Consider the following 57,671-nt stretch of genomic DNA (forward strand, 5'->3'; position numbering starts at 1 on the left):
ATACGGCCACGAACACTGTCATTGACACGGTCACCGTCGGCAACAGCCCCAATGGTGTGGCGGTGACGCCGGACGGCTCCCGTGTCTACGTCGCCAACCAGGGCGGTGGCACCGTGTCGGTGATCGATACGGCCACGAACACTGTCATTGACACGGTCACCGTCGGCAACAGCCCCAATGGTGTGGCGGTGACGCCGGACGGCTCCCGTGTCTACGTCGCCAACGTCGGCGATGGCACCGTGTCGGTGATCGAAACTGCCACCAACACCGTCATTGACACGGTCACCGTGGGTGCCAACCCCCAGCTTTTGGCCGTGACGCCGGACGGCTCCCGTGTCTACGTCACCAATGCAGTCGATGGCACCGTGTCGGTGATCGAAACTGCCACCAACACTGTCATTGACACGGTCACCGTCGGCGACTCCCCCGTTGGCGTGGCGGTGACGCCGGACGGCTCCCGTGTCTACGTGGCCAACTTGGGCGATGACACGGTGTCGGTGATCGATACGGCCACGAACACTGTCATTGACACGGTCACCGTTGGCAACGCCCCCGTTGGCGTGGCGGTGACGCCGGACGGCTCCCGTGTTTACGTCGCGAATTCAGTCGATAACACCGTGTCGGTGATCGATACGGCCACCAACACTGTCATTGACACGGTCACCGTGGGTGCTAACCCCCAGCTTTTGGCGGTGACGCCGGACGGCTCCCGTGTCTACGTCGCGAACCTCGGCGATGGCACTGTGTCGGTGATCGATACGGCCACCAACGCCGTTATCACCACGATCACCGTCGGCGACCAGCCCATTGGTGTGGCGATCGGCACCATCGAAGAGCGGATCCCGACCAAGCTGACGCTGAAGGTGAAGAAGAAGGAGAAGGACAAGTACCACCCCTTGGGCGGGAACGGCCTCACGCTGAAAGCCACGCTGACCGCCGAGGACGAGCCCCTGGAAGCCAAGACCATCACCTTCGCCAACGCCGTCCAGCTGTGCACCGAAACGACCAACGACCAAGGCAAGGCCACCTGCAAGGTCCCGGGCAAGCAGGGCAAGGACACCTGCTACACCGCTGCCTTCGCCGGCGACGACACCTACAAGCCCTCCACCGCCACGGTCTGCAAGAGGCACGACGACGACAAGCACGACCCCTGGTCAGCACTGCTCGACCAGAACGACGTCCACATCCAGGCACTGCTGCCGACCATGCCATGAGCGTGAGCCTGCCCGACCGAACCCCGGCGACTTCACGCCGCCTCCCACGCACCGGCGGCTGAGCCATTCCACAGGCACACCGCACGAGCGACTCCCCACCACAACACGTCGCCCCCTACGCACGACCATCGCCCTGATCCCAACCAGGGGTCAGGGCGGGTCTGTCCAATGAGCGGTGTAACTCGGGTTGTTGAGGTTACTGGCGGGCCGCGGAGAGGCGGCCGTCGAAGGTGATGTCGAAGGCGTGCAGGCCGGTCTTCCAGCGGCTGGTCCAGCGGGCTTGTCCCTTGCCCGTCGGGTCCAGCGACATGATTGCCATGTAGACGCACTTCAGTGCGGCCTGCTCGTTGGGGAAGTGGCCGCGGGAATTGACTGCCCGGCGGATCCGCGCGTTGACCGACTCGATCGCGTTGGTACCCGGTATGAAAGTGGGTGGGCGCCCGTTGTCTGCTCCCGGTGACAGGACCTGGTCCTCGTCGTACGGTGCGACCGTCCGGGACAGGGGCGTCCGGGGTCACCAGTATGGACAGGCCGTTCTTGCACGATGGGCTGCGAGCCCGAGTTAGTAATTGGCCGCCCCTGCGACCTGCCCGGATGCGCCGCGAGCGCGAATCCGTAGGTGTCGCTCCGCCCAGCTGGCCCCCGCCATTGCCGATGCGGCTAGGAGGCTGCGATGGGCAGGAAGATCGGCATGGATGTGCACCGCGACTTCGCTCAGCTCGCGGTGGTCGAAGACGGCCAGCTCAGTGACGCCGGGCAGATCGCGTGCCGGCCGGAGGGACTGCGGGCCTGGGCGGAAACCCTTCGGCCCGATGACGAGGTCGCGCTGGAGGCGACCGGGAACACCGAGGCGATCGTCGCGCTGATCAAGCCCAGGGTCGCGCGGGTGGTGGTGTCCAACCCGATGAAGACCCGGGCGATCGCCGAGGCGAAGGTCAAGACGGACAAGGTCGACGCCCGGATCCTGGCCCAGTTGCTGGCCGCGGACTTCCTGCCACCGGTGTGGCTGCCGGATGACCGCACCCGTGCCCTGCGGCGGATCATCGCCCGGCGTACGCATCTGGTGCGTCAGCGCACCCGTCTGAAGAATCAGGTGCACGCGATCCTGGCCCGCAACCTGATGCCCCGCCCGCCGGTCTCCGATCTCTTCGGTGACCGCGGCCGCCGCTGGCTGGCCCGCCAGGACCTTCCCGAGGACGAACACCGGCTGGTCGGTGCTCTGTTGCGGCAGCTGGATTTCCACGGCGACGAGCTCGCCGAGGTCGACCTGGATCTCGCGCGGGCGGCACTGGGCGACCCGGTGGTGCGTCGGTTGATGACCGTGCCGGGCATCGACTCCGTCATCGCGGTGTCCATCCTCGCCGCGGTCGGCGACTTCTCCCGCTTCGCCTCAGCGGACAAACTGGTCTGCTATTTCGGGCTGAACCCGCAGGTGCGTCAGTCGGGTGGCCAGGTGGCTTCGCACGGCCGGATCACCAAGGCAGGACGGGCCCAGGCTCGCGGCATGGTCGAGGCAGCCTGGGTGGCCTCCCGCACCCCGGGTCCGCTGCGGGCCTTCTACCAGCGGATCAAGTCACGGCGCGGGCTGCAGATCGCGATCGTGGCGACCGCCCGGAAAATGACCGCTCTGTGCTGGCACCTGATCGCCAACCAGCAGGACTATGCCTTCGCCAGGCCCAGTCTGGTCGCTTTCAAGGAACGCAAGCTGGAGCTGCGGGCCGGCGCCCCGAGGACGATCGCCAAGCGCGGCAAGGGATACGACTACAACAACAAGGAACTCCGCCGGCACGAACGGGAGATCGTAGAACAGCAGGAGCGTGCCTATGCGGTACTGGCCGCCCACTGGGAACCCCACGGCCCGGCACCAGCCGGACCCCGGGATCACCGTCAACGTGCTGAATCTGCAGGTTGATTGGGTGCGAAGGCTTGCCGATTTCATCCGTGGTGCAGACGATCCGGCGGATCTCGCTGTCGAACCGCAGGAACGGGGTGAACTCCTCCCACGCGTTCTCCCACAGCCTGACGATCGCCGGGTACTTCTTGCCCCACGCGGCGGCGAACTCGGTGAACCGGTCCAGCGCGGCTTCTTCGGTCGGCGCCGGGTAGACGGGTTTGAGGACCTTCGCGATCTTGTCCCAGTCCTGACGGGCGGCATAGCGGAAGGAGTTCCGCAGCAGATGCACGACGCAGGTCTGGACGATCGTGGCCGGCCAGACAGTACCGACCGCGTCGGGAAGTCCCTTCAGCCCGTCGCAGACGAGCATGAGGACATCGCTCACGCCGCGGTTCTTGTTCTCGGTGAGGATGTGCAGCCAGTGCTTGGCTCCTTCACCGCCGTCGCCGGCCCACAGCCCGAGGTTCTCGCGTCGGCCCTCGGTGGTGACTGCGAGGGCGACGTAGACCGGGCGGTTCGCCACTGCGCCATCCCTGATTTTGGTTCTGTCGACGATCTTGTGATCCGGACGGGCTGGACTCATCGCGCGAGCAGGACGCGTTTGCGAAGGAGATCGAGGCTGGCCCGGCCGAACATCTGCCGTTTCAGCATCTTCAGCCGGTTGATGTTGCCTTCGACGGCGCCGGAACTGTGGGGAAGGGACAGTCCGTTGCGGACGGCGTCGAAGTCGCGGCGGAGGTTGCGGGCGAAGCCCGCGAGTGGGGCGAGGGAGTCTCGTTCGACCTCGGTGATCCAGTCCTCGAGGCGGTCGCCGTGGCGTGCGGTCATCATGACGGCGAACTTCCTGACGTGCCCGGTGAGCCGGTCCAGCTCGGGATCGCGTTCACACAGTCGGTGCAGCTTGCCGGCGTCCTCGTCCCGCAGGTGTTCGGGATGAGTCATGATCCATGAGGTGACCTCGCGGACCGACGGAGGCTTCGGTCCCGGATCGGGTGCGTGTCCGCGCCCGGTGCGGTACTGCCGCAGATGACGTTGGACGGCCAACTCGCCTCCGGGGTACCCCTGTTCCTGAATCTCGCGGTAGAGCTGGGTGGCGTTTCTGACGCCTTCGTTCCAGCGCCGGTGCAGGTAGCTGACATGCGGGTCGACGACGTGCGCCCGCTGCAGGCTTTTGGCGACGACGTCGTCCGCGGAGGGGGCGTTAACCAGCTTACGGACGGTGGCCTGGTGCAGTCCGAGTTTCCGGCCGATCGCCGCCTTCGACATCCCCTGCTGCCACAGCTCGTGGGCGGCAGCATGCTGTTCACGGAGCCGAGTCACGATCTTCAGCTCTGTCGGCGGCTGGACTACCTGCGGTTCGTCGGGAGTGTCTGCGGGTTCCGAAGGCGGTTCGGCCAGACGGGGGCGATGACCGTTCACCGTCTTCTCGACCGCCTGGCCGAGATTGGCCCACAGATGGTAGCGATCAGCGACCTGCTCGGCCTGCGGCGCCCCGATGCGTGCGCCCTCCGCGTAACCACTGGACCGGTCCCGGCAGATCACCTTCACCTCGGGGTGGTCGCGGAGCCATGCGGCGAGTTCTTCGCCCTCGCGCCCGTCGTAGAGATGCAGTGGACGGTGGGTGGCCATGTCGATCAGCACCGTGCCGTAGTGACGGCCCTTGCGGAAAGCGAAGTCGTCGACGCCGAGGACCTCCACCTCGCCGACCTCCGGTTCGGGCAGGGCTCTGACCAGCCGCAGCAGCGTGTCCTTGCCCACGGTGATGCCGACCGCGGAGGCCAGGCGTGCTCCTGCCCGGCCGGCCAGGGCCAGTCCGATCCGCGTCAGCACCCCGCGCAATAGCGGGGTCTGCCGACTGTGCGGGGTCGTCAGTCCCACGATCTGCTCGGCGAACGTCACCGCCGTGCAAGCAGTGTTCTCGCAGCGGAACCGGCGTATGCGTAACTCGATCACCACGCCGAGCCCGCCCACGGCGACGTCACGCAGCTTGCGTACGTACCGGCCGTGCACCCGAGCAGAGCTCTGACCGCACCGGCAGGACCCGCACTTCGCCCGCACCCGCGTCCTCAACACCACCTTGTCCGGCCGTCGCTCGACCTCCTCGATGAGCAACGCGGACAGGTACGGAAACAGCTCCAAAAGCACATCACGAGAGCACGCGATGCATGATTGCGAACGGTTGGAACACGCCGCTCAACCGTCCGGATCACAAGATCGTCGACAGAACCCTGATTTTCACGTGGATGGCATCGATGAAGACGACGGGGTAAACCGGGTCGAGGGGCCGGTTCTGCCACTCTGCCATGGCATCGAGAACCTTGTCGGTGATGGTCGAAATGGTCTGGCGGGAGACGTCGGTGCCATAGGCCTGGGCCAGATGGGCCTGCACCTCACCGGTCGTCAGTCCCTTCGCGGCGAGCGAGATAACCATCTCGTCGACGCTGGTCAGGCGCTTCTGCCTCTTTCGCACGATCTTCGGCTCGAAGGAGCCGTCGCGGTCGCGGGGCACGGCTGTCTCCACCGGGCCGACCTCGGTCAACACCGTCTTGGAACGGGTGCCGTTGCGGGAGTTGCCGCCGTTCTTCCCGGCCGGATCGTGCCGGTCATAGCCGAGGTGATCGGGGACCTCGCCCTCCAGAGCGGACTCCAGCAGCCGTTTCGTCAGCTGCTGCAAGAGCCCTCCCTCGCCGGTCAGCTGGAGCCCCTCGGCCTGGGCCCGGACCACCAACTCCTCGATCAGCTGGTCATCCACGGCCTTCACCGACTGCGGCTCAGCCACCTCGACGGTCTCAGGTTCAGGCATGTTGTTACTGGTCATCGGCGCATCTTCCGTGATCAGGAGTTACACCGTTCGTTTTACAGTCCCCGCCGCGGTCATTTTGGGGTGTTCTGGTGTTTGTCGTGGTGGGTGGTGTGTGCGCGGGGGTTGTGTGGTTGGTGGGGTGTTGCGGGGGTGTTGTGGGGGCGTTGCGGGGGGTGGTCGGTCGGGTAGATTGTTTGGGGATTCGTACAGTGGGGCCGATGGGGTCAACTCTGCGGGGATTCGGGTGAGTTGGGGGGTGGGGGTGGGGGTGTTGTGGGGTGGTGGACGGTGTTGCCGGGTTCTGTCTTTTCCGCTTCCCGGGTTGCTGTCTGGCCGGGTGCGCTGACGGTGCGCTGACGGGGTGCTGGCGGTGCTGCTGGTGGTGTGCTGGCGGTGCCGCGGATGGTGTGCTGGTGGTGCTGTTGGTGGTGTGTTGGCGGGTGTTGGTGGGGTGTTGGGGGGTTGGGGTTGGTGGGTGTGGTGGAGGCGGAGGTTGTGGTGGTGGGTGGGGGGCCGGTGGGGTTGTTGGTGGCGTGTGAGTTGGCGGGGTTTGGGGTGCGTACGGTGGTGGTGGAGGCGCGCAGGGGTGTTTCTGGGCGGCCGAGGGCGACGACGTTGCATGCGCGGGCGGTGCAGTGTTTGGTGCGGCGTGGTTATCTGGGTGGGTTTGCCGGTGTGGGGGGGCGGGGGGGTTCTGTTTCGCAGAGTGTTTTTCATTTTGCGGGGATGGGGGGGCTGGTCATTTCGGCGCCGGCGTTGGAGCCGCAGCCGGTGGTGAAGTGTCCGCAGGGGGAGTTGGAGGGTGTGTTTGAGGAGCGGGCGCGGGCTGCGGGTGTGGTGGTTTTGCGGGGTCATCGGGTGTGTGGGGTGTTTCAGGGGCCCGGGGGGGTTCGTGTCACGGCTCGGGGGCCGGGTGGTGAGGTGAGTTGTGTGGCGGGGTTTGTGGTGGGTGCGGATGGTGCGCGCAGTACGGTGCGTGAGCTGGGGGGTTTTGGTTCTCGGGTGTATCCGGCGACGGTTTCGGCGATGGCGGGTGATGTGCGGCTGGAGGATGCGGGGGCGTTGCGGCGGGGTTGGCATCGTACGGATCGGGGCTGGATTGTTGCCAAGGATGTTCCGGGGGGCCGGGTCCGTTTGCGGACGTTGAACTGTGCGGGTGCGCATGGTGCGCGTCATCTGCCGCTCACTCTTGAGGAGTTGCGCCGGGAGGTTTCCTGGATCGCGGGGCGGGATGTCGGGATGGGCGCGCCGAGGTGGCTGAGCAGGTTCAGTGATTTCGGCCGGCTGGTGCGGTCTTATCGCAGGGGGCGGGTTGTGCTGGCGGGGGATGCGGCGCATGTGCATTTCCCGGTGGGCGGGCAGGGGTTGAGTACCGGTCTGCTGGATGCGGTGGATCTGGGCTGGAAGCTGGCGTTCACGGTGTGCGGGGCGGCGGGCCAGGGGCTTTTGGATACGTATGGGCTGGAGCGGCGGCTGGCCGCGCAGCGGGTTATCGACCATACGCGGGCCCAGCTGGCTCTGATGCGGCCGGGGGGTGAACTCGATCCGCTGCGTGCGGTGTTCGGTGAGCTGCTGGCCGGGGGGCCGGAGGGTGGTGTGCTGGCGTCCATGGTCAGTGCGCAGGACACGGTGCTGCCTGCGCGGGGGGCGGATTCCTCGCCGTGGGAGGGGCGTTTCCTGCAGAACGTGGTGCTGGCCACCGGTCAGGGCCCCGTCGATGTGATCGGTCTGCTGGGCGGGGGGCGGCCGTTGTTGCTGTTGTTCGGCGGGCGGGCGGGCGGCTATGAGGCGCAGGCGCAGCCGTGGGCGGGGCTGTTGCGGGTGGTGCGTTGCGAGCCGGTGCCGGCTGTGCCGTGTGAGGCGGTGCTGGTGCGGCCTGACGGGTATGTCGGCTGGGCGGCGGGGGGAGGGGGGCTGGTGCCGGCTCTTCGGGCGTTTTTCGGTGAGGGCGGGGGGGTGGTGGCGCGGGGTGCTCTGTCGGGTGCGGTCAGCTGAGGGACGCGGGGTGCTCTGTCGGGTGCGGTCAGCTGAGGGACGAGGGGTGCTCTGTCGGGTGCGGTCAGCTGAGGGACGAGGGGTGCTCTGTCGGGTGCGGTCAGCTGAGGGACGCGGGCTGCGGCACGGTGTGGGTGTGGTGCAGTGTGCTGTTGACGAAGGCTCCTCTGCTTTCGGTGATGTCCACTGCGGCGAGCACCGAGGGCACCACGGCGCTGGGCAGTACGTGCCGCAGCAGGGCGGTGACCCTGCGGGGCAGGTCCTGGTAGTTGGACACGGCCTGGGACATGGCCTGGACGCCGGCGAAGGCTCCGACCAGGACGTCGGCGGTGTCGGCCGGCACGACGTGGGGCATCAGCTCGCCCTGGGCCTGTGCTTTGTGGAGCAGTTCGGTGCCGACCTCGCTCCAGCGCAGGAAGGGGCCGCTGCGGTCCAGGCCCTGGGCCTGCTGGTCGAGCGAGAGCCTAACGCCGGCGCGGACCAGGGGGTCGGTCTGCAGGCGGTAGGCGTGCAGGACCACGGTGTCCACCAGTTGCTGGACCTTGCAGGCACGGTCGGGAATGGGCAGCTGGTGGTCCTGTGCACGGATCACCCCCTCGGCCAGGTCTTCCTTGGAGGGGAAGTGGAAGTAGAGGGCGCCTTTGGTCACGCCGGCGGTGGTGAGGATCTCGCTGATCGTCGCGGCCTGGTAGCCGCGTTGCTCGAAGACCCTGGCCGCCGCGGTGAGGATCGTGCGCCGGGTGCGGATCGCCCGGTCCTGCTGCGCCACTGTCGGCCTCCTTTGTCCGATGAGTCCGATGAGCCCGGAAACCCAGTAAAAACCGCGCAGTTCGTATCTTAGCCTTTCGGGTGCCTTCCCATGGACATACCAGATTTAACGATGTGTAAAAAACGAACGCGGCGGGACGGGGGAGCGAGCAGTGGATGACGAGGGGGCGCGGGCGGGGCGGCCGGCCGGCCGGGCGGGGAGGGGGGCTGGGGTGGTTCTGGTGACGGGTGCCACCGGGACGGTGGGGCGGGAGGTGGTGCGCCGGCTGCCTGCCCACGTGCGTGTTCGTGTCATGGCCAGGGATCCGGCGAAGGTCACGGGGGTGTCGCCGGCGGTTGAGAGGGTTGCGGGGGACTATGGGGATCCGCGGTCGCTGGCCCGGGCTGTGGCGGGGGTGCGGACGGCGTTCCTGGTCACCACCCGCGTCGGGGGTGACGACGATGCCCGGTTCGTTCGGGCCGCGCACCTGGCCGGGGTGCAGCGGGTGGTGAAACTCTCCGCGGCCGCTGTGCTGGATTGGCAGGCCGATGACCTGATCACCCGGTGGCAGCGTGCGGGCGAGGAGCTGCTGCGCGCCTGCGGCATGGAGTGGACCCTGCTGCGTCCGCGTGCGTTCATGTCCAACTCCCTGGCCTGGGCGGCTTCCGTGCGCTGCGAGCGTACGGTCCGGGCGCTGTACGGGACGTCGGCCAGTGCCTGTGTGGATCCCGGGGACATCGCTGAGGTCGCCGTGCGGGCCCTGACCGAGCAGGGGCATGCCGGGCGTGCCTACACCCTGACCGGGCCGCAGGCGCTGACCGCGGTCGGGCAGACGCAGCAGCTCGGCCGGCTGCTCGGGGTCCGGCTGCGTTTTGAGGAGTTGAGCCGCAGTCAGGCGCGTGCCGGGCTGCTCAGGCGTTATCCGGCGCCGGTCGTGGAGGCGCTGCTTCAGAGCGCGGAACGGCAGCGGGCGGGTGCCAAGGCCCGGGTGGAGGACACTGTCGCCGCGGTGACGGGCCGGCCGGCCCGGTCCTTTCGGGGGTGGGCCGGGGAGCATCTCGAGGCCTTCGCCCCGGCCGTGGAGGAGCCCGGGACGCAGGTCCCCGGCTCCTGCGTGCAGCATGCCCGCTCCGCACGGCCGCGAAGGACGGACCGCAGTGAAGGGACATGACACGGCGTCACCTCCCGGGGAGGGGGCTGGTGTCCGGCGCGGGGACGGCGTCATGTCCCGGGGAGGGGGCTGGTGTCCGGCACGGGGCGCAGCGTCACCTTGCGGGGAGGGGGCTGGTGTCCGGCGCGGGGACGGCGTCATGTCCCGGGGAGGGGGCTGGTGTCCGGCACGGGGCGCAGCGTCACCTTGCGGGGAGGGGGGTGGTGTCCGGCACGGGGCGCAGCGTCACCTTGCGGGGAGGGGGGCTGGTGCCGGGCGCGGGGCGCGGTGTCATCTTCCGGGTGGGGGCTGGGTGCCGGCGTGCTGCGCGCCGGCCGGCCGGGGTCATCCGGTGGGCGAGGCCATGGTCACGGTGGCCCTAAACGCCGGTAGCCCCTCCTGCTGGGCGGTCACGAGGACGGTGCTGTGCTCTGTGCACGGTGCCGGTGTCCGGCGTGCCTCGATGGTGCAGGGGGTGTCCATCTCGACGTAGCGCTTGAATTCGCTGGTGATGTCGAGGGGCAGGGATGCGTGTCCCAGTGTCAGGGCTGTGGCCTGGCGGGCGGCTTCGAGGAGCACCATGCCGGGCACGTGGTCGACGGGGTGGTCGAAGAGCACGGGGTGGTGGGTGTTCACCCGCAGCTGCCAGCGGTGGGGCTGCCCGGTCGGGGAGAGTACGACGTCCATGGGGGAGATGCGTCCGACGCTCTGGGGGGGTTCGGGGGCGGTCATGGGCATGGCCCGGGGTCCTTCGCCCGCAAGGAGTTTGGCGGCGCGCAGCCGTCGGTAGACCTTGGGGCCGATGCAGGTGAACGAGCCGCCGCCGGTCGCGGCGAGGCGGCCCTCCCGGCGGATCTGTACGTCGATGTGGCAGCCGGTCAGGGTGTTGCGGCGGCGTTTCACCTTCGAGCAGGTGACGTCGAGTTCGAGCGAGGCGGGTGTCGAGGCGACGCGCAGGTGCTGGGGCCGTACCCTCACGCCCAGGTCTGCCACCGCCAGGTGATGGTCGAGGGGGACGCCGAACTCGGCGTGCGCCAGAAGGATTCCGGTCTGCCTGATCGTTTCGGCGGCGATCAGCGGATCGTGACAGCCGTCCACGTTGGCGAAGAAGCTGTGCCCGCGGGGCCACTGGGCGGCGACGGTGAAGCGGTGCTCGTCCACGCGCTCCCAGTCGGTGAGCATCACCTCGGCGATGCTGGCGCGGTGGACGAACTCCTTGGGAACCGTGGTGGTCAACGACGGATAGTGGCGTGCGACGGTTCGCTGCGGGGTCCTGGTATCGCTCGTCGTGGGTATCGCGCGTCCGACACGGAACGTGCTCGCAGACATGCCTGTTCCCCCTGAGCGGCTTGCTGTGGAGCGCTTCTCGGGGTAAAGATACTAACCAGCCGGTTTACTATCCAGCGGTATAAGGCATTCCGCCCGCACGACTTCTGGAACGGTTGATTCCAGCGCCGGGTCCGGTGCGGCCCCGTCGGGCGGCCGCCGCCGGCCGCTGCCCCTGGACCTCGGATGACGCCGTGACCCCCGCCCCGCGGCATGGCCGTCCTGCCTCCCGCGGCGGGGCCCAGGCGAAGCCCGGTGGGGCCTCCAGCGATCCCTCAGCCCTTCTCGAGTGTCCCGATCGACCATGGCCCGGGGCTGTGAGGAGGGGGATGGACCGGATGGAAAGCACAGAAACGGTGCTGCGCGTGGAACGCGGCCAGGCCAGCCAGGAGGAGCTGGCCGCTCTCGCGGCGGTGCTGCTCGCTCTGCGCGCACGCGAGGGGGCGGAGCCCGAGGAGCCTTTGCTGCTCGGGTGGAGTTGGTGGAAGCGGCCCAGGGGCTACGCTCCGCCCGGCAGTTGGCGGTGAGCCGGCCGCTGCCCGGGGCGCTTTCCACCACAGGAAACGAAACCGTATAGGCGGTTTGACCATGTTCTCCAGGAACCGGGGCGGGATCTTCTTGAGTCTTGTCTCAGAAAGGGATCCAGAGATGGCGATGCCGACTACCCCCGCGCCGGCCGGGAGGGGGCCGTGCGACCTGCGCGGCCGCGTGGCGGAGTTGCACGCGATACGGGCGCAGGTGCTGGCCGGGCCCAGTGAGAAGGCGACGGCGGCGCAGCACGCCAGGGGCAAGCTGACGGCCCGGGAGCGTATCGGGCTGCTGCTGGATGCGGGTTCGTTCCAGGAGGTCGAGCAGTTGCGCCGGCACCGGGCGACGGGTTTCGGGCTGGAGGCGAAGAAGCCGTACACGGACGGTGTGATCACCGGCTGGGGCACGGTGGAGGGGCGGACGGTCTTTCTCTACGCCCATGACTTCCGGATCTTCGGCGGTGCGCTGGGCGAGGCGCATGCGGCGAAGATCCACAAGATCATGGACATGGCCATCGCGGCCGGTGCGCCGCTGGTCTCGCTCAACGACGGCGCCGGGGCGCGTATCCAGGAGGGGGTGGGTGCGCTCGCCGGGTACGGCGGGATCTTCAGGCGCAACACCCGGGCGTCGGGGGTCATCCCGCAGATCAGTGTGATGCTGGGCCCGTGCGCGGGGGGTGCGGCCTACAGTCCGGCTCTGACGGACTTCGTGTTCATGGTGCGGGAGACCTCGCAGATGTTCATCACCGGCCCCGACGTGGTCAGGGCGGTGACGGGCGAGGAGATCAGCCAGAACGCCCTGGGCGGCGCCGACGTGCACGCCCAGACGTCGGGTGTGTGCCACTTCGCCTACGACGACGAGGAGACCTGCCTTGCCGAGGTCCGCTACCTGCTGTCGATGCTCCCGCAGAACAACCGGGAGGCGGCGCCCCGGGTGCGCAGCGCCGACCCCGTCGACCGGCGCAGCGACGTGCTGCTGAACCAGGTTCCGGCGGACGGCAGCCGCCCCTACGACATGGGCGGGGTCATCGGGGAGATCGTCGACGACGGCGAGTTCCTGGAGATCCACGAGCGCTGGGCCCGCAACATCATCTGCGCGCTGGCCCGCCTGGACGGCCGGGTCGTCGGCCTCGTCGCCAACCAGCCCCAGTCGCTGGCCGGCGTTCTGGACATCGAGGCCAGCGAGAAGGCCGCCCGGTTCGTGCAGATGTGCGACGCCTTCAACATCCCGCTCGTGACCCTCCTGGACGTCCCCGGCTTCCTGCCCGGCGTCGACCAGGAACACGGCGGCATCATCCGGCACGGCGCGAAACTGCTGTACGCCTACTGCAACGCCACCGTGCCCCGGATCTCGCTGATCCTGCGCAAGGCGTACGGAGGCGCCTACATCGTCATGGACAGCCAGTCCATCGGCGCCGACCTCACCTACGCCTGGCCCGCCAACGAGATCGCCGTGATGGGCGCCGAGGGCGCGGCCAACGTCATCTTCCGCCGCCAGATCGCCGAGGCGAAGGACCCCGAGGCCATGCGGGCCCGCATGGTCAAGGAGTACAAGTCCGAGCTCATGCACCCCTATTACGCGGCCGAGCGCGGCCTGGTCGACGACGTCATCGACCCGGCCCGGACCCGCGAGGTGCTCATCCGGTCCCTGGCGATGCTGCACAGCAAGCACGCCGACCTGCCCTCCCGCAAGCACGGCAACCCCCCGCAGTAACCGCACGGCCCCGGCAATGCGCCTCAAGGACACGGCGGTTCGGCTGTTTTTGCCCGAGAGCTTGTGCTGTGCCCGCGACAGGGCCGGTTCTGGAGGGCGGATTCCCGCCGGGAATCGAGGCACGCCCGCCGGCGTCCCTGCGGCCCCGCAGCGTCAGGCCGCGTGAAACCCCACCTCACAGGCGTGCGCCGGAAGGCTGCCCGCTGCCGGGCTGACGGGGCATCAAAGCAGCACGGACGCTTTGCCGTTGACAAACCGTCCGGCCTGTTTTGTACTCGTGAGGTGCCGGGAGATGGCACAGTCACCTAGGGGGATACGGCGTGCGGATCGACGTACTGGGCATATTGGACGTCAGGGAAAACGGGGCGTCCATCGCTCCTACCGCGCCGAAACCCCGGCAGGTGCTCGCCCTTCTGGCGCTGCACGCCGACCAGGTGGTGCCGGTCTCCGCTCTCATCGACGAGCTGTGGGCGGGCCGGCCACCGCGCAGCGCGCGCACCACGCTGCAGACCTACGTCCTGCAACTGCGCGACCTCATCACGCTTGCACTCAAGAAGGAGACGCCCGCCGCCGGGCCTTGTCCGCCCCCGCGACGCCGCGCCAAGGACGTCCTGGTCACCTCACCCGGCGGGTACATGCTCGTCTCCGGCGGCGGGGCCAGCGACGTCCGGGAGTTCGAACGGCTCGCGGGCATGGGCTACCGCGCGATGGACGCAGGAGACTTCCCGGGCGCCTCGCGCCTGCTGTGCGAGGCGCTCGCCCTGTGGACCGGCTCGGCCTTCGCGGACGTGCAGACCGGTGCGCAGCTGGAGATGGAGGCCAGGCGGCTGGAGGAGAGCCGGCTGTGCGCCCTCGATCAGCGCATCGAGGCCGACCTCCGGCTCGGCCGCCACCGCGAACTGCTCCCGGAACTGACCGTGCTGACCAGCCGATACCCCACCCACGAGAACCTGCACGCCCAGTTCATGCTGGCGCTGCACCGCTCGGGGCGGCGCGGCGAGGCCCTCGACGTCTACCACCGGCTGCGCAGCACCCTCGTACGGGACCTGGGCCTGGAGCCCCCGGCACGGCTGCGCCGGCTCCAGCAGTCGATCCTGATCGCCGCGCCGGAGACTCCGCTGGCTGCGGAGCAGCAGATGCCCGCGACGGTTCCTCTCCCCTCCGCCCGCGTGGCCGGCGCACGCCCGTTGCACGTGAACTGAACGGCGAGAGGCGGGCCGTGCCACAGCGGCGCAGATCACCGCGACTTTGGCTGCAGTGCGGCGCGAGAAGTGGGTAACCTCAGACGAAATAGTTAAGTTACCGCTTAGTAACTGACTTTCGCCGGTTCGAGGAGCCCCCTCATGCAACTCGTCGCGATCATCGTGTCGCTGGCCCTGATCGTGGTCGGCTTCGCGCTGTTCTACCGAGCCGCCTTGCAGATCTATCACTTCGTAAAGCTCGGCCAGCCCGTCCCCAAGGGCTCCCGGGCCAACAACCCCTACCAGCGCAGCGTGACGCTGGCCAGGGAGTTCGTCGTCCACACCCGGATGAACCGCTGGGGTGTCATCGGGGTGGCGCACTGGTTTGTGGCAGTGGGCTTCTACACGCTGCTGCTGACCCTCGTCAATGCCACCGGCCAGCTCTTCGACGCCGCCTGGGTGCTGCCGGTCCTGGGCCACTTCACGCCCTACAACGTCTTCGTCGAGTTCTTCGGCACCATGACGGCGCTCAGCATCCTGACCCTGGTCGTCGTCCGCCAGTTGAACCGGCCCTCGGCCCCGGGCCGCAAGTCGCGCTTCACGGGCTCGAAGACGGGCCAGGCGTACTTCGTCGAGACCGTCATCGTCATCGTGGGCATCTGCATCGTGGTACTGCACGCCCTGGAGGGCGCCATGCACCACGTGGAGCACTACGAGGCCTCGTTCTTCATCTCCTACCCGCTGGTCGCCTGGTTCGAAGGGATGAGCCCGTCCACCCTGGAAAACCTCGTCTACGTCGTCGCCGGCCTGAAGATCTCGACCTCCTTCATCTGGATGATCACGGTCTCGCTCAACACCAACATGGGTATCGCCTGGCACCGCTTCCTCGGCTTCCCGAACATCTGGTTCAAGCGGAACGCTGACGGCTCGACGGCGCTGGGCGCGCTCCAGCCGATGACGAGCGGCGGCAAGGAGATCGACTTCGAGGACCCGGGCGAGGACGACGTCTTCGGCGTCTCCCAGGTCGAGCAGTTCTCCTGGAAGGGCATCCTCGACTTCTCCACGTGCACCGAGTGCGGCCGCTGCCAGTCGCAGTGCCCGGCCTGGAACACCGGAAAGCCCCTCTCCCCCAAGCTGCTGATCATGTCGCTGCGCGACCACGCGCACGCCAAGGCCCCCTACCTGCTGGCCGGCGGCGGCAAGGACATGGAGGGCAACGAGAAGGCGTCCGGGGAGCAGCTGGCCGGTGTGCCGGCAGCGGCTCTCGCGGAGGCCGAGCGCCCGCTGATCGGGACGCTCGAGGAGAACGGCGTCATCGACCCGGACGTGCTGTGGTCCTGCACCACCTGCGGCGCGTGCGTGGAGCAGTGCCCGGTCGACATCGAGCACATCGACCACATCGTCGACATGCGCCGCTACCAGGTGATGATCGAGTCCGCGTTCCCGTCCGAGGCGGGCACGATGCTCAAGAACCTGGAGAAGAAGGGCAACCCCTGGGGCCTGGCCAAGAAGCAGCGCCTGGAGTGGACCAAGGAGGTCGACTTCGAGATCCCGGTCGTCGGCAAGGACGTCGAGGACCTGTCCGAGGTCGACTACCTGTACTGGGTCGGCTGCGCGGGCGCGCTGGAGGACCGGGCGAAGAAGACCACCAAGGCCTTCGCGGAGCTGCTGCACATCGCGGGCGTGAAGTTCGCGATCATGGGCGGCGACGAGAAATGCACCGGTGACTCGGCCCGCCGTCTCGGCAACGAGCCGCTGTTCCAGCAGCTCGGCCAGGAGAACGTGGCCATGCTGAACCTGGCGTACGGACAAGACGACGAAGACCCCTCGACGAAGAAGCCCAGGTCGGCGAAGAAGATCGTCGCGACCTGCCCGCACTGCTTCAACACCATCGCCAACGAATACCCGCAGCTGGGCGGCGAGTTCGAGGTCATCCACCACACCCAGCTGCTGCAGCACCTGATCGACGAGGGCAGGCTCATCCCGGTGACCCCGGTCGACGGTCTGATCACCTACCACGACCCCTGCTACCTGGGCCGGCACAACAAGATCTACACGCCGCCGCGCGAGATCATGTCCGCCGTCCCGGGCCTGCGCCAGCAGGAGATGCACCGCCACAAGGAACGCGGCTTCTGCTGCGGCGCCGGCGGCGCGCGGATGTGGATGGAGGAGCGGATCGGCAAGCGCATCAACACCGAGCGGGTGGACGAGGCCCTGTCCCTCAACCCGGACATCGTCTCGACGGCCTGCCCGTTCTGCCTGGTGATGCTCACGGACTCCGTGAACGGCAAGAAGAACGACGGCACGGCCAAGGAATCGCTCCAGGTCGTCGACGTCGCCCAGCTGCTCCTCGACTCCGTCAGGACACCGGCCGGCCCGGCGGACGACGAGGAGCCGGCGGGCACGCCGCAGCCGGAGCCGGTGAAGTAACCGGCCGCACCGGCAGGTCCGGCGCCCCCTGCCCCTGCACGGGCCGGGGGGCGCCGGCCGTGCCGGGTCGGTCCACGTGGCCCGGACATGTGGTCCAGCCGTCGGCCGCGGCTCCTGGCGGGCGCGTCGCAGGCACAGAGCCGCCGGGCACCTGGCGGGCCAGGAAGCGGGGCGCGAGGAGCGATCGTGCGCGCGGCGGCGCCGGCAGGAGCGGACCGGGTCACCGGGTCCACCAGGCGCCGCACGTGGCAGAGACCCGCGAAGACAGGACGAACGGCAATGATCCGACATGGTTTTCGTCCCGCCCCATACAAAACCGCCCAAGCGGTTTGTTAATATGGTGGGTGGCTCCTGCATCAGGTGTACGTCACAAGGGGCATGAGGTGTCTGTCGTCTTTTCCGGCTTTCGGCGTCCCGTTGCCCAGGAGGCAAACACATGGTCCAGCAGGAGCGAGCGGCACGCACGCGGCGTGCGCTGATCCAGGCCGCGGCCGAGGTGTTCGCCGAAGTGGGCTTCGTCCATGCGTCGTTGGGCGCCATCAGTCAACGGGCCGGCGTCAGCAACGGGGCGCTGTACTTCCACTTCGCGAACAAGAGCATGCTCGCCCAGGCGGTCGAGGCAGAGGCCGCCGAGAGTGTTCGCCGGCTCACCGAGGGGGCGCGGGCCCGGCAGGGCGACTCCCTGCAGGCGGTGGTGGACGCCACGCACGAGCTGATGGGCACCCTGGCCCGGGACGTCGTGGTCCGCGGCGGCTTCAAACTCGCCGGTGACATCGCGCGCCCGGCGAAATCCCCGCTGCGCAAGGAGTGGCAGCGCTGGGTCGAGGACAGCCTGCGCCTGGCCGAGCGCAGCGGTGCGCTCGCGGACGGGGTGTCCTGGGCCGACGCCGCCCGTGTCATCGTCGCCGCGACCACGGGCCTGGAAGTGCTCGGCGCCAAGGATGCTTCCTGGCTGTCCAGGCAGAACGTCACGCGGTTCTGGGAGTTGCTGCTGCCGCGGCTCACCGGCCGGCGGGCCCTGAACACCTTGGTGTGCTCCGGCTCGCGGCCGCCGGCCGACCTGCCCGCACGGGCGCAGCCACAGCTGACGGCCCCCGAGCGGTAGCAGGCGCCCGGTCTGTTCACCGCGCGTTCCCCGGCGCCATCGTGTCCCGCTGGGGCTCTCCAGATGTCCTACAGGACAACCCTCGATTCCCTTGAACTTCGCTGCAGCGGAGGAGGGTTGCGGCCGTGCGGCACCCGTGGCAGCCCTGACCCAAGGGCACAATAAATACGGGTCGTGCGGTTTGCTTTGCTGTTCTTCGAGCTGTGGAGCGGGCAGGCCTTCGCCGAGGTGAAGGCCGGTTGGGCAGCTTCGGACCCAGGCCGGGCGCCTTCGGGAATCCGGCTGTGTGCCCTTGGCCGGCGCACTCGAGGCGGGCCTGCGGCGCGGCCGGCATCGCGGGCTGCCCGCGCCCAACTCACCGTCCTCGTCGGCCGCTGCCCGACGCACGGGTCCCTGCGCGGCCGGACATGCGGGCCCTCACCGCTCCGGGCTGCGCGGCGAGGCATGCAAGAGGTATCGGCGTCATCCGGGCCGCTCTCGTACGGGGCGTGGGGGGCGAGCCGCCGGCCGGCCTGCGGCGGATCCCACGCCTGGTCCTGATGGCCGGCTCCCCGAGGCCGCGTTCGGCCCGGGAGGCCGGGGCCGGGGGCCGCGGGCGCCCGGTGCGGAGCATCTGAGCAGAAGGCTCGTGAAGAAGAAGCCGGGACATGAACGACAGGCCGCATGCGGGCAAGTGGGCAGCGTCCCCGCATGCGGCGAGCGGGTGTGCCGGGGAAAAGTTTTTCACGTCGTCGGCGTTTTCTTTTCGGCCCGGGTTCTCGGGGTTTCCTTGTGTGTTTCTCAAAGCACGCCGCTGTCTGCTCTTTGAGGATTGCTCAAATGCCACTGAAGGAACCGATGCCTCCGGTGTGGGTACGGCTAGCGTGCAAGCTCGCCGACGACTTTCCGCCATCGGGAGTGCCGGACGACGAACGGAGGGAACCATGGAGATTCAGGTTTTGGGTCCGCTGTGTGCCGCCGTGAACGGGGACTCGATCGTCCCGACTGCCAGGAAGCCCCGACAGGTTCTCGCCCTGCTCGCGTTGTATCCGAGCCGCGTCGTGCCTGTGTCGACGCTGATGGAGGAGATCTGGGGGACGGAGTTACCGCAGAGCGCGATGACCACGCTGCAGACGTACATCATGCAGCTGCGCCGCTGCCTGGGCACCGCGATGGGGCCCGACGCGCCGGGTGCGGCGAAGGACGTTCTGGCCACTCGGCACGGCGGCTATCTGCTCCAGATCCCGCCGGAGTCCGTGGACGTGCACACCTATGAGCGCCTGGTCGCCGAAGGCCAGGAGGCCTTCGAGGAGGGGCAGGACGAACGGGCTGCCCGCTGCTTCAGACAGGCCCTCGCCCTGTGGCAGGGGCTCGCGCTGGTGGACGTACGACTCGGTCCGGTCCTGGAGATCGAAGTCACGCGGCTGGAGGAGTCCCGGCTGGTGACCATAGAGCGGCGGATCGACGCGGATCTGCGGCTGGGCCGGGACGCGGAACTGATAGCCGAACTCACCGACCTGATCGCCCGCCACCCCCAGAACGAGGGCCTGCACGCGCAGGCGATGGTGGCCCTGTACCGGTCCGGACGGCAGGCTTCTGCCCTGGACGTGTACCGCAAGCTGCGAGAGGGACTGATAGAGGAGCTCGGCGTGGAGCCCTCACCGCAGCTGCAGCGCCTGCACCAGGCCATGCTCGCGGTCGATCCGGAACTCGACGTGCTGGCCGGCCCGCGCCGCGGCTCCACCTTCAACCGGTACGCCGCCTGAAGCCCGTTGCAGAACAGGACGCTGGTTTCCGGCGCGGAGCTGTCGTGCAGAGGGATGCGAGAGAGGGCTCACTCCAGCGGCGGTTCGCGTCCCGGGCCGCGGCCTCGGCCCGGTCTCGAGCGCAATTCGAGGCTGTGCAGCGATTCTCGAACCCCCGCCCCGTGGCCCCGGGGGCGGACGCAGAGGAGGATGCCATGTCGGACGAACAGCCAGTGCGACTGCACTGTTTCGCACACTCCGCTGAGGGCGTCTTCGTCTTCGACGACTGGGCGGCGAGCGTCGGACCCGGTGTCGAGCCGGTCCCGGTCCTCCTGCCGGGCTGCACACAGCGCCGGAGCGAACCCCGGGTGAGCACACATGAGGCGCTGCTCGCCGATGTGCTGCCCCTGTTCACCGACCCGCACCCCGGCCCGTTCGTCCTGTACGGGCATGGTCTTGGTGCGATGATCGCGCTCGCCGTGACGCGCGCCCTGCACGAGGCGGGCCTGCCGGGCCCGGCGCTCCTCGCCGTCGCCTCCTGCCTGCCGCCGCACATGCCCCCCGAACTGCCCGATGCCCGCGGGGCGACGGACGAGGAACTGCTGCATGTCCTTGGCGGCAGGGGCGCCGTGCCGCCCAGCAGCGACGAAGGGATCTTTCTCCGGGCCATGCTGCCGGTGCTCCGCGCCGACCTGGAACTGGCCCAGGCCCTGCACGAGGCGGCCCGCATGCCCTGCCCGGCCGGTCCGCTCACCACCCCGGTGCTCGTCGTCGCCTCGCGCGACAACCCGCCGGCCCCGCCCGCGGCAGCCGACGGCTGGCGCCAGTGGACCGAGGGGCCGGCCTGGTTGCGCACCGCCCCGGGGCACCACTTGTTCGTACGCGGCGGCCGTGAACTGCCCCGGCTCCTGGGCCGGGCCTGCCGCGTCACCCGCCGACTCCTGAAGGACCCGGCGCCCGTCAGCTGATCCCCGTGCTCAGGCCACCCGATCCGGGTTCCCATTCGGCCGTGGGGACTTGGTTCGCGTCCCGGCCCCCGCGATGTGAAGGTAGAGGTGTTCAGATGTCTGGTGAGCGCGTCGACAGAGCGACGCACCACGTACGCGTGGCCGCGCCCGCCGGTGTGGTCTACGCAGTGCTTGCCGATACGGCGAAGCTGCCGCTCTATTTCTCCCCGAGCGTCCATGTGGAGCGCCTGGAGTTCAACGGCGAGGGGGAGCGCCTGCGGATGTGGTCCCTCATGGACGGGCAGCTGAAGTCGTGGACCTCGTGGCGGCACCTGGACCCGGTGGAGCGCCGCATCGTGTTCCGCCAGGAACTGCCCCCGCCCCCGCTGGGCTCGATGGCCGGCGTCCTGAGCATCCGCGGCAACGGCCCGCACGACACCGAGCTGCAACTGCAGTACGGCTATACGGTCACCGACGACCTGCCCGACGACGCGGCGTGGGTGGAGCGGGTCGCCGGCCTGATCAGCCGTACTCAGCTCGCCGACCTGAAGAGTTTCGCCGAGCGGTGGACACGCCTGGACGAACTGGTGCTGTCCTTCGAGGACTCGATGCGCATCAAGGGCCCCGCCGAGCTGGTCTACGACTTCCTGTACCGGGCCGGGGACTGGCCCCAGCTGGTGCCGCACGTCACCCGGGTCGGCCTCACCGAGGACGCACCCGGAGTGCAGCGCATGACCATGGAGACGCGGACCGAGAACGGCTCGCACACCACCGAATCGGTGCGGATCTGCTTCCCGCACGCGGGCCGCATCATCTACAAGCACATTGCGACCCCTGCGCTGCTGGCGGCGCACACCGGTGAATGGTCCGTCGTCCCGGACGAGAGGGGGGTGACCGTCACGGCGAAGCAGAGCGTCGTGCTGCGCGAGGAGAACATCACCGCGGTGCTGGGCCAGGGCGCGGACCTCGCACACGCCCGCCGCCATGTGCGTGCGGCGCTGGGCCGCAACTGCCTGGCCCTGCTCACCCTGACCAAGCAGCACGCGGAAAGCGCCGTCCCCATGCTGTGACGCTCCCGCATCCGTCCCAAGCGCTGCTGGAACATGAGTGGACAGGTTTCGGGCCCGGACTGAATCAACTGAAATCAGCAGCATGCTCTGCTGTGCCGCCTGCCGTTGTTGCCCGCCGGGAGACGGCAAGGAGCTGCAAGATGTTCCATAGGTCCGTGCCTTCCCGGACGGCGCCAAGCGGGAATTCCGCGAGGAACTCGGCCCCGAATTCAAGGACATCGAGTTCGGGGACCTGAATCCAGGGACGTTCATCCGCAAGCAGGCGGCCGGCGACGAACCGGGCCTCGAGGAGATCCGCAGCAGTTTCGACCTGCGCAAGGAGATCGCCGACGTCACCGACGCGGTGAACGGACCTAAGAGTGAGCCGTCGAAGAAGCCCGCAGCCGCCGGCCGGTCACGACCCTCCGGCATCCGGCGCAGACGACGCCTGAACGTTCCACCACCGCCCCCACCGGCCCTTGCGGCGCGCCTTCTCGCCCTCGAAAACCGGCTCGTTCGCGCCCGCAGCCGCCGGCCGTTCTCGGGCACTGCTCGGACACCGCTGCATACCCGCTAGGGAAAACGGACTTCGGGCGCGTACTGCCATTAGCGTGCTCACCCCGACCGCTGCGGACCAGGCAGGCCACAAGGCCGCCATGGGGGAGAGGCAGTACGGCCCGGCAGTACCCGGCCCCCGCCGCAGCGGACCGCACCCCCCAGGACACCATGACTGTTCACCGCTACCCCAAGGCGCCGATCTCCGTGGTCGTCGACCCCGGGTCCCCTCCGTACGCAGCGCCGTGGGACCTCGAGCTGCGCGGGCCGCTCGACGCTGTCGCACTGGAACACCTCCTGGGCCAGCTGACCGCCGGTGACCCGGGCCGGCCCGCCTGGCAGCACCGGCTGTTACGGCACGGCCCCGATCACCACACGCTGCGCCTGTCCGCACCGCAGGGAGCGCCCGCCGCCTTCGTCTTCGGCCGCATCGCCGATCGGCTCACCCAGCCGCCGCCCCTGGACCGCCCGCTGGCCCCCGCCCAGCGCGCGGCCCTCGCGCAGGACACAGAACACCCCTACGAGGCGATGCTGATCAAACCGGCGGCCCCCCTGGATACGGGCACGCTGCGCCGGGCACTGCGCGCCGTCGTGGCCGCCCACCCCCAGTTGCGCTCCCGGCTCGACGCCGCGGGCGGCTGGCGCACCGCGGAGCCGGTCGAGGGGGCCGATGGCGGCCAGGACCCGCTGGTGGAAGGGGAGTTCACCGACGAGGCCGCCTTCGCCGCGCTCGTGGCCTCGACCGGTCGCACGCTTGACGCGCACACCGGCGTCCAGCTGCGGGTCCTGCTCGCCAAAGACCGCCGTCCGGCCGGACCGCGTGCCCACCGGCTCGTCGTCATCGTCCATGAGCTCGCCGTGGACGCCGCGTCCTGGCGCATCCTGCTCGACGACCTGACCGCCGCCCTCGGCGCGGTGGCCGACCGGGCTCCGGCGCGGCCGCAGCCCGTGCCGGACCGCCTGGCCTCCTGGGTCGCCGAACTGCGGGAGCTGGCCCGTGACTCGGCCGAGGCCCAGCACTGGAGCCTGGTCGCCGAGCGCAGGTCCCGGGCGGCAGGCTTCCACCGGCCCGCCCGGGTGACCAGGCCGGGCGACGGGCCCGACGTCGCCCCGGCACACGCCTGGAACCCCGGCCCGGGCGAGGTCCGGCACACCGGCTTCACCCTGGACCAGTGCCTGACCGAGCGGATCACCCACCACCTGGCCCGGCGCCTCGCGCTGACCACCGGGCAGGTGCTGACCGGTGTGTTCGCCCTGGCCCTCGCCCGCTGGCAGGGATCCGACGAGGTCGGCTTCGACATACGCAGCGACCCCAGGACCGGCCGCCAGAGCCTACGCCACCAGGTGGGCCGGCTCACCGACCCCTACCCGGTCCACCTCACCCCGGACCCCGGCCTCGACCCCCTGGCTCAACTGAGCGCTCTGGCAGGCCCCTTGGCCGCCTGCCCGGGCCGCGCCGGCGGCGGCGCGGGCTTCGGGGCCTGCCGCGAGTGGAGTCCCGATCCCTCGCTGCGCCGTGCCCTGCGCGAACTGACGCCCGCCCAGGCCTGCTTGACCCTGGACGACCCCGGCCGGCCGCTGCCCGGCTTGGCCCGGCCCCTGCCCAGCGGCGCACCGCGCCGGCCCGCGTACCGCGTCGAGGCGCGGGCCCAGATCGTCGACGGCAGGCTGCACATCGGTCTCGACTGGGTGAGCGACCACGCCGAAGGCATCACCGACACCTCCGTGGACGCTCTGCAGCACCTGCTGCGGGAACTGCTGGGGAAACTGGCCGACGCGCCCGCCGCCCCGATCCCCCCTGCCTTCCCCCTCGCCCCCCAGCAGTCGGCGCTCTGCACCGGCGGCGATGCGCAACCCGGCACCGGACACCATGTCGAGCAGCTCGTATGGCTCTGGCGCGGCCCGCTCGACACCCAACGCTTCACCGCCTCCTGGCAGTCTGTCTTCAACTGCGAGACGGTGCTGCGAACCGCGTTCACCCCCGGCCCCGAACCGCTGCTCGTGGTACACGACCGGGTCGCGCCCGAGATCACCCGCCGGTCCTTCCACGACGGCGACTGGTCCGCCCTCCTGGAGCGCGACCGGCTGCGTGGCTTCGACCTGTGCCGCCCCGCAGCGCTACGCCTCACGCTGCTTCAGACGGAGCAGACCCAGCCCGCCGGCACCCTCGCAACCACCCGGATCCTGCTCACCTACCACCGGGCCCTGCTCGACACCTGGAGCGCTCACCTCCTGCTGCGCGAGTTCTACCGCGCCTATCTCGCAGGCGGCACCCTGCCCGGCGGTGAGCGCCGCCCCGACCTGCGCGACTACACGGCCTGGGTCGCCGCCCAGGACCTGGAGGCCGCCCGGGGGTTCTGGGCGGCGAGCGCGCCGCCCGACGGTGCGGCCTCCAGACCGGGCCGGTCCGCCGGGACCACCGGCCTGAGGGGCATCGGCCGTGCCCGGCTGCGCCTGGACCCCGTGGAGACCACCCGCCTGGCGCGCTGGGCGGGCACCTGGGGCACTGCAGAGAGCAGCGTGCTGCAGGCCGTCTGGGCCATGCTGATCTACCGGGCCTGCGGCGCCACCGGACCGGCCCCGGTCTGTTTCGCGGTGAGCGTGCCGGGGCGTGGCATACCCCTCGACGGCGCGGCCCGGATGGCGGGGCCGCTGCGCAATCCACTGCCGATGTCCGTCGAGGTCGATCCGGCGGGCACCGTGCCGCACCTGCTGCGGCAACTGCGCGACCGCGCCCTGGACATGGCCGCCTACGAATGGGTGCCCGCCGACCGGATCAGGGCCTGGGGCCGCAGCGGTGCCATCGCCGACACGGCCATCGTGTTCGAGGACCCGCCGCATCCGGCGGAAGGCCTGCAGGCCGAACTCGCCGCCCACGGCCTCCACGCCGAGTTCCCCGGCACCCTGCCGGCCCGCTCCGTGCTCCCCATCGAGCTGCTCGCCCACCACGACAGCGCGGGCGGCCTGGTCCTCACGGGGGTCCACGACCGGGCCCTGCTCGACGAGGACGCGGCCTCTGAACTGCTGGCGCAGAGCGCCATGCTGCTGTGTGCGCTCCCCTTGTCGGCGGGCGAGTCCACCACCGTCGGGCAGGCCCTGAAACTCCTCCAGGGCAGTGCCGTACCACCCATGGCCCAAGCCCCCAGGGCCGGCCGGGACACCCCGCTGCACGCCCTGCGCGCGGCGCGCCAGGACCAGGCGGGCACAATCTGTCTCATCCCGCCGCCCGGCGCGCCCGAAACCTGCTACGACCTGCTGGCCCGCACCTATCGGGGCCCCCAGGAACTGCTGGTGCTCACCACCGGCCCCGACACCGACGGTGCGCAGCCCGTCCTGGCAGCGCTCGGCACCGGCCGGTCCCTGCTGCTCGCCGGATTCTCCGGCGCCGGCGCCCTCGCCTGCGACATCGCCCGGCGCATCGCGGCGGACGGGGGCCACCCGCCGCGGGTGGTGCTCGCCGGTGCGGCTGCGGACGAGGGGGAGCGGGCCCGCAATCTGGCCGGGGCCCTGCGGGCCGCCACCGGACCGGCCACCTGAAGCCGACAGGCGCGGCATCGACTGATGTCCCCAGCGCAGCCGCAGCACGGGCATCCTCGACCGGTCCGCGAGTGGACCTTGGCAGCCTCTGGGGGAAGCCGCGGCGAAGGTGCGGAGAGGCGGTCATGAAACGGTTGTTGTACGGCGGCCGGCAGGCGCTGGCGCACTACTGCCTGCGCCCGCTGTGGCGGTCCCTCGTGGCCTTCGGGTCCATGTACAGCGGCCCCGCGGTCTTTCACGAGCTGACGGCGTCCTCGTCGGCCCCGCACGAGGGTCCCTTCGCGCGCTACGCCCGCCAGCCGCAGCTGCCGGGGCCTGCAGGGCCGCCGCCCGCCCACCCCGAACAACTGCGCGAGGACCTTGCGCTCTCCGAGACGGAACGGCTGCTCGCCCGTGAGCTGTGGCCGGCGTACGACGCCGGACGGCAGGCTCCCGACGGCGCCTGACCCCCGACCCGAGCCGGCCCACGACCACGTTCACGCGCGCACCGGCTGCCGGCCCGGGACATCAGACGGTGGTGACGACCTCGTCGACGTCCAGGCGCGGGGAGCGCGGGAGGGAGGCGTTCTCGCCCGGCTTGCCGATGTTGACGACCATCAGCGGGGTGTGGTCGTCGTCGAGGAACTCCTTTTGGACGCCGGCGGCGTCGAAGCCGTTCATCGGTCCTGCGGCCAGGCCGGCGGCGCGGACGCCGACGATGAAGTACGCGGCCTGCAGCGCGCCGTTGAGCAGCGCGGACCGTTCGCGGACCGGGCGCTGGGCGTAGAACATGTCCTTGGCCTGCGGGAAGTGCGGGAGAAGCCTGGGCAGTTCCTCGTGGAACTCGTTGTCCGTGCAGAGCACCGCGACCAGCGGGGCGGCGGCGGTCTTTTGGCGGTTGCCCTCGGCCATGTGCTGGACCAGGCGTTCGCGGGCCTGGGGGGAGCGGACCAGGGTGATGCGCAGCGGCGACTGATTGAACGCGGTCGGACCGTACTTGACCAGGTCGTAGATCGCCCGGATCTGCTCCTCGGTCACCGGCTCGTCGGTGAACGTGTTGGCGGTACGGGCCTGGCGGAACAAGAGGTCCTGGGCGGCGGCGTCAAGGACAAGCGACATGGGTGCAGCCTTCCTGGTAGGGGCGGTGTCGGGCGCGGACGAACCGCTGGTGGCTCGCCGGGCCGCGTCCGGCGGGCTTCATGCGCTGCACGCCCTGCGTGCTCTGCCCAGCCGCGGTCATCGAGCGGCCGGCCGCGAAGACCATCCCTCGGGGCGAGGTACGAGGACGGACGCTTCGCCGTCGGGCCCGGCGCCGGGGTCGTTGCGGGCGCGGCATCTGTCCTTCAGCAGGCAGATGCCCAGCGCGACGACGCAGCGGAGCATGATCGGGGCGGCCAACGACAGCATGGTCAGCGGGTCACCGGTCGGTGCTGCGCGCGCGCAGAAGACGGAGATACCCGAGTTCTCCCCTCACCATTCGATCAGCGCGAAACCCGCTGCCATTCCGCCGCCGAAGCCGGCTACCAGGATCAGGTCGCCCGGGCGGAAAGCACCCGCGCGGGCGGCCGCGTCCAGGGTGATCGGGACGGAGGCGGCTCCCGTGTTGGCGTACTGCGTCAGCGTCCAGTGCATGGTGGCGCGGGACAGGGCCAACTCCGGGAAGACGGCGTCGAGCATGACACCGTTGGCCTGATGCGGGACGAAGTGGCTGATGTCGTCGGGTACGACACCGGCCTCGTGGAGGAACTGTTTGGCCAGCTGCGGCAGATGGTCCACGACGAAGCGGCGCACCGCTCGCCCGTCCATCGCGAAGTACTGCAGGCCGGCCTCGAGGGCGTCCTGGTCCAACGGCAGCCGGCTGCCGCCGGCGGGCACCTCGATCAGGCCCGAGGACTCACCGAACGAGTGCAGTGCGACATGCCGGACGCGCGAGCCCTCCCGGGCGGGGCCCAGGACCAGCGCGCCGGCACCGTCTCCGAACAGGACGACCGTCTTGCGGTCGGCCCGGTTCAGGATGCGCGAGTACAGGTCCGCACCGATGACCAGCGCATGGCCGCCGCTCCTGGCGAGCACGCCCTCGGCCGCCGACAGCGCGAAGACCACGCCGGAACAGACCGCGTTGACGTCGAACGCCGCCGCGCCGACCGCACCCAGGTGCTGCTGGACATAGACGGCTGTGGGCGGCTGGGGCCGGTCCGGAGTGGAGGTGGCGACCACGATCACGGCCAACTGGTCGGCGGTGATGCCGGCCGACTCCAGCGCGGCACGCGCCGCGGCCGCGGCCAGATCCGAGGTGGCCTGATGATCGGCGGCCCAGCGCCGTTCCCGGATCGCGGTCTTGCCGGTGATCCAGGCGTCGTCGACCCCGGCTACCGCACCGGCCTCATCATTGGAGACGACCCGGTCCGGCAGATAGGCACCTGTACCGAGGATCCTGACATCGCTCATGCGGCGGCCCTCCCTTCCAGTGGTGGGGAAATCGCTGTGCGAAGAGGCCGGCGGCTGCGCGGCCCTGACTGACCCGTACGTGGGCAGCCCGGGCGAGGCTGCCCACGTACCCGGGGGACTGGACGGCGCGCGCCCTAGCGCGTCTCGTAGATGCGCTTGTGGCCGCTGAGCGCGGCCAGCCGGAAGGGCCCGGTGGTCTGCGACGGGGTGGGGTGGTCGCCGCCGTCGGCCGGGAAGGACCGCTCGTGCAGTGCGCGGTAGCCGGCGTAGTCGACAGGCCGGCGCCGGGTGATCGCCTCGCGGTTCTCCTCGGTGCGCAGGTGCTCCCGGTAATTGGCGACGACGGTCCCGGCGAAGAACTCGGCGACGCTGCCGGAGCCATAGCTGAGGAAGCCGATGGACCGGCCGGTCAGGTCGTCCGCCTGGTCGAGCAACGAGGCGAGGCCGAGGTACAGCGACGCGGTGTAACTGTTGCCGATCACGCTGTTGTAGGCCGTGGTCTGCCCCAGCGCGCGCGCGATGTCGTCCTTGCCGGTGTCGTACCCGCAGTAATTCAGCAGGTGGCGGTGGGCCTTGTAGGCCATCTTCGTGAACGGCTGGTGGTAGCAGAACGCGGCGAACTCGTCGACCGAGCGGCCGTCCTGCTCCGCATAGTCCTTCCAGGCGCCTTCGACTGCCTGCAGATAGGCGTTGATGGACTCCTGCCCGTCGACCAGCGCGGCCTCACGGTAGTTCGGCCGCCAAAAGTCCATGACGTCGGCGGTGAACAGGCCGGAGGGATCCTCGATACGCATCAGGGCGGGACCCACGCCGACCAGCATGGCCACCGCCGCCGCGCCCTGGGTCGCCTCACCGGGGCTGTCCAGCTCGTACTTGGAGACGTCACTGGCGACCACGAGGACCTGCTGCGCGGGGTCACGCCGCACGAGGCCGATGGCGAACTGCAGGGCCGCCGTCGCCCCGTAGCAGGCCTGCTTCAGCTCGACGACCCGGCTGGCCGACGGCAGCCCGAGCAGTGAATGGACGTACACACCGGCCGACTTCGCCTGGTCGATCGACGACTCCGTCGCGAACACGACCGTCCGTATCCGGTCGGTGCCGTGCCGGGCGATGATGGGCGCGGCGGCAGCCGCGCCCATGGTCACGATGTCCTCGTCGGCGGCGGGAACACTCATCGACTCCTGGCCGATGCCCACATGGTATTTGCCGATTTCGGTGCCGTTGTATGCGGCGAGTGCCGTGTGCGGCAGGACGAACTCGGTTGTCGCGAACGACAGATCGTGAATTCCGATGGAGATGGACATGCCCTATGCACCAACCTTTGCGGTCTTGTTGTCGCGTTCCAGCTGGACGTGCGCACGCATGAGTTCACCCGGGTTCGTCTGTGCCGCGAGCAGCGAGAGTTCACCGCACAGCACCGTCGCCGCCGCGATGACGGCGAGCCGGCGCGCGTTCTCCCCGGGCGCACGCTCGGCCCTGCAGCCGAGCCGGGTCAGATTCGTCTCCACGAACCCCAGGCCCTTGCCGTTGCCCACCGTGCCCACGATCAGGTTCGGCAGCGTGCAGGAGAAATAGAGGTCGCCGTCCCGGTCCTCGGCCATCGTGACGCCCTGTGATCCTTCGACAATGTTGGCCGCGTCCTGGCCCGTCGCCAGATAGAACCCGAGCAGCATGTTCGCGAAGTGGGCGTTCGCCGAGCGGATACCGCCGGCGAGCAGGGTCCCGAGCAGGTTCTTGCGGATATTCAGCTCGACTATCTTGGCGGCCGACGTGCGCAGTACATCGGACACCAGGTCACGCGGCACGAGCAGCTCCGTGACCACGTTCTTGCCGCGTCCGAGGATGCCGTTGATCGCGGTTGCCTTCTTGTCCGTGCAGTAGTTTCCCGAAATCGATCCGTAGGAAATTCCCGGAACACTGTGCAGCAGGTGCTTCAGGAGCGCATCGGACGCGAGCGTCGCCATGTTGTGCCCGGACGCGTCGCCGGTGCTGAACTCGAACCGGATGAACAGCAGGTTGGCCGTGATCTCGTGCCGGATGCCGATCAGCTCGGCGTACCTGCTGCAGCTGCGCACCACGTCGCGAAGCTCGTCGATCCGCGCATGGATGGTCTGCGCGGCCGCATACGCGGTGGGCGCGTCCGTCGCCTCCACGAGCACCGAACGCGTCATCCGCTCGTCGACGAGGGTGGCGACGATGCCCTGCTCGGCCAGCATGGACAACTTCGCGCCACGGCCCACGGAGGGCCACAGCGGCGACTCGTAGGTGGCGAGCGGTACTTGGGTCTCGATGCTGGCGATGTTCCCCGAGATGCGAAGGGGCCCCACCCACTTCATCGGGACCCCGGCTATCGCGTGTGCATCAGTCATCGTGTGCTTCCCGTCATCTCGTTAAGGGCCTCGAGGGAGCTGGAACGCTGGGCGAATCGCCGCGTCTCGATGCCCCGGTCGGCGCAGAAGGAACGAAGGGCGCCGTGGATCAGCAGATCGCAGCGCGTGAGGTCTGCGGGGGTACGCGCGCCGAGCATGGTCTGCAGTGCCGTCAGCTGGTCGAGCCACGTCGTGATCTGCGCGACCAGCGCCGGTACGCCGCCGTCGAGCAGTGTGCGCAAAAATCCCCCGGACGCTCCGACGGCGCAGGCGCCCAGTGCCAGCGCGCGGGCGGCATCGAGCGGGTTGCGCACGCCGCCGGAGGCGAGTACGGGGATGCCGACGCCCTGCGCGTCCAGCAGGCAGGCGGCGGTGGACTGTCCCCAGCCGTGCAGGAAGGCGTAGTCGGCGAGCTCCCGCCGGCCGTTCTCGATGCGGGCGAAGTCCGTGCCGCCCCGGCCGCTGACATCCGCCACCCGCACACCCAGGTTCTGCAGCGTCAGGACGGTTTCACGGCTCAGCCCGTTGCCGACCTCCTTGACGATCACAGGGACGTCGACCGCCGCTGCGATCTTCTCGATCTGCGGGACCCAGGACGCGAACGACCGGTCGCCCTCCGGCATCGCCGTTTCCTGCGCCGTGTTGAGGTGGATCTGCAGGGCGTCGGCCTGCAGCAGGTCGATGCCGCGCCGCGCGTTGTCGACCGATGCCGTCGCGTTGACGTTCGCCATGACGAACCCGTCCGGGTTCTCCTGGCGCAGTACGCGGAACGTGTCGGCGCACGAGGGGTCCTTGAAGTAGGCGTTCAGGGATCCCGACGCGATGGGCACGCCGGTCTCACGGGCGGCGATGGCCAGGTCCCGGTTGATGACACCGGTGTTGACGCTGCCGCCGGTCATCGCGTTGATGTAGAGCGGCGCCTGCCAGGAGATCCCGGCGAAGGCCGTGGCCAGGGACACATCCGGCCGGTCGATGCCGGCCAGGGCGTGGTGGACGAACGACACCTCGTCGAACTCGTTGATTCCGCTGCGTGTGTGCTGCTGCTCGATGGCGAGCCGGACGTGGTCGTCCTTGCGTTGAGCGCTCATTCCTCGATCCCTTCCATGGCGGGACGGATGGGCAGGGGCAGCACCCCGGCCGCGGCCCACCGTTGCCGTACCTGCGAGATGTCGTGCGGAGCCTGTGCGTCCAGCAGCGCGATGCCGCAGTCGCCGCCCCCTGCCCCCGAGGGCTTGGCCGCACCGCCGACGCCCTCGGCGGCGTCGCACAGCGCCGTCAGCTCGGCCGTGAAGATGCCGAGGCCGACCTCGTCGTCCAGGCGGGCCAACTCCTGCCGGGCCCGCCGGATCTGGTGCAGCAGGCCCGGGCCGTCGCCTGCCTCGAGCGCCGTGATCGAGGCGCGTACCACGTCGGTGGTGGCCTGCACGAACTTCTGGTGCGAGGCGCTGCCCCGCCAGTTCCGCCGGTGCAGGCCGGACACGAGGGACGCGGTGGAGGCCGGTTTTCCGGTCCAGCCGACCTCCAGGCACAGGCCGGCCGGCGGCGGCAGCCGGCGTACCTCGAAACCGGGCCAGGGTGTGCGCAGCACTTCCTCGACACCCCGGCGGCGGGCCAGGTCGAGCACGAAGGCCCGGTCGGGCGCCTGATACGCGATCCAGCCGCCCCACGTACTGGCGGCGAGATCACCGCCGGAGCCTTTGGGGTCGATCCGGGCCGTGGCGAGCATGGCCAGGCGGAACCGGGTGTCGGGCGACAGCTCCAGTGCGCAGAAGGCCGCGACGGCCGCCACGGTCGCCACGGTCACCGCGCCACTGGAACCCAGACCGAACTTCCTGCCGCCCTCGTGCAGGCGGCTGCTGACCGAGACGCTCAGCGCGGGAACGGGCAGGCCGCGTCCGGCCAGCAGCCGGCCCACGACCTCGATCGCCGACACCACGTGGGCCAGGGCGCCGCGCGCCCGCCGCTCGTCGTCCGCGCCGCAGACGACGAGCCCGCCGTCGTGCCAACGCCATCGCACCGACTGAGGACCGAGGTCGGAGGAGATCACGACGCCGGCTTCGCCGGAGCCGGAGCCGGAGCCGGAGCCGGAGCCGGAGCCGGTGCCGGACACGGTGACGGTGACCTGTCGGTCGACCGCCACCAGGATCGCCGGGTTCCCGGGCTCCACCACCGCGTACTCGCCCGCGACGAACAACTTGCCCGGCGCATGGCGGACAACCGTGCGCTGAGGCGTCATCATCCGCCCTCGTTCAGCAAGCGGGCGCCGGGCCCCGGCCCGGCGACGAGAACCGTGCCCTGCGGGACGGCGCCGCGGACGACCTCGGCCACCCGCTGCGCATCCCTACGACGGCAGAGCACCTTCACGTTCGGCCCGGCGTCCATGGTCGCGTAGGCCGCCACTCCCTCCCGCCTGAGCTGCAGCACGCTGTCGAGCACGGTGACCGTGGCCGACGACAGGTACCGCACCGCAGGGCGCGCCGCCAGCATGGTCGCGTGCATGCCGAGCGCGTTGCGCTCCGCGATCTCCCCCACCGCGTCGAGGTCCCCCCGCCGCAGCGCCGCCCGCATGTCCGCCAGGTCGTCCTTGCTGGAGGCGGCCCACGGCTGGTACAGCGGCGACGTATCGACGGTCCGGCGCATGGCCTCACGGCTGGAGACGGCCTTGGGCCCCGCGTTGACCACGGCGATGACCAGCGCGGGGTCGATGGCTGCCGCGGGCACCGGCTCGGCGTACGAGCTGAGGTCCGCGTCCGTGGCCGTGCCGGTGTCCCGGCCGGCGTGCCAGAGGGCGAAACCACCGAAGACCGACCGCGACGCCGACCCGGACCCGCGCCGGGCCAGGCGGGACAGTTCGGTGGCGTCGAGATCGAGCCCGTACGCGGCGGCGGCGGCGACGGCGAGGGCGGCGAACCCACTGGCGGAGGACGCCAGGCCCGCCCCCGTGGGAACGGTGTTCCTGGTGTCCACGACGGCCCGCTGGGGGAGCCCGGCCATGTCCCGCACCAGCTCCAGGAACGCGGTGATGCGTCGCTGTGCCTCGCCCGTCGCGGGCACGCCGCCCAGCGTCGCCTCGTCGTGCCCGGCCTCGGGATCGAGCCGGACCCGGGTGGTCGTCGGAAAGATGTCCAACGTCATCGACAGGCTGTCGGTCCAGGGAAGGACAAGCCGCTCATCGCGCTTGCCCCAGTACTTGATCAGCGCGATGTTCGGGTGCGCGACGGCGGTGGCACTTCCTGCGGAGCCCTGCTCCAGCGGTCGCACCACAGTGGTCGGGTGTTCACGGCGCATGGTTGTCGAGCCCCTTCAGCGGTACGACCCACGTCTGTACGGCGCCGGCTTCGTGCAACTGCCGGGTGACCTCCCGGGCATGCTCCGGCTGGGTCAGTGCGATCACACAGCCGCCCAGGCCGCCTCCGGTGACCTTGGCTCCGAGGCTGCCTGCCCTGAGCGCGGCCGCGACCAGTGCGTCTATCTGGTCGGTACTGAGTCCGGCCGCAAGGAGAAGTTCGTGGTAGTCCGTGAGCCGCGCGCCGAGTTCCTTCGGCCTGCCGTCGGCGAGGGCCTGCCTGGCCGCCTCCGTCAGCTCCGACGCACGGCGCACGAACCTCTCCTGCGCTCCGGCATGGCGCTGGAATCCCGCACTCAACAACTCGACCGCTTCTTTGGTGCTGCCCGCGACGCCACTGTCCGCGATGATGAACAAGCCGTCGCAGCCGATGCTCAGTTCCCGGGTCTGGCCCGCCTGGAACAGCAGCGGGCGGGACGCGCCGACGGCCATGGCATCGACGCCGCTGGCCCGGCCATGCGCCATGTTCTCGGCCGTTTGCACCAGGTCGAACGCCGTGCTCTCCGTCAGTTCGCGGCCGAAGAGATCGGCAAGGGCGAAGGCGATCGCGCGCGAGGTCGCCGCGCTGGAGCCGAGCCCCCGGCCGGGCGGGATCGCACCGTCAAGGATCACGTCGAGGTGCGGCCCGCCTGCCACGCCCATTCTCGCCTTGAATTCTGCGGTCAGCCGGCGCATACCGTCGGAGGCTTGCGTCACCATCGCCCTCGACGGGGAACCGGTCATCGTGAAGGACAAGTCGCCCTGATTGTCGGAGGTGTGGGAAGACCACCCGGCGCTTGCCGTGACCGTGAGCTGCGGAATCGGAAGAGCGAGCGCCGGAGCTCCGTAGACGACCGCATGCTCCCCCAGCAGGATGGCCTTGGCATGGGCGCGACCGGTGCCGACCGAGCGGGCCCGGTGGCTTTCTGATGCCCCCTCCACTGAGGTCGGCAGAGTCAACGCACTCAGCTCCCTTTGTCTTTTCTGCATGGAGATCCCGTCATTGGGATGGAGATCGCATGGTCATGGAGATCACATGGTCATGGGGATCGCATGGTCCGGAGTTCTGAAAAGGAATGCAGCAGGACGTCACAGGACGTCAGATGCGGCCGTATCCCCAAGGGCACGCTGCTCTTGCGGATACGGCCGCTCCGGATGAACGGCAAGCCGTCACGCGACGCTGCCTCTGCGATGGCACGGAGCGTCAACCGCCGCACGCAACAGGGAGCTTCGTCGGCCGGGTATCGAGACTGCCGGCGCTACGTCAGCGAAGGCATCCACGCCCCTGGCCCCACATGCGCCGGCGCTGGAGGCCGAGTTGGCTTTCGTGAGCATCGGGACGGTTTTGCCTACGCGTGGCAAGACCGTCGTATGCCGCGTCGGTTGGGCATCGAGGCACCCCGGGCAAGCGATTGATCGGATGCGGAAGGAGGCTGGTGCCGTACGCGCACGGATCCGGTCTGTCTCGCGCAGAGGGGCGGGCACGACACGCGATCCACTGCCTCGCAGCAACTTTTGGGCAGGGTAGACGTGGGTAAATAGTGACACGGGGGTGCCCTCACGCCAACAGCGCTCCGAAGTGACCTGCGTCACTCCAGGCGGGGTCGAGTCGCGCATCGCACCGGGAGGGGCGCCTTCGGGCGGATACTGCGGGCCGCCCGGGCGAACGCCGAGGCGGCTGGGGGGACTTCGGCTGGCCGGTATGGGCCGGCTCCATCGTCGTCCGCGCCCGCCGGCGCGCCGCCGGGGCCCAAAAAAGGGGGCATGCAAAGAGGCCGGCCCGCCGCTCGCCTTCGCCCTGACGGGCGGGAATACCAGCGACACCAAGGCCTTCCAGTCCTCACCCTGCCACCCGGGACGTGGGACGGTCGCGCCCGGGACCGTCCGGGCCGACGCGGGGCACTGAGGCGGCCTCCGCGCGGCGGTGAACTGGGGTGGAGCGCCGCGGCTGCCGCGGCTGAGCCGGTCGCGCATCCGGCGGCGTTCGACGACGGTCTCACCGGCGGGTTCGACGGCGATGCGGGCGGCATCGCGGGGGCGGCGCCTGCGAGCGGAACGCGTCGGGGGTGGCCCGGCCGGGCGCGGAGAGCCGGTGCTCGGCCGCATCGTCAGCCCGGACAGAGGCCGCTGGCCCCGTGTCCCGGGCCGCCGTCAGCGGCCTGGCCCGCAGCGAGAAGGCCGGTGGACGGCCGTCGGAAGGCACGTGGGGCTCCGGCGCTCTGCCGGGGCATCGCGAAGACCGGGCCCTGCCGCGGCCGCACGCCCGTGGCGTCGGGTCAGGGCCGACGCTGCCGGGCGATCTCCGTGAGTTCCTCGATGTCGAACTCCGAGCGACGGTGAGGTGCGCCGTAGCGCGTTATCTTCCCGCGGCTTACCCACTTGCGGATGGTCGCTTCGGACACACCCACGGCGAGTGCGGCCACTTTGGTGGGGACGAGCCTGTGGCTCGGTGGTTTGATCATGCGGTGACACCCTTTCGCCGCCGCTCCATGAGTTCCCTGAGGGTGAGCCACTCGCATATTTCCCATGAATGCCCTGAAGAGCAGGTGATGCTGCTGCTTCCCGCACTCCCGCTGCTCTGGGGTGAGGCGCTGATCGTCCCGGGGCAGTTGTCCACGACGCATTTTCTGATGAGCGTGTGGAGATCACTTGGGTCGGGATCGATCGTCTGGCGCAATTCAACGACGAGACTCTCGATTTCGTCCGCAAAGTCGACCGCGGGGGACTGGGCGGTGAGCCACTCCAGGTGCAGCGTGAGAAATCGCGCCAAGTGGGGCACGGTACGAGGCGGGGCCGTGGTTCCGAGCTTTTCCACGACCATTCCCGACCATGACTCGAGAATGGCGAAAATGTTATGACGGGTGTCGAGTGCCGAGATGTCCAGGTAATCCAGTTTTCGACTTCCCGAAACTTTTGTCGGGTTTGTTTGCCTGGATGTCGGCGAAACCTGGTGCAGGCATTCCTGGTGGAGGCCAGGGAGTGCGCGCAGGCTGCGTTCCGCCCGCCTGATGCAGGCAGCGCAGAGGATGGACCCGGCGGCGGCGCGGCTTTCCTGAGTGTGGCTTCTCGGGCATGGGTGAAACTTCATCGAAGCTCCTTCATGAGGCGGCGGCTCGCCCCGCAACCGCTGTAAAACGCATGGATTTCCCGTGCCGATTGCGGCAGTTAATTCAGTTCTTTTCCTGTCCGTGGTCGACCGTGTCTGCAGGGGAATTCCACATCCGCTCTGGTGTCCTGGTCCGGTAAGGCTGTTCGAGTCCCGGCGAGCAGTCCAATTACACCGACCAGCGACTCGAGTCCCGATACAGCCTCGTTGGGGTCGGCTTGCGGAGGCGGCTCGCGGGCTCCGCACCGGCGGCCACCGCCTTCCGGCACTGTTCCGCTCCCGCTCCTCAAGTCCGCTTCCACCCGGAACCGAGCCTTGGTTGAGCGCCTGCCCCGACGGTGGCGGAGGAAGGAGGCACTGTGGACGGTACGCACGGAGGCGAACGCGCAGTCAGCAGCAGGCTCCTCGCAGGGCCGCTGGTCAGCGCAGCCGCTCAGTTCCCCTCGGGTGACCCATCGTCACCCGGCCGCCCGGACACCCGCGAACCCGCCCCGCCGGCCGACAACGGCACCACGGCACACCTGGAGGTGTGTCTCGTCGGCGCCGGCCCCAGGGGCCTGTCCGTACTGGAACGGCTCTGTGCGCAGGAACGGAAGTCGCCCCGCTGGGACACCGTCACCGTGCATGTCGTCGACCCGGACCCGCCGGGCTCGGGGCGGGTGTGGCGCCCTGCACAGTCCCGGCACCTGCTGATGAACACCGTCGCCTCCCAGGTGACGGTCTACACCGACGCCAGCGTCCGCATCGACGGTCCGCTGGAGGAGGGGCCGAGCCTGTACGAGTGGGCCAAGGCCCTGGAGCCGGGCACGCTCGATCCCGGCCCGCAGGCCGCCTACGACGAGATCCTCGCCGAGGCGCGCGGCCTCGGCCCCGACGCCTATCCCACCCGCGCGCTCTACGGCTGCTATCTGACATGGGCGTTCCGGCGGGTCGTCGCGAACGCCGCCGCGCACATGAGGGTGCGCACGCATCCCGTACGGGCCGTCGCCCTCGAGGACGCGGGCCCCGGAACCCCGGACGCGGGGACGCAGACGGTCGTACTCGAGGACGGCACCCGGCTGACCGGCCTGTCCGCGGTCGTCCTCGCCCAGGGCCACGTACCGGTTCGGCCCACCGACACGGAACGAGAGCTGACCGACTTCGCCGCCCGGCACGGGCTGACCTACCTGGCCCCCGCCAACCCGGCCGACGTGGACCTGTCGGGCATCCAGCCCGGCCAGAGCGTGCTGCTGCGCGGGCTCGGGCTCAACTTCTTCGACTACATGGCGCTGTTCACCCACGGCCGCGGCGGCGTCTTCACCCGCGTCGGCGGCCGCCTGGTCTACCGGCCCTCTGGCCGCGAGCCGGGCCTGTACGCGGGGTCCCGGCGCGGTGTGCCCTACCAGGCGCGCGGCGAGAACGAGAAGGGCGCCCACGGGCGCTACTTACCCCGGCTCCTCACCGCCGGGTACATCGCTGCGCTGCGCGCCCGGGACACCCGCGGCGCGGCCATCGACTTCGCCGCCGACCTGTGGCCGCTGATCTCCAAGGAGGTGTGCGGTGTCTACTACGCGACCCTGCTCGCGGCACGCGGCGAACCCGCCTCGGCCTGCGAGGAGTTCACGGAGCGGTATCTGCACGCCGAGCCGGGCCAGGCCGAGGACCGGCTCCTCGAAGAGGCCGGGATCGAGGCGGCCGAGCGCTGGGACTGGCAGCGCGTCGCCCGCCCCTACGACACCCGCGCCCTGCGCGGCCCGGCAGCCTTCCGCGGCTGGCTGCGTGACCACCTCGACGAGGACGTCCGCCTGGCCCGCCAGGGCAACGTCAGCGGACCGGTCAAGGCCGCACTCGACGTCCTGCGAGACCTGCGCAACGAGGTGCGGCTCGCCGTCGACCACGCCGGCCTGACCGCCGCGTCCCACCGCGACGACCTCGAGCGCTGGTACACACCGCTCAACGCCTATCTGTCCATAGGCCCCCCGGCGTCCCGCATCGAGGAGATGGCCGCGCTCATGGACGCGGGCGTCCTGGAGGTGACCGGCCCCGGACTGCGCGTCACCGCCGACCCGCACGGCCCGCTCGGCCCCTGTTTCACCGGTACGTCGAGCGAGATACCGGACGTGCGGGTGCGGGCCACGGTGCTCATCGAGGCCCGCCTGCCCGAAATCGATCTGCGGCGCACCGCGGACCCCCTGATGAGCCGGCTGCTGCGCACCGGGCAGTGCCGTCTGTACCGCATCCCCTGCGGAGAAGGCGGCACCGGCGACGACGGCACGGGCGGCGCGGACTACGAGACCGGGGGCCTCGCCGTGTCCGAGCGGCCCTACCACCTGATCGACGCCCGGGGCGTACCGCATCCACGGCGCTTCGCCTACGGGGTGCCCACCGAGTCCGTGCACTGGGTGACCGCCGCGGGCATCAGACCCGGCGTCGGCTCGGTCACCCTGGAGGACTCCGACGCCATCGCGGCGGCAGTCCTCGCCGTATCCGAACTGCCGCCTCTGCCAGCACCGTTGAACACCCCTGCGACAGGCCGGACGGCCTCCACCACGATCACGCCCCCGAACGCGAAGGCAGGCGCATGACCTCCCTGCACGAATCCCCGCGGACGGGAACCCTGCCCGCCCATCTGGACGCCGGGCTGCTCTCACCGGTCCGGGCGGGCACCCCCGTCGAGGCGGCCGTGGGCGACCGCGCCTGGCTGCAGGCGATGCTCGACGCGGAGGCGGGCCTGGCCCGCGCCCAGGCCCGCTGCGGCACGGTGCCCCTGCACGCGGCCGAGGCCATCACGGCCGCCGCCCGCGCCGACCTGCTGGACGTACGCGAGCTGGCACTGGCCGCGCGGGAGACCGCGAACCCGGTCGTGGGCCTGGTCAAGGCGCTGACCGCGGTGGTCGCGGAGCGTTCACCGCAGGCTGCCGAATACGTGCACCGCGGCTCGACCAGCCAGGACGTCTTCGACACCGGCGCGATGCTGGTGGCCGCACGCGCGCTGCGCCTGATCGTCGCCGATCTGCGGGCCGTGGCCGCCGCTCTGGCCGGCCTGGCGGCCGCGCACCGGGACACCGTGATGGCGGGCCGCACCCTGGCCCTGCACGCCGTGCCCACCACCTTCGGCCTCAAAGCGGCCGGATGGCGCCAACTGGTCCTGGACGCCGCCGAGCGCCTCGAACGGATCGCCCACGGCGGGCTTCCGGTGGCGCTCGGCGGCGCGGCGGGAACACTGGCCGGCTATCTGCAGCACGCGGGGGAGGGCGCCGACCCCGCGGCCGTACTCGACGAACTCGGCGCCGCCTTCGCCGCCGAGACGGGCCTGGCCACCCCCGTACTGCCCTGGCACGCCCTGCGCACCCCCGTCGCCGACCTGGCCGCCGCCCTCGCCCACACGGCCGGGGCCCTCGGCAAGATCGCCGCAGATGTGCTGGTGCTCACCCGTACCGAGGTCGGCGAAGTGGCCGAGCCCGCGGTCGCCGGGCGAGGGGCCTCCTCGGCGATGCCGCACAAGCGCAACCCCGTACTCGCGACCCTGATCCGCTCCGCCGCCCTCCAAGTGCCCGCCCTGGCCACCGTGCTGATGCAGTGCCTGCTGGCCGAGGACGAGCGCTCGGCCGGAGTGTGGCACGCCGAGTGGCAGCCGCTGCGCGAATGCCTGCGGCTCACCGGCGGAGCCGCGCACACGGCCGTCGAACTCGCCCAGGGGCTCACCGTCCACCCGGAGCGGATGCGCGCCAACCTCGACGCGACCGGCGGGCAGCTCGTCTCCGAGCGGGTCTCGGCCGTCCTGGCGCCGCGCCTGGGCAAGGCGGCCGCCAAGGAACTGCTGACGCAGGCCTCACAGCTCGCCGCCCAGACCGGCCGGCCGCTGGCCGACGTGCTGGCCGAACTCCCCCAGCTCGCCGGCGTGCTGAGCCGGGGCGAGGCGGCTGCTCTGCTCGACCCGGCCGGCTACACCGGCGCCGCCGGTCCTCTGGTCGACCGGGCGCTCACCGCACCGGAGCGCGCACGGACCCCGGCGCCCTAAGCAGGACAAGCGGGCGCCGGACGGGCGCGGTCCGGATGGGTCTCTCGTTCGCGTCGTACCCGGGCCCCCGCGCCGCGAGAGACGAGGTGGGTGCGCCGTCGCCCGCCGGCAGGACGCCGCGTGCCGCGGCACACGGCGTCGCCGGGGCATCCGCGCAACGCCGGCCGCGGCTCACCGAGCACAGGCCGCGACGTGATCGGGCCGACGCGCCCAGGCACCGGCGCCGGCCCGAACCCGACCGAGCCCCCGACCGAGCCCCCGGCCGCTGCCGGCGCTCCGCGCGGCCTGGCTCGAGTCCTCCTCGGGACTGCCTCGGGACTGACTCGAGCACCACTCGAACTCCCGCCCCCGACGATCCGAACCACCCCGCACGGACGGCCGCGCCCCGCATGATGCAACCACAACACACAAGGAGGGGCAGCCGAGTTGAGTCTGGACGCACGTGTTGTCCACAAGGGCGGCGGCCACGGCCACGCCGTGGTGATCGGCTCGAGTCTCGCCGGGCTCACGGCGGCGCGGGCCCTGGCCAACTTCATGGACAAGGTCACCGTGATCGAGCGCGACTGGGTGCCACGCGGACCCGGGCGGCGCCGAGGTGTGCCCCAGGCACGGCACACGCACAGCCTCATGCCGGCCGCCCACCAGGGCCTGGAGCAACTGTTTCCCGGCATCGGCCAGGACCTGACCGGCGCCGGAGCGGTCCGCGTCCGTATGCCAAAGGACATGCTGCTGCTCGGCCCGAGCGGCTGGCTGCCCCGGTTCGACTCCGGCTTGTCGATGCTGAGCGCCGGCCGCGACCTGATCGACGCGGTCATCCGCGACCGGCTGCGCGCCGACCCCAAGGTGGCCTTCGTGCAGGACCACGAGGCCGTCGCCCTGCAGCCCGGCCGCCACGACACCGTCACCGGCGTATGGGTGCGCGGCCGGGACCGGAAGGCGCCCGACGGCTGGGCCCCCCGGCGCCTGATATCCGCCGAATTCGTGGTGGATGCCTCCGGGCGCGGCTCGCATGCCCCCCAATGGCTGGCCGAACTCGGCTACCAGCCCCCCAGAGAAACAGTGGCCGGTGCCCGAACCGCGTACGCCACCGCCGTGTTCGCCCCGCCCACCGGCCATGTCGCCGACTGGAAAAGCCTGTTACTCATGGCCTCGTCCGGCAACGCGCGCCAGGGCATGCTCAACCCCATCGAGGGCGGCCGCTGGTCGGTGTCGCTCAGCACCCGTGACGGCACGCAACCGCCCACCGACCACGAGGGGCTGCTGCGCGAGCTGGGCGCCCTGAGCCACCCGCTGCTGCGCGACGTCATCGAAGGCGCCACGCCGCTCGGCCCGGTCTACGGCTGCAGCCGCACCGAGAACCGCTGGCGCCACTACGAGAAGCTGCGCCGCTGGCCCGACCAGTTCCTCGTCGTCGGCGACGCCCTCGCGGCCTTCGACCCGGCCCACGGCCAGGGCATGACGCTCGCCGTGCAGTGCGCCCTCGTCCTGGACCACATGCTGGCCAGCCACGGCACAGCGATCGGCCTCAGCTACCGGCTGCGCCAGGCCCTGGCCCACCGCGTGGCCCCCGCCTGGCAGCTGAGCACCCGCAACCTGTGCGCGGCGGAGGGCGACCAGGGCATGCCGGGTTCCCTGCGCGCCCGGCTCAGCAGGCGCTACGCGGCCCGGATCGCGGCCGCCGCGAGAACCGACCCGTACGCGGCGACGATGCTGCTCGAAGGGCTTCAGACGGGGGCCCCGCCCGCCGCGGTGCTGCGGCCGCGTGTGCTTCGGGCCGCGCTCCGCGGCCCGCGCGGCCCCGCCCCCGCGGCGCCACCCAGCACCACCCACGGCCCGGACGCGCGGCGGCGCCGCCCCGCCGCACCGAACGTACCCGCCATCGGGATCTCCACCGGCTCCACGCGCTCGCACCCCACGGGCTCGTCGGCGCAGTGGCCGACCGCGGCACCCGCCGGTGACCGGCGGCGGCCGTGAGCGCCCCGCCGTCCAGGCGCGGCAAGCTGTACCCGGTCGCAGGCCGCGCGGACGCAGTCATACGCTTGACGTATGACGAGAGTGGAGCAATTAGCCGTTGTAGAGGCCGACTTAAGCGGCCGGGAGTCGGTGACCACCCCTAACACGGCTGGAAATCAAGGCCTGTTGTGTACGCGGGAGGCCGATGTATACCCGGGTGACTCGAAACTCGCTCAAGAACCAGTCCAGTTGGACCAGAGCTTCGGCTCGAGCTCGGTTGTCCGGCCGCGTCGCGGGCCGATACCGTTCCATCCGCTCCAGGGCACAAACCTGCTTCCGCCGCGGCAGGCCGCTTACCCCACCGACCGCTCACCGGCCGGACCGGGTGTGTCCGTGACAGCAGAGCGGCGAGGGGAGTGCGCGCGGGTATGAGCAGGACCGAAACAACGCCGCAGAGTGCGCGCACCACAGCGTCGAGGGGCGAGCGCATCGCCGACTGGACGGACGGGCGGCTCGGGATCTACAACTTCCGGTTCCTGATCCGCAAAGTCTTCCCCGACCACTGGTCGTTCATGTTCGGCGAGATAGCGCTCTACAGCTTCGTCATGCTCATCCTCACCGGGATCTGGCTCACCTTCTTCTTCGAGCCCAGCATGGCCGAGACCGTCTACCACGGCACCCACGCCCCGTTGGAGGGCGTGCGGATGTCGCAGGCCTACGCCTCCACAGTCGAGATCAGCTTCGAGGTGCGCGGCGGCCTGTTCATACGCCAGCTGCACCACTGGTCGGCCCTGATCATGATCGGTGCGCTCTGCCTGCACACGCTGCGGCACCTCCTCACCGGCTCGTTCCGCAATCCGCGCGAGGCCAACTGGCTGATCGGCTTCACGCTCCTCATCCTGGTCACCCTGGAGGGCTTCTTCGGGTACTCGCTCCCCGACGACCTGCTCTCGGGCACCGGCCTGCGCATCGCCGAGGGCGTCACACTCGCCATTCCGCTGGTCGGCACGTATCTGCAGATGTTCCTGTTCGGCGGCGAGTTCCCGGGCACGGACGCGATCCCCCGGCTCTACAGCTTCCACATCCTGCTGCTCCCAGGACTCATCGTGGCCCTGCTCACCGTCCACCTGATCCTGATCTTCTACCACAAGCACACCCAGTTCCGGGGCCCGGCCCGCACCGAGAACAACGTCGTGGGCCAGCCCCTGACGCCGCACTACACGGCCAAGGCCGGCGGCTTCTTCTTCCTGGTCACCGGAGTGCTCGCGCTGCTCGGGGGCATCGCTCAGATCAACCCCGTGTGGGTGTACGGCCCCTACCGCGCCGACCTGATCTCCCAGGGCTCCCAGCCCGACTGGTACATGGGCTTCCTCGAAGGCGCCCTGCGGGCCTTCCCCGCCTGGGAGTTCGTCATCCCGGGCGGCTACACCATCAACCTCGGCATCCTGATCCCCGCCGTCGTCCTGCCCACGCTGATGGCCGCCGTGATCGCCCTCTGGCCGTTCCTGGAGGCCTGGGTCACCGGGGACAAACGCGAGCACCACCTCCTCGACCGGCCCCGCGACCACCCCACGCGGACCGCGTTCGCCTGCGCCTTCGTCGCCCTGTACCTGGTGCTGTTCTTCGGAGGCGCCAACGACATCCTGGCCGAGCGTTTCCATCTGTCCCTGAACGCGATCACCTGGGCGGTGAGGATCGGAGTCTTCCTCGTCCCGGCGGCCACCTACGTCATCACCAAGCGGATCTGTCTGGGCCTGCAGTTGCGGGACCGCGACAAGCTCCTGCACGGCCGCGAGAGCGGAAAGATCGTGAGGCTGCCCCACGGCGAGTTCGTCGAGGTGCACGAGCGCCTCGAGCGCGGGCAGGAGTACGCGCTGCTCTCCAAGGAGACCCCCGAGACGCTGCCGGTGCCCGCACCGGAACGCGACGGCGTGCCCAATCCGCAGGGCAGGGGGGAGATGGTGCGCTACCGGCTCAGCCGCTGGCTGTACGGCGGGCAGGTCGCCAAGCCGACACCGCAGGAGATGCAGGAGGCTCTGGAACACCTCGCGCACTCGTCCAACGGGCACGCCTCGCCCAAGGGGCTCTCGTCCAACGGGCACCGGGAAACCGGCAGGCAGCACGCCCTCGAGGAGCGGGAGGCGGACCAGGAACTGCGCTGACCCGGCGGCACGACGCAGAGGACCGGGCCAGCGAAGGCGGCGCGTGTGATCCAAGGACGGTCACCCGCGCCGCCGTCGTTTCGCCGTATGACGTGACACCGGCTGTCCTCGCGCCCGCAGCGCGCGGCCGCAGGACAGGCGAACGTTCGCACAGCGCGGGATCCGCGTCCAGCCCGGCAGGGTCCCGCTCCCATTCCGGTTGTCCGGCGCCGACGCCGGAGTATCCACGGAGGCCCGATGACCACAACCCCATGGCACCGGTTCGAGTCCATCACCCGGGCGCGCACCGGCCTGACGCGGGACCTGCGCGGCCGTCAGCGCCGCTACGTCGCGGCCATGCTGGTGCGCAGTGCCTGTGTGGTCCTGATGGCCGTCACCTGGAACCGCTGGCCTGCCCTCGCGGTCTGCGCCCTCATCGGCGCGGTGCTCATCCCGTACGTCGCCGTGGTGGCCGCCCAGGCCGGGTGGCGCCAGCAGCGGGGCGCGCGGCCCGCGCTGGGGTGGGCCCCCGAAGAGCCCGCCACCCGCGTCGTCCTCGAACCCACCCTGATCCTGCCGCCGGAACGGAACACGGCGGCTGACACGGCGGGCTGACCCGGGGGACGCCGGCCGCCGCACCGCATCCAGGCGAGCGGACAGCGCGGCCATGCTCTCCAGGCCGGCGAACCCGTGCCGTTGCCGGTCCAGGGCTCCGGCGCGTGCGACCTCAAAGTGACGTGAGCCACGTCACTTTGAGGGGCTCTTGGCGCGGAGAGGCCAACCGTGTCACTATTTGGGCAAGCCTTCCCTGCCCAAAACCTGCCGTGTGGCAGTGGATTGAGTGCCGCGTCCACCAGCCCGTAGACCGAGTCCGTGTCAGGTATGGCGCTGTATCTGGGCGGTACCGTCCAAACGCTCGCAGGGGCTTTGAGCGACGGATTTCACCAACACCTCATCCACGCCTTCTCGTTGCAGGGTTCTGCGTGCCGGTTCCTGGACCGGCGTTGGCCCAACTGCCCATGGCGGTGCGGGAGACGGCGGGAGGCGGCAGGCCCGGACGCCGGCGATGTCCGAGGATCATCCTGGCTTGCCACGCAGCCGGTTCCCCTCCGGCCGGTCGTAAGCCGTGCCCTCTGCATCAGTCACCACCGTGCACCTGTGGGACGACCATGCGCCGGCCACCGGGCCGGATCGACGGTGACGTGCCCGATCGGGCCGTCGCGAGTGGGTCGGCCGTCCCATGCCCGCCGGGTGGCGCAGGCGATCGCAGCCGGGTCGACGCCGGCGGGCAGACGAACGACATCACCCGCCTCGGGCCACTGCATCGTGCTGGTCAAAGGCTGTCGCAAGAGATTCCGGAAGCTGTGCGCAAAGCGCCGTGGTCACGGCGTGCAACCGACCTCGCTGTCGCCCAGCCGGGCAGGACCGGGAGTGCGCGAAAGGCCCTTCACGTACAGAAGGCAGACTCTAGAGAAAGTAGATCCCAGATATGCCTAGGCTATGCAAGCCCGCGGTGAATGCGCCGGAATACGTCATCACGATGGAAGAGACTCTGGAATTCGCCCAAAGGGTCCATGGTGGAAAGCCGCAGCTTCCTCTGGCGCTTCGCCTGATTCGGAACACGGGGGTGCAGAAGCGGCATATCGTACAGCCCATCGAGAAGACGCTCCATCATCCGGGCTTGACGGAACGCAACCGCATCTATGAGATCGAGTCCAAGAAGCGGTGCCCCGAGGTCGTCGAACAAGCCCTGGAAAACGCCGACGTAACGGCACGTGACATCGATGCGATCATATATGTATCGTGCACCGGGTTCCTGATGCCGTCGCTGACCGCATGGCTGATCAACAAGCTCGGATTCCGGTCCGACACCCGCCAGATACCCATCGCGCAGTTGGGGTGCGCCGCGGGTGGTGCAGCGATCAACCGCGCCCACGACTTCTGCATGGCCCACCCGGCGAGCAATGTCCTGATCGTGTCGTGCGAGCTGTGCTCGCTGTGCTACCAGCCGGACGCGGACGACATCGGTTCGCTGTTGTCCGACGGGCTGTTCGGTGACGCGGTCGCGGCCGCCGTGGTGCGGGGCAACGGTGGCGTCGGCATAGAGCTGGAGCGCAACGCCTCCTACCTCATCCCGAACACCGAGGACTGGATCTCCTACTCCGTGCGGGACACCGGCTTCCACTTCCAGCTGGATCGCCGGGTGCCCGGGACGATGGAACCGCTGGCCCCGGTGCTGCGAGAGTTCGCCAAGGACCACAGCTGGGACGCCGGCAACCTCGACTTCTACATCGTCCACGCCGGCGGTCCGCGGATCCTGGACGATCTCGCCAAGTTCCTCGAAGTCGACCGCGAGGTGTTCCGCCACAGCTGGGCGACCCTGACCGAGTACGGAAACATCGCCAGCGCCGTCGTATTCGACGCGGCGCGCAGGCTGTTCGAAGAGGACGCCCCGATGCCCGAGGCCACCGGTCTGATCGCGGGTTTCGGTCCCGGCATCACCGCAGAAATGGCGCTGGGCCGATGGGGCGTCGACACGCCGGGCGAGATGGACAAGGCCGCATGACCGGCCTCATCCTCCCACCCGGTGAGGGGCGAAAGCTGATCACAAAGGCGCAGGAAGTGACCTTCAAGGCCACTGAGGCGCAAGGCTCCTCCGTATCCATATTCGAGGTGGTTGTGCCGCCCGGATTCGATGTCGGGGCGCACGTCCACAACGACTCGCAGGAATTCTTCTACGTCCTGGAAGGGGAGCTTCAGCTCCTGGCGTTCGAGCCGGCCAAGCGGACCGAGGAATCCTGGCACGACTGGGAGTCTCCCGACGGAGACCGGGTCGTCCGGGCAACTGAGGGCGCCTGCATGTTCGTTCCCACGGGCACCCCGCACGCGTTCAGGAACGCCTCGGACAAGCCGGCACGCATGCTGTTCCAGTGCTATCCGTCGCCCTATCACGAGTACTACTTCGAGGAGATCGCGGAGATCTGGGCGGCCGGCGGGCCGGTGGACGCCGAGGCCGTGGAGCAGATGCGCCGACGTTACGACGTCCATCAGCTCACGCCGCTTCGCTACGAACCCCCCACCCTCCTTCATCCCCAGTCGGCAACAGAACGTGGAGCGTAAGGGAGATGAGCACCATGGACACGATTCCCCTGGTTCACGCGAGCCTGGGTGAGCAGGAGCTGGCAGCCGTCGCGGAGGTGTTCTCCTCGGGCTGGCCGGCCGGCCAGGGCCCGAAGGGCAAGGCGCTGGAAGCCCAGCTGACCCGGCGTTACGGCGCCGGCGGCACGGTCGCGGTGAGCAACTGCGGCGCCGCGCTCCACCTGGCCATGCTCGCGTTCGGCGTCAAACCGGGCGACGAAGTGATCGTCGCCGACTACACCTTCCCGGCACCCGCCCATGCGGTGCGATACGTCGGCGCCGTCCCGGTCTTCGCCGACGTGCGCGCCGACACCGGCACCATAGACCCGCAGGCGGTGGGGGACCTGATCGGTCCGCGAACCGTGGGTGTGATCGCGGTCGACACGGTCGGTATGCCCGCCGACTACGCGCAGCTGCAGACGATCGCCGACCGCCACGGGCTGTTCGTCGTCGAGGACGCCGCCTGCGCGGTCGGCGCCACGTACCAGGGGCGCGAGGCCGGCGCACTGGCCGAGGTGGCCTGTCTGTCCTTCCACGGGCGCAAGGGAGCCACAAGCGGTGAGGGCGGGGCCCTGATCGCCGCCGACCCGGCGATCGCGCAGGACGCGCGCCTGCGCGCATCCTTCGGTATCGGAAGCATCTTCGACCAGGCGCAGGTCGTCGGCCTGCCGATCCCGGAGTTCACCGAGATCGGCTACAACTTCAAGCTGTCCGACATCGCCGCGGCGATCCTGCAGGTGCAGATCGGCCGGATCGACGAACTGCTTCAGCGCCGTCGCGCCGTCGCGGCGCGCTACGCCGAACTGCTCGCCGACGAGGAACTCCTCACGCTGCCGCACGTGCCCGAGGACCGCACCCACGCCTGGCAGTCCTACATGGTGACGCTGGATGAGAGCGTGGACCGTGCCCAGGTCGCCACCGACCTGCGCGCCCAGGGCATCGGCTGCGGGCACGGCACCTGGGCCACGCACGTCCAGCCCGTGTTCGAGACGAAGCAGACATGCCCGGTCTCGGCGGATCTCTTCCGCCGCAACCTCGCCATACCCATGCACGCCGAACTGAGCATGGACCAGGTCGAACGGGTCGCGGAAGTCCTCCGTACCGCGCTTGGGAACCACGCGACGTCCGGCCGGCGCGCCGCGTAGAGCACGTACCCCGGCCCTGATTTCGACACCCGCCACGGCCAGGGCAAGAAAGCGGACGTGACCGGGACCGGCCACAGACATCGCACCCGCCGGATCGTTCGGCATGTGACGGCGCCGGCCCACTCCGCCACGGATTCCCGCACAGTGCGTCGTTGACCTCGCAGGTGCCCCAAAGGAGACAGTCCCCATGAAGGGCTCTACAGCCTACACATCGATACAGAAGCGCGGTCTTCACATCGGCCTGCTGCCGGAGATGGCCGCGGTCGTGAACGGGTCGACGCCGATCACCCTGGACCATGACCTGGACGTCCTGCCCGAGGCGGGACGGCGGCTGACGGTAGCTCAGTACGCCGGCCACGTGGACGACCTGGCGGCCCGCCTGTGGGCGGCCGGTGTCCGCCCCGACGAACACGTCGTGATCCACAAGACCGCCAACGCCGACATCTGGATGCTCGCCGCTGCGGCGTCCCGCATCGGAGCGGTCGTCGTGATGCTGTCGCCCGCCCTGGACGCCGTGACCGTCGGCGCCCTGCTCGAGCGGGTGGACCAGCCGAACCTGCTCACCGACGTGCACAAGCTCGACCAACTGGCCGAGATACCGCTCGCGGACCTCACCAAGCGGGTGATCGCCGTGGGCGGCGAACGGCCGGGGGCCATCTCGCTCGCCGAACTCGCCGGCGCGCCGCGGGTCAAGCCGGTGGTCCGGCCGATCGACGCGCCCGCCGTGATCACCCACACCTCGGGCACCACCGGGATTCCCAAGCTCGTGGTGCACACGCCTCGCACCCAGGGCATCCGCCTCGTACCGCAGTGGCGCCTGCTCGCACTGATGCGGAAGAAGGAGACCGTCGCGATCCACATCCCCTTCGTGCACTCGCGGATGGTCGCGGCGATGTCCCTGGCACTCCTCAAGGAGTTCCCGGTCCTGCTCATGAGGGAGTCGGATCCCGCCGACGTCGCCGAGCAGTTCCTCGAGCACCGGCCGGTGTTCGTCGAGGCGCTTCCCAACTCGCTGATGGACTGGGAAGAGCTCTCCGAAGACCCACGCATGCCGTTCGGGTCGGTGAAGGTCTTCAGCAGCACGTTCGACGCCATCCACCCCAGGACGATGAGCCGGCTGCTCAAGTCGTCCAACCGGCGCGGGGCCCTGTTCTTCCAGATCTACGGGCAGAGCGAGGTCGGCCCGGCCGTCGGCCGCGCCTACTTCCGCCACTCCGCGCACAAGGCCAACGGCCGCTGCGTCGGCTGGGCCATGCCGCACGGCGCCGCGAGGATCCGCGTGGTCAGCCGTGACGGACAGATCCCCTCCGAGCAGAACCCCGGCTTCATCGAGGTCGCCTGGGACGGCCTGGCGAAAACCTACTTCGGCGAGCAGGAGCGGTACGACACCAACCGCAGCGGCGCCTGGTGGCGCACCGGCGACGTCGGTTACCGCACCAAGTTCGGCTGCCTGCACATGCTCGACCGCGAGGTCGACATGATCCCCGGGGTGCGCAGCTCCCTGGAGGTCGAGGACGTGGTGCTCAGCAAGCTCAGCGAGCTGAGCGAACTGGTCGTCGTACAGGGCCCGAACTCCGAACCGGTCCCGGTGATCTGCACCGTCGACGACAAGCCGCTGGACCTGGGCCGCTGGCGCGCGGCCGTCGCCGCGTTCCCCCAGCTGGCCGATCCCGTCCAGATCCTGCAGTCCGAGCTGCCCCGCACCGCCACGCTGAAGGTGCAGCGCCTCGCGCTGGCCCGCCGCTTCGAGGAGCAGCTGCAGAAGTCGGCCTGACCCGCGCACCGACGCCTCGACGGGGGAGTGCCCCCAGACCGTGCAGGGCACTTCCCCGGGCTGTCTCGCGAGCCGTTCAGCACGCGAATCGGCCGGGTCCCAGCTCCGCAGCGCCGTCCACCACGCCCGCCGCACGTGCTCACACGCCCTGCTCAAGGAGATACGCAGTGACGAACGACGTGACCTCCCGGCCCGCCGACGGCCAGGAGACGCCCGCCTCCGTGCGCCGTATCACCGATGGCCTGCTGGAGCGGGTGGAGCACCGGCTGCGCTCGTTCCTGGAGTCCGGACGCGCCCGCTTCGCCGAGGTGGACGCACGGGCGGGCGTCGTCCTCGACACCCTGTCCGGCCTGGTCACCTCGGGCGGCAAGCGAATCCGGCCCGCCTTCTGCCTCACCGGCTATCTCGCCGCCGGCGGCGACCCGCAGGACCCCGGGATCGTGGCGGCCGCCGCGGGCCTGGAGATGCTGCACGTCTCCGCCCTCATTCACGACGACATCGTCGACAACTCCACACAGCGGCGCGGCAAGCCCACCATGCACACAGTGTTCGCCGAGCACCACCAGACCCACCGCTGGCGGGGCGAGGCCCGCCGCTACGGCGAAGGCATGGCCATCCTCATCGGCGACCTGGCGCTCGTGTACTCGGACGAGCTGATGTCCCAGGCCCCCTCGGGCCTGCTCGCGGAGTGGCACAGCCTGCGCTCCGAGGTGCACGTCGGCCAGTGCCTGGACGTCACCGCGGCCGCCGAGTTCTCGGTCGATCCCCGCCTGTCCCGCCTGATCGCCCTGATCAAGTCCGGCCGCTACACCATCCACCGGCCGCTGGTCATGGGCGCCAACGGGGCCGGCCGCCCCGACCTCGCCGCCGCCTTCGCGGAGTACGGCGAAGCGGTCGGCGAGGCCTTCCAGCTCCGCGACGACCTGCTGGACGCCTTCGGCGACTCCGCGCAGACCGGCAAGCCCGCCGGACTCGACTTCAGCCAGCACAAGATGACGCTGCTGCTGGGCTGGGCGATGCAGCGCGACGAGCGCGTCCGCACCCTGATGACGGAGCCCGGGCACACCCCCGACGAGGTGCGCCGCCGCCTGCTGGACACCGGTGTCCCCCAGGACGTCGAACGGCGCATCGCCGACCTCGTCGAGCGGGGCCGCAAGGCCATCGCCGAGGCCCCCGTCGACCCCGCGTGGCGCGCCGAACTGGCGGACATGGCCCTGCGCGTCACCTACCGCGACAACTGAGCAGCCTCTCGGAGATCTCCGGCGGCAGTACTGGACGAATAACCGCGACCAGGAGCGCCCTTCATGGAGCACTTAGTACGGCATGCCGTCACCATCATCCGCGAACGCTTCTGGGAGCCCCTCACCCTCGACGACCTGGCGCGCAGCGTCATGGTCAGCAAGTACCACTTCCTGCGCGTGTTCACCCGCGTCACCGGAGTCACCCCGGGCCGCTTCCTGACCGCCGTCCGGTTACAGGAGGCCAAACGCCTGCTGCTGAGCACCTCGCTCAACGTCGCCGACGTCTCGGCACGCGTCGGATACAGCAGCACCGGCAGCTTCACCCGCCGCTTCACCGAGTCGGTCGGACTCTCTCCCACCCAGTACCGCAAGCTCTCGCTGTCGGCCCGCGGCGAGCTGCGCGAGCCCGCCCTGCTCGAAGCCGCGCCGGCCATGCCGCCCGGCTCCACCGGCTCGGTGACAGGTGTGCTGCGCACCTGTGGCGCCGAACTCTCCACCGCCTGCGTCGGCGTCTTCGACAGCGCCCTCCTGCAGGGCGTCCCTGCCTCCTGGAGCAACGCCTGCGCCCGGGGCCGTTTCACCCTCGCCCGGATCCCCCAAGGCACGTGGTACATCCACGCCGTTGCCCCAGGCAGCGACCCCGCCGGCACCACCGGCCCGGCCCGCATCCTGCTGACGGCGACCGTGGGCCCGGTGCGGGTGGAGGGCGGCCCGGGCCGCCCCCTCGACCTCACATTGTCCCCCATGGATTGGACCCGACCTCCGATCCTCTCCGCTCTGATGGGTATCGACCCGCAGCCGCTGGCCGCGTGACCTGCCCTGCCTGCCCGCCCGCGCCAACCACACCGGGCGTGCACGGAACCCCGGCTTACGGAGACAGAAGGTATGAACACACATCAGACCACGTCCCTTCTCCTCGGCTTAGCGGTCATCGTGCTGCTGGCACGCCTGCTCGGCGTGCTGGCCCGGCGGCTCGGTCAGCCGGCGGTGATAGGCGAGGTCCTGGCCGGCATAGCACTGGGACCGACCCTCTTCGACGGGGCGGCCTCCGACGCCCTGTTCCCGGTCGACATCCGGCCTCTGCTCAGCGCCCTGGCAGCGGTCGGCATCGCGGTCTTCATGTTCATCGTCGGCCTGGAGGTCGACGCCGCACTGCTGCGCGGCAACAGAAGCCTTGCCACCACCGTCTCGTTCAGCTCCACCCTGGTGCCCTTCGGCCTCGGCATACTCCTGGCGCTCTACCTGGTGGACGACTACGGCACCGATGACAAGACGGCGTTCATGCTGTTCATGGGCATCGCCATGGCGATCACAGCGTTCCCGGTCCTGGCCCGCATCCTCACCGACCGGCAGATGACACACACCCCGCTGGGCGTGATGGCCGTGGCCTGCGCCGCCATCGGCGACGTCCTCGCCTGGGTCCTGCTCGCCGCCGTGGTCGCCGTCAGCGGCTCGGCCGGCGCCGAGCAGTGGCGCATGCTGCTCGCCGTCCCCTACCTGCTGGCCATGCTCTTCGTGGTACGCCCCCTGCTGCACCGCTACGCGGCCCGCCGGCCCGAACTCCGGCTCACCCCGACGGTGTTCACGTGGGTCCTGGCCGGTCTGCTGCTGTCCGCCGCCGCCACCGAGTGGGTGGGGCTGCACTACATCTTCGGCGCGTTCCTCTTCGGCGCGATCCTCCCGCGCACCGGCACCGAGCGGCTGCGCACCCAGGTGCACGACCGGCTCGGGCAGATGACCGGCGCCCTGCTGCTGCCGGTGTTCTTCCTGGTCTCCGGCCTCCAGGTCGACCTCTCCAAGCTGGACATGGGCGGCCTGGGAGCCCTGGCGCTGATCCTGCTGGTGGCCGTCGGCGGCAAGTTCATCGGCGCGTTCGCCGCCGCCCGGCTGAACCGGATGCCGCCGCGGCAGTCCGCCGCGCTCGCCACGCTGATGAACACCCGCGGCCTGACCGAGCTCATCGTCCTGAACGTGGGCCTGCAACTGGGCTTCCTCGGACAGGACCTCTACTCGCTCATGGTCGTCATGGCCGTGATCACCACAGCGATGACGGGCCCGCTGCTGAACTGGATCCTCGGCCGTCCCAAGGCCGACGACCCGGACGCGCCCCCGTACCTCTCCGACCCCACGGCAGAGGCGCAGACGGCCCGCACGGCCGCCTGAACAGGCTGTTTCCTCCACGCACACCACGGCAAGGGCGCTCTGCCGCCCTGCTCGCCGACGGCGGCACCCGGACCGTCGTACGACCCGCACAGCTTCACAGGAAAGGGGCTGCCGCTCATGAGCACGGATGCCTCGGCAGGACCGAGTCCGCAGGAGTTCATCGATCAAAGGCCGATGGGCCGCCGGCAGCGGCTCATCGTGAGGGTGGGCCTGCTCGCGATGGTGGCCGAAGGGCTGGACATCTCCGTCGTCGCCTTCGTCTACCCCAGGATCAAGGAGGACTGGGGAGTCGGCGGCGACACCGTGACGGCGACCGTGACGCTGGGCGTCCTGGCGATGATCATCGGCGGTGCGGCCGCCGGCCCGCTCGCCGACCGGTACGGGCGCAAGGTCGTCACCCTCGTGGGCACCACCGCCTTCGGCCTGGGCACGGTCGCCATGGGATTCACGGACGGCATCGGCCTGTTCGCCGGGTTCCGCACCGTGGCCTGCCTGGGGCTCGGCGCGGTGCTGCCGACGGTGATGGTGCTCGTCGCGGACTGGATGCCCGCGGGACGCCGGGTCCAGATGGTCGCGCTGGCCTTCGCCGGGGTGACGGCCGGTACCACCCTCGGCGGGATCCTCGCCTCGGTCCTCATCCCCGCCTTCGGCTGGCACACGCTGCTGGTGGTGTGCGGAATCGCTCCGCTGCTGCTGATTCCGGCGATCGTCCGGGTCATTCCGGAGTCCCTCGGCGTGCTCGCCGCCCGCAAGCGGCCGCGGGAGGAACTGCGCGGCGTCCTCGAGGCCGTCGTTCCGGGCGAGGACCTGTCCTGGGTGGACTGGGACCAGAGCGCGGTGCGCAAGCGCTCGCGGCCCACCCCGCGGGCCGTGCTGTCCCGGGACTTCGCCCGCACGACTCTCCTGCTGTGGCTGTGCTTCTTCCTGGGGCAGGGGGTCGCGTTCGTGATCATCACCTATCTGCCTCTGCTGGCCGAGCGCGAGGGCCTGACGGACGCAAAGGCCGCGGTGTCCGTCGCGGCGTTCGGGTGGGGCGGTCTGATCGGACAGCTCTCGGTGTCCTTCGTCCTCAAGCGGTTCGACCGGTTCCGGGTGCTGGCGGCCCTGTGGGTGATGACCGCGGTAGGTCTCACGGCGGCCGCCCTGGCGGCCGGTCAGTTCACCGCGCTGCTCGTCACGGCGTTCCTGCTCGGGCTGTGTCTGCCGGCGGCCACCTCGGTGCTGCAGGCGACGACCGCGGTCGCCTATCCGCCGGCCGTCCGTGCCACCGCCGTGAGCTGGGCGAACAGCGTGGGAAAGGTGGGGCCGCTGGCCGGCGGTCTGCTCGGCGGCATCATGGTCGACGCGGGCTGGTCGCTGGCCACGGTCCTGCTCGTCCTCGCCCTGCCGGTCGGCAGCGCCCTGCTGGCCACGCTGGCGCTGCCCGCCCGCAGCCGCAAGCAGCAGGAGGAGTCGTACGCCGTCGCGCCCCGGCCGCTGCCGGGCCCGGTCTCCGAGCGGTCGTGACCGCACTGAACCGAACTACTCGAAGTTCCTCAGCATGTACGGAACTTGACGGTCCGTCGCTCCTGCGATGACGCCCGCAAGCCCCTCCCCGGCCCGCCCGTCACCCTTCCCCCGTCGGCGGGCGCGCCGTCCTGCGCGAGGACCGGGGTGAGGCCCCCCGTGAGCGGAAGTACGAGTGGGGAGCCAGTCGCCCGTTGTGAAGCCGGGATGTGAAGGAGGAGGCGCTGTGACCAGGACCGAGGAGTTCGAGGGAGTACGGCCGCTGCTGTTCGCGATCGCCCGCCGGATTCTGGGCAGTGCGAGCGAGGCGGAGGAGGCGGTCGAGGCGACCCGGCTGCGCTGGGCGGACACCCCGACGCGGCCGGCGTCGATCGAGGGGCATCTCGCGGCCGAGGTGACCCGGATCTCCACCGATGTCCTGCGCTCGGCGAGCCTGCGGCAGCAGGCGCACGTGGTGCCGTGGCCCGCCGAGCCGCTGCCGGGCGGCCCGGGCGGTCTCGACCGGGACCCGGAGCGCCCGGCGGAGCTGGCGGAGTCGTTGCTGACGGCGGCCCTGCTGGTGCTCGAGCGGCTCTCCCCGCTCGAGCGGGCGGTCTTCGTGCTGCGGGAGGCGTTCGGGTGCGGCATCGACGAGATCGCGTCGGCCCTCGGGTGCTCGCAGGAGGCGTGCCGGCAGCTCGTCGCCTCCATCGCCACGACCAGCGACGGTGACCGCGAGCCGCTGCCCTGGCCCACCTACATCGTCGGTGCCGAGAACGTGGCCCGGCTGTTGTCGGCGATCGTCCCACCGCTGGTGCGGATCGGCGTGACGCTGGAGGAGCATCGGGTCAGCGGCCGGCCCGGCTCGCTCTTCCGTGACCGGAACGGCAGGATCCTCAACGGCACGGCGCTCGACGTCCGCGAAGGGCGGATCGAGGCGATCCACCTGGTCGTCAACTGCGAGGAGTTCGCGTACGCGGATCCGGTGGCCGAGGCCTACGCGGTCCTGCGCGAGGCGAACCGGGCCTGGTGAGCACGGGCCGGCGTGCGCACGCCCGCACCGCAATTGATGTCATGTCCGCGTCATCACCACCGTATGGCGAGACCCATCCAATCTCTATCCACTATCAAGTGACAGCTGCTATCATTTACCTATGGCTGTCAAAAATCGCTGGTTGGCGCTGATCGGTCTGACGATCAGCGTCATCGGCTTCGGTACAGGAGTCATGAACAGCGAGGGCGGCGGCATCGCATGAGTACGCCTGGCCGACGGCACGTTCGTGGCCCGCCGCATCCTCCCGGTCGCCACCCAGATGCAGGCCCGCACCGAGGGCCTGGACGGACTGAAGCTGCCGATGGGGGAGCTGCCCGACACCATGGGGCGCCGCTTCGCCTCCGGCATGGCCGGCACCACCGAGGTGCCGGGCGTGTGGGTGGCCGGCAACGCCACCGACCTGACCGCCCAGGTCGGCGCCTCCACCGCGGCCGGCGCCCTGGCCGCCTCC

General features: G+C 70.2%; 41 protein-coding genes and 4 pseudogenes (1 of these 45 only partly in view). 29 read left to right on the forward strand and 16 right to left on the reverse strand.

Features of this window, described 5'->3' with window-relative positions:
- On the forward strand, positions 1-1,214 hold a 1,214-nt coding region (locus ACFYWY_RS25935), incomplete at its 5' end, for a beta-propeller fold lactonase family protein (RefSeq protein WP_389190413.1).
- A gap of 196 nt (positions 1,215-1,410) precedes the next feature.
- Here ACFYWY_RS25935 and ACFYWY_RS25940 read toward each other — a convergent pair.
- A pseudogene (locus tag ACFYWY_RS25940) lies at positions 1,411-1,629 on the reverse strand (transposase); the annotation flags it as partial.
- A gap of 276 nt (positions 1,630-1,905) precedes the next feature.
- Here ACFYWY_RS25940 and ACFYWY_RS25945 point away from each other — a divergent pair.
- Positions 1,906-3,126: an IS110 family transposase gene (locus ACFYWY_RS25945; protein WP_389190458.1), complete on the forward strand. Its 1,221-nt coding sequence runs from the start codon at positions 1,906-1,908 to the stop codon at positions 3,124-3,126.
- 19 nt (positions 3,127-3,145) lie between these two features.
- Here the strand turns inward: ACFYWY_RS25945 and ACFYWY_RS25950 are convergent.
- The 3 genes and pseudogenes from ACFYWY_RS25950 to ACFYWY_RS25960 form a co-directional block, all read right to left on the reverse strand.
- Positions 3,146-3,649: pseudogene (locus tag ACFYWY_RS25950) on the reverse strand (transposase); the annotation flags it as partial.
- 38 nt (positions 3,650-3,687) lie between these two features.
- The gene (locus tag ACFYWY_RS25955) at positions 3,688-5,253 is read right to left on the reverse strand and encodes an ISL3 family transposase (RefSeq protein WP_389190414.1); all 1,566 of its coding nucleotides are present in this window, start codon (positions 5,251-5,253) and stop codon (positions 3,688-3,690) included.
- Positions 5,254-5,335: 82 nt separating this feature from the next.
- Positions 5,336-5,911 (reverse strand): annotated as a pseudogene (locus ACFYWY_RS25960) (transposase); the annotation flags it as partial.
- A gap of 402 nt (positions 5,912-6,313) precedes the next feature.
- Here ACFYWY_RS25960 and ACFYWY_RS25965 point away from each other — a divergent pair.
- Positions 6,314-7,906, forward strand: a complete 1,593-nt coding sequence (locus ACFYWY_RS25965; RefSeq protein WP_389190459.1) for an FAD-dependent monooxygenase — start codon at positions 6,314-6,316, stop codon at positions 7,904-7,906.
- A 100-nt stretch (positions 7,907-8,006) separates the two neighbouring features.
- Here the strand turns inward: ACFYWY_RS25965 and ACFYWY_RS25970 are convergent, their stop codons facing one another.
- Positions 8,007-8,675, reverse strand: a complete 669-nt coding sequence (locus ACFYWY_RS25970) for a ScbR family autoregulator-binding transcription factor (RefSeq protein ID WP_389190415.1) — start codon at positions 8,673-8,675, stop codon at positions 8,007-8,009.
- 211 nt (positions 8,676-8,886) lie between these two features.
- On the opposite strand from ACFYWY_RS25970, the gene ACFYWY_RS25975 reads away from it, so the two are divergent.
- Positions 8,887-9,825, forward strand: coding sequence for an NAD(P)H-binding protein (locus tag ACFYWY_RS25975; protein ID WP_389190416.1), 939 nt, complete (start codon positions 8,887-8,889; stop codon positions 9,823-9,825).
- A 324-nt stretch (positions 9,826-10,149) separates the two neighbouring features.
- Here ACFYWY_RS25975 and ACFYWY_RS25980 read toward each other — a convergent pair whose 3' ends face one another.
- On the reverse strand, positions 10,150-11,040 hold the full coding sequence (locus ACFYWY_RS25980; RefSeq protein WP_389190417.1) for a ScbA/BarX family gamma-butyrolactone biosynthesis protein: 891 nt from the start codon (positions 11,038-11,040) through the stop codon (positions 10,150-10,152).
- A gap of 428 nt (positions 11,041-11,468) precedes the next feature.
- On the opposite strand from ACFYWY_RS25980, the gene ACFYWY_RS25985 reads away from it, so the two are divergent.
- From ACFYWY_RS25985 to ACFYWY_RS26030, 10 genes are all read left to right on the forward strand, one after another.
- Entirely contained in the window at positions 11,469-11,657 is a 189-nt protein-coding gene (locus ACFYWY_RS25985) for an acyl-CoA carboxylase epsilon subunit (RefSeq protein ID WP_389190418.1), read from the forward strand.
- 121 nt (positions 11,658-11,778) lie between these two features.
- Positions 11,779-13,371, forward strand: coding sequence for an acyl-CoA carboxylase subunit beta (locus ACFYWY_RS25990; protein WP_389190419.1), 1,593 nt, complete (start codon positions 11,779-11,781; stop codon positions 13,369-13,371).
- A gap of 320 nt (positions 13,372-13,691) precedes the next feature.
- Entirely contained in the window at positions 13,692-14,573 is an 882-nt protein-coding gene (locus ACFYWY_RS25995; RefSeq protein ID WP_389190420.1) for a BTAD domain-containing putative transcriptional regulator, read from the forward strand.
- 141 nt (positions 14,574-14,714) lie between these two features.
- Positions 14,715-16,982, forward strand: coding sequence for a (Fe-S)-binding protein (locus tag ACFYWY_RS26000; RefSeq protein WP_389190421.1), 2,268 nt, complete (start codon positions 14,715-14,717; stop codon positions 16,980-16,982).
- Between the two features lie 436 nt (positions 16,983-17,418).
- Positions 17,419-18,087: a ScbR family autoregulator-binding transcription factor gene (locus tag ACFYWY_RS26005; protein ID WP_389190422.1), complete on the forward strand. Its 669-nt coding sequence runs from the start codon at positions 17,419-17,421 to the stop codon at positions 18,085-18,087.
- Positions 18,088-19,010: 923 nt separating this feature from the next.
- The gene (locus tag ACFYWY_RS26010) at positions 19,011-19,832 is read left to right on the forward strand and encodes a BTAD domain-containing putative transcriptional regulator (protein ID WP_389190423.1); all 822 of its coding nucleotides are present in this window, start codon (positions 19,011-19,013) and stop codon (positions 19,830-19,832) included.
- A 194-nt stretch (positions 19,833-20,026) separates the two neighbouring features.
- Positions 20,027-20,779 carry a thioesterase II family protein gene (locus ACFYWY_RS26015; RefSeq protein ID WP_389190424.1) on the forward strand — a complete coding sequence of 251 codons (753 nt, stop codon included), beginning with the start codon at positions 20,027-20,029 and terminating at the stop codon, positions 20,777-20,779.
- Between the two features lie 95 nt (positions 20,780-20,874).
- On the forward strand, positions 20,875-21,828 hold the full coding sequence (locus tag ACFYWY_RS26020; RefSeq protein WP_389190425.1) for an aromatase/cyclase: 954 nt from the start codon (positions 20,875-20,877) through the stop codon (positions 21,826-21,828).
- Between the two features lie 705 nt (positions 21,829-22,533).
- Positions 22,534-25,899, forward strand: a complete 3,366-nt coding sequence (locus ACFYWY_RS26025) for a condensation domain-containing protein (RefSeq protein WP_389190426.1) — start codon at positions 22,534-22,536, stop codon at positions 25,897-25,899.
- 125 nt (positions 25,900-26,024) lie between these two features.
- Complete coding sequence (locus ACFYWY_RS26030) at positions 26,025-26,345, forward strand: DUF6059 family protein (protein ID WP_389190427.1); 321 nt, start codon at positions 26,025-26,027, stop codon at positions 26,343-26,345.
- Positions 26,346-26,406: 61 nt separating this feature from the next.
- Here the strand turns inward: ACFYWY_RS26030 and ACFYWY_RS26035 are convergent, their stop codons facing one another.
- From ACFYWY_RS26035 to ACFYWY_RS26080, 10 genes are all read right to left on the reverse strand, one after another.
- Complete coding sequence (locus ACFYWY_RS26035) at positions 26,407-26,997, reverse strand: malonic semialdehyde reductase (RefSeq protein WP_389190428.1); 591 nt, start codon at positions 26,995-26,997, stop codon at positions 26,407-26,409.
- A gap of 351 nt (positions 26,998-27,348) precedes the next feature.
- Positions 27,349-28,326 (reverse strand): 3-oxoacyl-ACP synthase III family protein, encoded by a 978-nt coding sequence (locus ACFYWY_RS26040; protein ID WP_389190429.1) that lies wholly within the window; start codon positions 28,324-28,326, stop codon positions 27,349-27,351.
- A 134-nt stretch (positions 28,327-28,460) separates the two neighbouring features.
- Positions 28,461-29,630: a hydroxymethylglutaryl-CoA synthase gene (locus ACFYWY_RS26045; RefSeq protein WP_389190430.1), complete on the reverse strand. Its 1,170-nt coding sequence runs from the start codon at positions 29,628-29,630 to the stop codon at positions 28,461-28,463.
- Between the two features lie 3 nt (positions 29,631-29,633).
- On the reverse strand, positions 29,634-30,695 hold the full coding sequence (locus ACFYWY_RS26050; protein WP_389190431.1) for a hydroxymethylglutaryl-CoA reductase: 1,062 nt from the start codon (positions 30,693-30,695) through the stop codon (positions 29,634-29,636).
- On the reverse strand, positions 30,692-31,783 hold the full coding sequence (gene fni / locus ACFYWY_RS26055; protein ID WP_389190432.1) for a type 2 isopentenyl-diphosphate Delta-isomerase: 1,092 nt from the start codon (positions 31,781-31,783) through the stop codon (positions 30,692-30,694). The genes ACFYWY_RS26050 and fni overlap by 4 nt, the downstream gene beginning before the upstream one ends.
- Positions 31,780-32,934 carry a phosphomevalonate kinase gene (locus ACFYWY_RS26060; RefSeq protein WP_389190433.1) on the reverse strand — a complete coding sequence of 385 codons (1,155 nt, stop codon included), beginning with the start codon at positions 32,932-32,934 and terminating at the stop codon, positions 31,780-31,782. Before ACFYWY_RS26060 ends, fni begins: the two co-directional genes overlap by 4 nt.
- Positions 32,931-33,983 (reverse strand): diphosphomevalonate decarboxylase, encoded by a 1,053-nt coding sequence (gene mvaD, locus ACFYWY_RS26065; protein WP_389190434.1) that lies wholly within the window; start codon positions 33,981-33,983, stop codon positions 32,931-32,933. Before mvaD ends, ACFYWY_RS26060 begins: the two co-directional genes overlap by 4 nt.
- The gene (gene mvk, locus ACFYWY_RS26070; RefSeq protein WP_389190435.1) at positions 33,973-34,980 is read right to left on the reverse strand and encodes a mevalonate kinase; all 1,008 of its coding nucleotides are present in this window, start codon (positions 34,978-34,980) and stop codon (positions 33,973-33,975) included. The genes mvaD and mvk overlap by 11 nt, the downstream gene beginning before the upstream one ends.
- A gap of 1,316 nt (positions 34,981-36,296) precedes the next feature.
- Positions 36,297-36,482 (reverse strand): hypothetical protein, encoded by a 186-nt coding sequence (locus ACFYWY_RS26075; protein ID WP_389190436.1) that lies wholly within the window; start codon positions 36,480-36,482, stop codon positions 36,297-36,299.
- Positions 36,479-37,108, reverse strand: coding sequence for a hypothetical protein (locus ACFYWY_RS26080; protein ID WP_389190437.1), 630 nt, complete (start codon positions 37,106-37,108; stop codon positions 36,479-36,481). Before ACFYWY_RS26080 ends, ACFYWY_RS26075 begins: the two co-directional genes overlap by 4 nt.
- Before the next feature lie 545 nt (positions 37,109-37,653).
- On the opposite strand from ACFYWY_RS26080, the gene ACFYWY_RS26085 reads away from it, so the two are divergent.
- From ACFYWY_RS26085 to ACFYWY_RS26155, 15 genes and pseudogenes are all read left to right on the forward strand, one after another.
- Positions 37,654-39,690, forward strand: coding sequence for an FAD/NAD(P)-binding protein (locus ACFYWY_RS26085; protein ID WP_389190460.1), 2,037 nt, complete (start codon positions 37,654-37,656; stop codon positions 39,688-39,690).
- A complete protein-coding gene (gene pcaB, locus ACFYWY_RS26090; RefSeq protein WP_389190438.1) occupies positions 39,687-41,126 on the forward strand; it encodes a 3-carboxy-cis,cis-muconate cycloisomerase in 1,440 nt (479 codons plus the stop codon). The genes ACFYWY_RS26085 and pcaB overlap by 4 nt, the downstream gene beginning before the upstream one ends.
- A 426-nt stretch (positions 41,127-41,552) precedes the next feature.
- Positions 41,553-43,100, forward strand: coding sequence for an NAD(P)/FAD-dependent oxidoreductase (locus ACFYWY_RS26095; RefSeq protein WP_389190439.1), 1,548 nt, complete (start codon positions 41,553-41,555; stop codon positions 43,098-43,100).
- 407 nt (positions 43,101-43,507) lie between these two features.
- Complete coding sequence (locus ACFYWY_RS26100) at positions 43,508-45,241, forward strand: cytochrome bc complex cytochrome b subunit (protein ID WP_389190440.1); 1,734 nt, start codon at positions 43,508-43,510, stop codon at positions 45,239-45,241.
- A 237-nt stretch (positions 45,242-45,478) separates the two neighbouring features.
- Positions 45,479-45,835, forward strand: a complete 357-nt coding sequence (locus ACFYWY_RS26105; protein ID WP_389190441.1) for a DUF3099 domain-containing protein — start codon at positions 45,479-45,481, stop codon at positions 45,833-45,835.
- Positions 45,836-46,709: 874 nt separating this feature from the next.
- Positions 46,710-47,786 carry a type III polyketide synthase gene (locus tag ACFYWY_RS26110; protein ID WP_389190442.1) on the forward strand — a complete coding sequence of 359 codons (1,077 nt, stop codon included), beginning with the start codon at positions 46,710-46,712 and terminating at the stop codon, positions 47,784-47,786.
- Positions 47,783-48,340, forward strand: a complete 558-nt coding sequence (locus tag ACFYWY_RS26115) for a cupin domain-containing protein (RefSeq protein WP_389190443.1) — start codon at positions 47,783-47,785, stop codon at positions 48,338-48,340. Before ACFYWY_RS26110 ends, ACFYWY_RS26115 begins: the two co-directional genes overlap by 4 nt.
- 14 nt (positions 48,341-48,354) lie before the next feature.
- Positions 48,355-49,503 (forward strand): DegT/DnrJ/EryC1/StrS family aminotransferase, encoded by a 1,149-nt coding sequence (locus ACFYWY_RS26120; protein ID WP_389190444.1) that lies wholly within the window; start codon positions 48,355-48,357, stop codon positions 49,501-49,503.
- Positions 49,504-49,690: 187 nt separating this feature from the next.
- On the forward strand, positions 49,691-51,277 hold the full coding sequence (locus ACFYWY_RS26125) for a class I adenylate-forming enzyme family protein (protein ID WP_389190445.1): 1,587 nt from the start codon (positions 49,691-49,693) through the stop codon (positions 51,275-51,277).
- Positions 51,278-51,444: 167 nt separating this feature from the next.
- Positions 51,445-52,518 carry a polyprenyl synthetase family protein gene (locus ACFYWY_RS26130; protein ID WP_389190446.1) on the forward strand — a complete coding sequence of 358 codons (1,074 nt, stop codon included), beginning with the start codon at positions 51,445-51,447 and terminating at the stop codon, positions 52,516-52,518.
- A 63-nt stretch (positions 52,519-52,581) separates the two neighbouring features.
- Positions 52,582-53,331 (forward strand): helix-turn-helix transcriptional regulator, encoded by a 750-nt coding sequence (locus tag ACFYWY_RS26135; RefSeq protein WP_389190447.1) that lies wholly within the window; start codon positions 52,582-52,584, stop codon positions 53,329-53,331.
- Between the two features lie 72 nt (positions 53,332-53,403).
- Positions 53,404-54,681 carry a cation:proton antiporter gene (locus ACFYWY_RS26140; RefSeq protein WP_389190448.1) on the forward strand — a complete coding sequence of 426 codons (1,278 nt, stop codon included), beginning with the start codon at positions 53,404-53,406 and terminating at the stop codon, positions 54,679-54,681.
- Positions 54,682-54,798: 117 nt separating this feature from the next.
- On the forward strand, positions 54,799-56,187 hold the full coding sequence (locus tag ACFYWY_RS26145) for an MFS transporter (protein WP_389190449.1): 1,389 nt from the start codon (positions 54,799-54,801) through the stop codon (positions 56,185-56,187).
- A gap of 226 nt (positions 56,188-56,413) precedes the next feature.
- On the forward strand, positions 56,414-57,199 hold the full coding sequence (locus ACFYWY_RS26150; RefSeq protein WP_389190450.1) for a sigma factor-like helix-turn-helix DNA-binding protein: 786 nt from the start codon (positions 56,414-56,416) through the stop codon (positions 57,197-57,199).
- A gap of 223 nt (positions 57,200-57,422) precedes the next feature.
- Positions 57,423-57,671: pseudogene (locus tag ACFYWY_RS26155) on the forward strand (NAD(P)/FAD-dependent oxidoreductase); its annotated part runs 69 nt beyond the window's last position; the annotation flags it as partial.

The sequence above is a fragment of the Streptomyces sp. NPDC002870 genome (assembly GCF_042888505.1).
In the GTDB taxonomy this organism is placed as follows: Bacteria; Actinomycetota; Actinomycetes; order Streptomycetales; family Streptomycetaceae; genus Streptomyces.

Coding starts and splice junctions, on each gene's coding strand:
- mvaD (WP_389190434.1), bottom strand. CDS start 33,983: ATGCGCCGTGAACACCCGACCACTGTGGTGCGACCGCTGGAGCAGGGC.
- ACFYWY_RS26000 (WP_389190421.1), top strand. CDS start 14,715: ATGCAACTCGTCGCGATCATCGTGTCGCTGGCCCTGATCGTGGTCGGC.
- ACFYWY_RS26115 (WP_389190443.1), top strand. CDS start 47,783: ATGACCGGCCTCATCCTCCCACCCGGTGAGGGGCGAAAGCTGATCACA.
- ACFYWY_RS26105 (WP_389190441.1), top strand. CDS start 45,479: ATGACCACAACCCCATGGCACCGGTTCGAGTCCATCACCCGGGCGCGC.
- ACFYWY_RS26060 (WP_389190433.1), bottom strand. CDS start 32,934: ATGATGACGCCTCAGCGCACGGTTGTCCGCCATGCGCCGGGCAAGTTG.
- ACFYWY_RS26010 (WP_389190423.1), top strand. CDS start 19,011: ATGGAGATTCAGGTTTTGGGTCCGCTGTGTGCCGCCGTGAACGGGGAC.
- ACFYWY_RS26050 (WP_389190431.1), bottom strand. CDS start 30,695: ATGACTGATGCACACGCGATAGCCGGGGTCCCGATGAAGTGGGTGGGG.
- fni (WP_389190432.1), bottom strand. CDS start 31,783: ATGAGCGCTCAACGCAAGGACGACCACGTCCGGCTCGCCATCGAGCAG.
- ACFYWY_RS25945 (WP_389190458.1), top strand. CDS start 1,906: ATGGATGTGCACCGCGACTTCGCTCAGCTCGCGGTGGTCGAAGACGGC.
- ACFYWY_RS26135 (WP_389190447.1), top strand. CDS start 52,582: ATGGAGCACTTAGTACGGCATGCCGTCACCATCATCCGCGAACGCTTC.
- ACFYWY_RS26045 (WP_389190430.1), bottom strand. CDS start 29,630: ATGTCCATCTCCATCGGAATTCACGATCTGTCGTTCGCGACAACCGAG.
- ACFYWY_RS26110 (WP_389190442.1), top strand. CDS start 46,710: ATGCCTAGGCTATGCAAGCCCGCGGTGAATGCGCCGGAATACGTCATC.
- pcaB (WP_389190438.1), top strand. CDS start 39,687: ATGACCTCCCTGCACGAATCCCCGCGGACGGGAACCCTGCCCGCCCAT.
- ACFYWY_RS26120 (WP_389190444.1), top strand. CDS start 48,355: ATGGACACGATTCCCCTGGTTCACGCGAGCCTGGGTGAGCAGGAGCTG.
- ACFYWY_RS26145 (WP_389190449.1), top strand. CDS start 54,799: ATGAGCACGGATGCCTCGGCAGGACCGAGTCCGCAGGAGTTCATCGAT.
- ACFYWY_RS26020 (WP_389190425.1), top strand. CDS start 20,875: ATGTCTGGTGAGCGCGTCGACAGAGCGACGCACCACGTACGCGTGGCC.
- ACFYWY_RS26040 (WP_389190429.1), bottom strand. CDS start 28,326: ATGAGCGATGTCAGGATCCTCGGTACAGGTGCCTATCTGCCGGACCGG.
- ACFYWY_RS26035 (WP_389190428.1), bottom strand. CDS start 26,997: ATGTCGCTTGTCCTTGACGCCGCCGCCCAGGACCTCTTGTTCCGCCAG.
- ACFYWY_RS26075 (WP_389190436.1), bottom strand. CDS start 36,482: ATGATCAAACCACCGAGCCACAGGCTCGTCCCCACCAAAGTGGCCGCA.
- ACFYWY_RS25965 (WP_389190459.1), top strand. CDS start 6,314: ATGGTGTGCTGGTGGTGCTGTTGGTGGTGTGTTGGCGGGTGTTGGTGG.
- ACFYWY_RS26005 (WP_389190422.1), top strand. CDS start 17,419: ATGGTCCAGCAGGAGCGAGCGGCACGCACGCGGCGTGCGCTGATCCAG.
- ACFYWY_RS25990 (WP_389190419.1), top strand. CDS start 11,779: ATGGCGATGCCGACTACCCCCGCGCCGGCCGGGAGGGGGCCGTGCGAC.
- ACFYWY_RS26125 (WP_389190445.1), top strand. CDS start 49,691: ATGAAGGGCTCTACAGCCTACACATCGATACAGAAGCGCGGTCTTCAC.
- ACFYWY_RS26015 (WP_389190424.1), top strand. CDS start 20,027: ATGTCGGACGAACAGCCAGTGCGACTGCACTGTTTCGCACACTCCGCT.
- ACFYWY_RS26025 (WP_389190426.1), top strand. CDS start 22,534: ATGACTGTTCACCGCTACCCCAAGGCGCCGATCTCCGTGGTCGTCGAC.
- ACFYWY_RS26100 (WP_389190440.1), top strand. CDS start 43,508: ATGAGCAGGACCGAAACAACGCCGCAGAGTGCGCGCACCACAGCGTCG.
- ACFYWY_RS26030 (WP_389190427.1), top strand. CDS start 26,025: ATGAAACGGTTGTTGTACGGCGGCCGGCAGGCGCTGGCGCACTACTGC.
- ACFYWY_RS25985 (WP_389190418.1), top strand. CDS start 11,469: ATGGAAAGCACAGAAACGGTGCTGCGCGTGGAACGCGGCCAGGCCAGC.
- ACFYWY_RS26080 (WP_389190437.1), bottom strand. CDS start 37,108: ATGAAGTTTCACCCATGCCCGAGAAGCCACACTCAGGAAAGCCGCGCC.
- ACFYWY_RS26140 (WP_389190448.1), top strand. CDS start 53,404: ATGAACACACATCAGACCACGTCCCTTCTCCTCGGCTTAGCGGTCATC.